Source organism: Streptococcus mitis (assembly GCF_047459985.1).
Lineage (GTDB): Bacteria > Bacillota > Bacilli > Lactobacillales > Streptococcaceae > Streptococcus > Streptococcus mitis_DZ.
Genome location: NZ_JASHHD010000004.1, coordinates 57,672 through 106,950 on the forward strand (window position 1 = coordinate 57,672; position 49,279 = coordinate 106,950).

The 49,279-nt window shown below is 40.7% G+C and carries 62 protein-coding genes and 1 pseudogene; 51 read left to right on the forward strand and 12 right to left on the reverse strand.

Features of this window, described 5'->3' with window-relative positions; translation table 11 throughout:
- Nucleotides 1-6: 6 nt before the first annotated feature.
- Complete coding sequence (locus tag QM959_RS04005) at nucleotides 7-567, forward strand: DNA-3-methyladenine glycosylase I (protein ID WP_247913164.1); 561 nt, start codon at nucleotides 7-9, stop codon at nucleotides 565-567.
- A gap of 1 nt (nucleotide 568) precedes the next feature.
- Nucleotides 569-1,252, forward strand: a complete 684-nt coding sequence (locus tag QM959_RS04010) for a CPBP family intramembrane glutamic endopeptidase (protein WP_373075526.1) — start codon at nucleotides 569-571, stop codon at nucleotides 1,250-1,252.
- A 50-nt stretch (nucleotides 1,253-1,302) separates the two neighbouring features.
- On the opposite strand, the gene QM959_RS04015 is transcribed toward QM959_RS04010, so the two are convergent.
- The 4 genes from QM959_RS04015 to QM959_RS04030 all read right to left on the reverse strand — a co-directional run bounded on the left by QM959_RS04015 (nucleotide 1,303) and on the right by QM959_RS04030 (nucleotide 4,577).
- On the reverse strand, nucleotides 1,303-2,334 hold the full coding sequence (locus tag QM959_RS04015) for a S66 family peptidase (protein ID WP_414371597.1): 1,032 nt from the start codon (nucleotides 2,332-2,334) through the stop codon (nucleotides 1,303-1,305).
- 150 nt (nucleotides 2,335-2,484) lie between these two features.
- The gene (locus QM959_RS04020; protein ID WP_000166358.1) at nucleotides 2,485-2,748 is read right to left on the reverse strand and encodes a SemiSWEET family transporter; all 264 of its coding nucleotides are present in this window, start codon (nucleotides 2,746-2,748) and stop codon (nucleotides 2,485-2,487) included.
- 197 nt (nucleotides 2,749-2,945) lie between these two features.
- Nucleotides 2,946-3,620: a DUF1129 domain-containing protein gene (locus QM959_RS04025; RefSeq protein WP_414371600.1), complete on the reverse strand. Its 675-nt coding sequence runs from the start codon at nucleotides 3,618-3,620 to the stop codon at nucleotides 2,946-2,948.
- A 12-nt stretch (nucleotides 3,621-3,632) separates the two neighbouring features.
- Nucleotides 3,633-4,577 (reverse strand): magnesium transporter CorA family protein, encoded by a 945-nt coding sequence (locus QM959_RS04030; RefSeq protein ID WP_414371602.1) that lies wholly within the window; start codon nucleotides 4,575-4,577, stop codon nucleotides 3,633-3,635.
- 131 nt (nucleotides 4,578-4,708) lie between these two features.
- On the opposite strand from QM959_RS04030, the gene uvrA reads away from it, so the two are divergent.
- The 48 genes and pseudogenes from uvrA (at nucleotide 4,709) to QM959_RS04270 (ending at nucleotide 38,560) form a co-directional block, all read left to right on the forward strand.
- Entirely contained in the window at nucleotides 4,709-7,540 is a 2,832-nt protein-coding gene (gene uvrA / locus QM959_RS04035; RefSeq protein ID WP_414371604.1) for an excinuclease ABC subunit UvrA, read from the forward strand.
- Entirely contained in the window at nucleotides 7,533-8,594 is a 1,062-nt protein-coding gene (locus QM959_RS04040; protein WP_414371606.1) for a M24 family metallopeptidase, read from the forward strand. The genes uvrA and QM959_RS04040 overlap by 8 nt, the downstream gene beginning before the upstream one ends.
- Nucleotides 8,595-8,725: 131 nt before the next feature.
- A complete protein-coding gene (gene spx, locus QM959_RS04045) occupies nucleotides 8,726-9,124 on the forward strand; it encodes a transcriptional regulator Spx (RefSeq protein ID WP_000591165.1) in 399 nt (132 codons plus the stop codon).
- A gap of 66 nt (nucleotides 9,125-9,190) precedes the next feature.
- Nucleotides 9,191-9,760, forward strand: a complete 570-nt coding sequence (locus QM959_RS04050) for an SP0191 family lipoprotein (RefSeq protein ID WP_414371608.1) — start codon at nucleotides 9,191-9,193, stop codon at nucleotides 9,758-9,760.
- An 86-nt stretch (nucleotides 9,761-9,846) separates the two neighbouring features.
- Nucleotides 9,847-10,113 (forward strand): IreB family regulatory phosphoprotein, encoded by a 267-nt coding sequence (locus tag QM959_RS04055; RefSeq protein ID WP_000507059.1) that lies wholly within the window; start codon nucleotides 9,847-9,849, stop codon nucleotides 10,111-10,113.
- A 3-nt stretch (nucleotides 10,114-10,116) separates the two neighbouring features.
- A complete protein-coding gene (ruvX, locus tag QM959_RS04060) occupies nucleotides 10,117-10,536 on the forward strand; it encodes a Holliday junction resolvase RuvX (protein ID WP_004239076.1) in 420 nt (139 codons plus the stop codon).
- A gap of 15 nt (nucleotides 10,537-10,551) precedes the next feature.
- On the forward strand, nucleotides 10,552-10,857 hold the full coding sequence (locus QM959_RS04065) for a DUF1292 domain-containing protein (RefSeq protein WP_000017620.1): 306 nt from the start codon (nucleotides 10,552-10,554) through the stop codon (nucleotides 10,855-10,857).
- A 405-nt stretch (nucleotides 10,858-11,262) separates the two neighbouring features.
- Entirely contained in the window at nucleotides 11,263-12,513 is a 1,251-nt protein-coding gene (locus QM959_RS04070; RefSeq protein WP_261022533.1) for a bifunctional folylpolyglutamate synthase/dihydrofolate synthase, read from the forward strand.
- An 86-nt stretch (nucleotides 12,514-12,599) separates the two neighbouring features.
- Complete coding sequence (locus QM959_RS04075; protein ID WP_414371609.1) at nucleotides 12,600-13,064, forward strand: SP_0198 family lipoprotein; 465 nt, start codon at nucleotides 12,600-12,602, stop codon at nucleotides 13,062-13,064.
- A gap of 254 nt (nucleotides 13,065-13,318) precedes the next feature.
- A complete protein-coding gene (cls, locus tag QM959_RS04080; RefSeq protein WP_227325500.1) occupies nucleotides 13,319-14,851 on the forward strand; it encodes a cardiolipin synthase in 1,533 nt (510 codons plus the stop codon).
- 255 nt (nucleotides 14,852-15,106) lie between these two features.
- On the forward strand, nucleotides 15,107-16,660 hold the full coding sequence (locus QM959_RS04085; RefSeq protein WP_049510973.1) for a hypothetical protein: 1,554 nt from the start codon (nucleotides 15,107-15,109) through the stop codon (nucleotides 16,658-16,660).
- A gap of 119 nt (nucleotides 16,661-16,779) precedes the next feature.
- Nucleotides 16,780-18,987 (forward strand): anaerobic ribonucleoside-triphosphate reductase, encoded by a 2,208-nt coding sequence (gene nrdD / locus QM959_RS04090; protein ID WP_261015114.1) that lies wholly within the window; start codon nucleotides 16,780-16,782, stop codon nucleotides 18,985-18,987.
- Between the two features lie 11 nt (nucleotides 18,988-18,998).
- Nucleotides 18,999-19,139: a hypothetical protein gene (locus QM959_RS04095; RefSeq protein ID WP_000521621.1), complete on the forward strand. Its 141-nt coding sequence runs from the start codon at nucleotides 18,999-19,001 to the stop codon at nucleotides 19,137-19,139.
- Between the two features lie 43 nt (nucleotides 19,140-19,182).
- Nucleotides 19,183-19,689, forward strand: a complete 507-nt coding sequence (locus QM959_RS04100; protein ID WP_261053002.1) for a GNAT family N-acetyltransferase — start codon at nucleotides 19,183-19,185, stop codon at nucleotides 19,687-19,689.
- Nucleotides 19,682-20,278, forward strand: coding sequence for an anaerobic ribonucleoside-triphosphate reductase activating protein (gene nrdG, locus QM959_RS04105; RefSeq protein WP_414371611.1), 597 nt, complete (start codon nucleotides 19,682-19,684; stop codon nucleotides 20,276-20,278). Before QM959_RS04100 ends, nrdG begins: the two co-directional genes overlap by 8 nt.
- Nucleotides 20,271-20,869 (forward strand): annotated as a pseudogene (locus tag QM959_RS04110) (uridine kinase family protein). Before nrdG ends, QM959_RS04110 begins: the two are co-directional and overlap by 8 nt.
- A 277-nt stretch (nucleotides 20,870-21,146) precedes the next feature.
- Nucleotides 21,147-21,455: a 30S ribosomal protein S10 gene (gene rpsJ / locus QM959_RS04115; RefSeq protein WP_001284513.1), complete on the forward strand. Its 309-nt coding sequence runs from the start codon at nucleotides 21,147-21,149 to the stop codon at nucleotides 21,453-21,455.
- 216 nt (nucleotides 21,456-21,671) lie between these two features.
- Nucleotides 21,672-22,298, forward strand: coding sequence for a 50S ribosomal protein L3 (gene rplC / locus QM959_RS04120; protein WP_000160197.1), 627 nt, complete (start codon nucleotides 21,672-21,674; stop codon nucleotides 22,296-22,298).
- A gap of 24 nt (nucleotides 22,299-22,322) precedes the next feature.
- Nucleotides 22,323-22,946, forward strand: coding sequence for a 50S ribosomal protein L4 (rplD, locus tag QM959_RS04125; protein ID WP_000024549.1), 624 nt, complete (start codon nucleotides 22,323-22,325; stop codon nucleotides 22,944-22,946).
- The gene (locus tag QM959_RS04130; protein WP_001055347.1) at nucleotides 22,946-23,242 is read left to right on the forward strand and encodes a 50S ribosomal protein L23; all 297 of its coding nucleotides are present in this window, start codon (nucleotides 22,946-22,948) and stop codon (nucleotides 23,240-23,242) included. Before rplD ends, QM959_RS04130 begins: the two co-directional genes overlap by 1 nt.
- A 17-nt stretch (nucleotides 23,243-23,259) precedes the next feature.
- Complete coding sequence (gene rplB, locus QM959_RS04135; RefSeq protein ID WP_006144707.1) at nucleotides 23,260-24,093, forward strand: 50S ribosomal protein L2; 834 nt, start codon at nucleotides 23,260-23,262, stop codon at nucleotides 24,091-24,093.
- Between the two features lie 102 nt (nucleotides 24,094-24,195).
- Nucleotides 24,196-24,477, forward strand: coding sequence for a 30S ribosomal protein S19 (rpsS, locus tag QM959_RS04140; protein WP_000533766.1), 282 nt, complete (start codon nucleotides 24,196-24,198; stop codon nucleotides 24,475-24,477).
- 11 nt (nucleotides 24,478-24,488) lie between these two features.
- Nucleotides 24,489-24,833: a 50S ribosomal protein L22 gene (rplV, locus tag QM959_RS04145; RefSeq protein ID WP_000818137.1), complete on the forward strand. Its 345-nt coding sequence runs from the start codon at nucleotides 24,489-24,491 to the stop codon at nucleotides 24,831-24,833.
- Nucleotides 24,834-24,845: 12 nt separating this feature from the next.
- On the forward strand, nucleotides 24,846-25,499 hold the full coding sequence (gene rpsC / locus QM959_RS04150) for a 30S ribosomal protein S3 (protein WP_000529936.1): 654 nt from the start codon (nucleotides 24,846-24,848) through the stop codon (nucleotides 25,497-25,499).
- 3 nt (nucleotides 25,500-25,502) lie between these two features.
- Complete coding sequence (gene rplP, locus QM959_RS04155) at nucleotides 25,503-25,916, forward strand: 50S ribosomal protein L16 (protein WP_000960946.1); 414 nt, start codon at nucleotides 25,503-25,505, stop codon at nucleotides 25,914-25,916.
- A gap of 9 nt (nucleotides 25,917-25,925) precedes the next feature.
- On the forward strand, nucleotides 25,926-26,132 hold the full coding sequence (rpmC, locus tag QM959_RS04160) for a 50S ribosomal protein L29 (protein ID WP_000772918.1): 207 nt from the start codon (nucleotides 25,926-25,928) through the stop codon (nucleotides 26,130-26,132).
- 24 nt (nucleotides 26,133-26,156) lie between these two features.
- The gene (gene rpsQ / locus QM959_RS04165) at nucleotides 26,157-26,417 is read left to right on the forward strand and encodes a 30S ribosomal protein S17 (RefSeq protein ID WP_000440801.1); all 261 of its coding nucleotides are present in this window, start codon (nucleotides 26,157-26,159) and stop codon (nucleotides 26,415-26,417) included.
- Between the two features lie 25 nt (nucleotides 26,418-26,442).
- Nucleotides 26,443-26,811, forward strand: a complete 369-nt coding sequence (gene rplN / locus QM959_RS04170; RefSeq protein ID WP_000616545.1) for a 50S ribosomal protein L14 — start codon at nucleotides 26,443-26,445, stop codon at nucleotides 26,809-26,811.
- Between the two features lie 77 nt (nucleotides 26,812-26,888).
- Nucleotides 26,889-27,194, forward strand: coding sequence for a 50S ribosomal protein L24 (gene rplX, locus QM959_RS04175; protein ID WP_000497691.1), 306 nt, complete (start codon nucleotides 26,889-26,891; stop codon nucleotides 27,192-27,194).
- Nucleotides 27,195-27,217: 23 nt separating this feature from the next.
- A complete protein-coding gene (gene rplE, locus QM959_RS04180; protein WP_000013542.1) occupies nucleotides 27,218-27,760 on the forward strand; it encodes a 50S ribosomal protein L5 in 543 nt (180 codons plus the stop codon).
- A gap of 17 nt (nucleotides 27,761-27,777) precedes the next feature.
- Complete coding sequence (locus QM959_RS04185; RefSeq protein ID WP_001085697.1) at nucleotides 27,778-27,963, forward strand: type Z 30S ribosomal protein S14; 186 nt, start codon at nucleotides 27,778-27,780, stop codon at nucleotides 27,961-27,963.
- A gap of 180 nt (nucleotides 27,964-28,143) precedes the next feature.
- On the forward strand, nucleotides 28,144-28,542 hold the full coding sequence (gene rpsH, locus QM959_RS04190; RefSeq protein ID WP_000245504.1) for a 30S ribosomal protein S8: 399 nt from the start codon (nucleotides 28,144-28,146) through the stop codon (nucleotides 28,540-28,542).
- A gap of 187 nt (nucleotides 28,543-28,729) precedes the next feature.
- On the forward strand, nucleotides 28,730-29,266 hold the full coding sequence (gene rplF / locus QM959_RS04195) for a 50S ribosomal protein L6 (protein WP_075565061.1): 537 nt from the start codon (nucleotides 28,730-28,732) through the stop codon (nucleotides 29,264-29,266).
- Nucleotides 29,267-29,349: 83 nt separating this feature from the next.
- Nucleotides 29,350-29,706, forward strand: coding sequence for a 50S ribosomal protein L18 (rplR, locus tag QM959_RS04200; RefSeq protein ID WP_000624044.1), 357 nt, complete (start codon nucleotides 29,350-29,352; stop codon nucleotides 29,704-29,706).
- A 17-nt stretch (nucleotides 29,707-29,723) separates the two neighbouring features.
- Nucleotides 29,724-30,218: a 30S ribosomal protein S5 gene (rpsE, locus tag QM959_RS04205; protein WP_000874202.1), complete on the forward strand. Its 495-nt coding sequence runs from the start codon at nucleotides 29,724-29,726 to the stop codon at nucleotides 30,216-30,218.
- Nucleotides 30,219-30,231: 13 nt separating this feature from the next.
- Nucleotides 30,232-30,414 (forward strand): 50S ribosomal protein L30, encoded by a 183-nt coding sequence (gene rpmD / locus QM959_RS04210; protein ID WP_000057241.1) that lies wholly within the window; start codon nucleotides 30,232-30,234, stop codon nucleotides 30,412-30,414.
- Nucleotides 30,415-30,558: 144 nt separating this feature from the next.
- Nucleotides 30,559-30,999, forward strand: coding sequence for a 50S ribosomal protein L15 (gene rplO, locus QM959_RS04215; protein WP_000766089.1), 441 nt, complete (start codon nucleotides 30,559-30,561; stop codon nucleotides 30,997-30,999).
- Nucleotides 31,000-31,011: 12 nt separating this feature from the next.
- Nucleotides 31,012-32,322: a preprotein translocase subunit SecY gene (gene secY, locus QM959_RS04220; RefSeq protein WP_000465402.1), complete on the forward strand. Its 1,311-nt coding sequence runs from the start codon at nucleotides 31,012-31,014 to the stop codon at nucleotides 32,320-32,322.
- A gap of 150 nt (nucleotides 32,323-32,472) precedes the next feature.
- On the forward strand, nucleotides 32,473-33,111 hold the full coding sequence (locus tag QM959_RS04225) for an adenylate kinase (RefSeq protein ID WP_414371613.1): 639 nt from the start codon (nucleotides 32,473-32,475) through the stop codon (nucleotides 33,109-33,111).
- A 116-nt stretch (nucleotides 33,112-33,227) separates the two neighbouring features.
- Nucleotides 33,228-33,446 (forward strand): translation initiation factor IF-1, encoded by a 219-nt coding sequence (infA, locus tag QM959_RS04230; RefSeq protein WP_001029883.1) that lies wholly within the window; start codon nucleotides 33,228-33,230, stop codon nucleotides 33,444-33,446.
- A 24-nt stretch (nucleotides 33,447-33,470) separates the two neighbouring features.
- Nucleotides 33,471-33,587, forward strand: coding sequence for a 50S ribosomal protein L36 (rpmJ, locus tag QM959_RS04235; RefSeq protein WP_001808836.1), 117 nt, complete (start codon nucleotides 33,471-33,473; stop codon nucleotides 33,585-33,587).
- 17 nt (nucleotides 33,588-33,604) lie between these two features.
- A complete protein-coding gene (gene rpsM, locus QM959_RS04240; protein WP_000090781.1) occupies nucleotides 33,605-33,970 on the forward strand; it encodes a 30S ribosomal protein S13 in 366 nt (121 codons plus the stop codon).
- Nucleotides 33,971-33,987: 17 nt separating this feature from the next.
- A complete protein-coding gene (gene rpsK, locus QM959_RS04245) occupies nucleotides 33,988-34,371 on the forward strand; it encodes a 30S ribosomal protein S11 (protein WP_001118385.1) in 384 nt (127 codons plus the stop codon).
- Between the two features lie 42 nt (nucleotides 34,372-34,413).
- The gene (locus QM959_RS04250; protein WP_070458878.1) at nucleotides 34,414-35,349 is read left to right on the forward strand and encodes a DNA-directed RNA polymerase subunit alpha; all 936 of its coding nucleotides are present in this window, start codon (nucleotides 34,414-34,416) and stop codon (nucleotides 35,347-35,349) included.
- A gap of 11 nt (nucleotides 35,350-35,360) precedes the next feature.
- Nucleotides 35,361-35,747 carry a 50S ribosomal protein L17 gene (gene rplQ / locus QM959_RS04255; protein WP_000331493.1) on the forward strand — a complete coding sequence of 129 codons (387 nt, stop codon included), beginning with the start codon at nucleotides 35,361-35,363 and terminating at the stop codon, nucleotides 35,745-35,747.
- 263 nt (nucleotides 35,748-36,010) lie between these two features.
- On the forward strand, nucleotides 36,011-36,277 hold the full coding sequence (locus tag QM959_RS04260) for an ACT domain-containing protein (RefSeq protein WP_000644124.1): 267 nt from the start codon (nucleotides 36,011-36,013) through the stop codon (nucleotides 36,275-36,277).
- Nucleotides 36,278-36,286: 9 nt separating this feature from the next.
- Nucleotides 36,287-37,624 carry a PFL family protein gene (locus QM959_RS04265; protein ID WP_414371615.1) on the forward strand — a complete coding sequence of 446 codons (1,338 nt, stop codon included), beginning with the start codon at nucleotides 36,287-36,289 and terminating at the stop codon, nucleotides 37,622-37,624.
- Nucleotides 37,625-37,867: 243 nt separating this feature from the next.
- Nucleotides 37,868-38,560 (forward strand): histidine phosphatase family protein, encoded by a 693-nt coding sequence (locus tag QM959_RS04270; RefSeq protein WP_414371616.1) that lies wholly within the window; start codon nucleotides 37,868-37,870, stop codon nucleotides 38,558-38,560.
- Nucleotides 38,561-38,592: 32 nt separating this feature from the next.
- Here the strand turns inward: QM959_RS04270 and QM959_RS04275 are convergent, their stop codons facing one another.
- The 7 genes from QM959_RS04275 to QM959_RS04305 form a co-directional block, all read right to left on the reverse strand.
- Nucleotides 38,593-38,718, reverse strand: coding sequence for a hypothetical protein (locus tag QM959_RS04275; protein WP_049497424.1), 126 nt, complete (start codon nucleotides 38,716-38,718; stop codon nucleotides 38,593-38,595).
- Between the two features lie 97 nt (nucleotides 38,719-38,815).
- Nucleotides 38,816-40,474 carry an ABC transporter permease gene (locus tag QM959_RS04280; RefSeq protein WP_414371618.1) on the reverse strand — a complete coding sequence of 553 codons (1,659 nt, stop codon included), beginning with the start codon at nucleotides 40,472-40,474 and terminating at the stop codon, nucleotides 38,816-38,818.
- Nucleotides 40,464-41,555 (reverse strand): ABC transporter ATP-binding protein, encoded by a 1,092-nt coding sequence (locus QM959_RS04285; RefSeq protein ID WP_414371621.1) that lies wholly within the window; start codon nucleotides 41,553-41,555, stop codon nucleotides 40,464-40,466. The genes QM959_RS04280 and QM959_RS04285 overlap by 11 nt, the downstream gene beginning before the upstream one ends.
- 12 nt (nucleotides 41,556-41,567) lie before the next feature.
- A complete protein-coding gene (locus QM959_RS04290) occupies nucleotides 41,568-42,614 on the reverse strand; it encodes an ABC transporter substrate-binding protein (protein ID WP_049531814.1) in 1,047 nt (348 codons plus the stop codon).
- Between the two features lie 162 nt (nucleotides 42,615-42,776).
- The gene (locus QM959_RS04295) at nucleotides 42,777-43,817 is read right to left on the reverse strand and encodes an extracellular solute-binding protein (RefSeq protein ID WP_414371623.1); all 1,041 of its coding nucleotides are present in this window, start codon (nucleotides 43,815-43,817) and stop codon (nucleotides 42,777-42,779) included.
- 215 nt (nucleotides 43,818-44,032) lie between these two features.
- Complete coding sequence (locus QM959_RS04300) at nucleotides 44,033-44,803, reverse strand: response regulator transcription factor (protein WP_414371625.1); 771 nt, start codon at nucleotides 44,801-44,803, stop codon at nucleotides 44,033-44,035.
- Complete coding sequence (locus QM959_RS04305) at nucleotides 44,796-46,445, reverse strand: sensor histidine kinase (RefSeq protein ID WP_414371627.1); 1,650 nt, start codon at nucleotides 46,443-46,445, stop codon at nucleotides 44,796-44,798. The genes QM959_RS04300 and QM959_RS04305 overlap by 8 nt, the downstream gene beginning before the upstream one ends.
- A gap of 147 nt (nucleotides 46,446-46,592) precedes the next feature.
- On the opposite strand from QM959_RS04305, the gene leuS reads away from it, so the two are divergent.
- Nucleotides 46,593-49,094 carry a leucine--tRNA ligase gene (leuS, locus tag QM959_RS04310; RefSeq protein WP_414371629.1) on the forward strand — a complete coding sequence of 834 codons (2,502 nt, stop codon included), beginning with the start codon at nucleotides 46,593-46,595 and terminating at the stop codon, nucleotides 49,092-49,094.
- Nucleotides 49,095-49,130: 36 nt separating this feature from the next.
- Here leuS and QM959_RS04315 read toward each other — a convergent pair.
- Nucleotides 49,131-49,279 (reverse strand): transposase (locus tag QM959_RS04315; RefSeq protein ID WP_414371631.1); only part of this gene is annotated, 149 nt, incomplete at its 5' end.

The following is a 49,279-nucleotide window of genomic DNA, read 5'->3' on the forward strand; positions in this document are numbered from 1 at the left end:
AAGTCTATGCCAAAACGCTGTGGCTGGGTTAAAATGAACAACCCTCTGTATGTAGCCTACCATGATGAAGAGTGGGGCCAACCCCTACATGATGATCAAGCATTGTTTGAGTTGTTGTGTATGGAGACCTATCAGGCAGGCCTGTCTTGGGAAACGGTGCTCAATAAACGCCAAGCCTTCCGTCAAGCTTTTCATGGTTACCAAATTCAAGCTGTTGCAGACATGACGGATGAAGAGCTGGAATCTTTGTTAGACAATCCAGCTATCATTCGTCATCGCGCCAAGATATTTGCGACGCGAGCTAATGCCCAGGCCTTTCTACAAGTTCAGAAAGAGTATGGCTCTTTTGATGCTTATCTCTGGTCTTTTGTAGATGGAAAAACCATCGTTAATGATATCCCGGACTACAGTCAAGCACCAGCCAAAACGCCTTTGTCTGAAAAAATATCCAAGGATCTCAAAAAATGTGGTTTTAAGTTCACTGGACCAGTCGCTGTCTTGTCCTATCTGCAGGCTGCAGGTCTGGTTGACGACCACGAGAATGATTGTGAATGGAAGGGAAAGTGAAATGAAGTCTAACAAAAATAAGGGAATTCTGATTTTTGCGATTCTTTATACAGTTCTCTTTGTGTTTGGTGGTGTGAAATTGCTGGCTGCTTTGATGCCATCTGCCATTGCGAATTATCTACATTATCTACTCTATGTAGTATTAGCTCTATATGGCTCTTTCTTGTGCAAGGATAGATTGATTCAACAATGGAATGAGATCAGAAAGACTAAAAGAAAATTCTTCTTTGGCGTTTTAAAAGGCTGCCTCTTTCTTATTCTGATGACTGTTGTCTTTGGCTCTATATCAGAAATGTTGAGGCAGTTTTTGGGACTGGACGGACAAAGTCTAAATCAGTCGAATCTTCAAAGCATCTTTCAAGAACAACCACTACTGATAGCGGTTTTTGCCTGCATCATTGGACCTTTGATGGAAGAACTCTTATTCCGTCAAATTCTATTGAGATATTTGAGAAGAAGTCTGCCAACTTGGCTGAGTATCTTTATAGTCGCACTTGCCTTTGCTTTAATCCATATGCACAGTTTGTCTTTGTCAGAGTGGATTGGTGCAGTCGGATACCTAGGTGGTGGCTTTGCCTTTTCTATCATTTATGTGAAAGAAAAGGAGAATGTCTACTATCCCTTACTGGTTCATATGTTAGGCAACAGCCTCGCCTTGATCATTGTAGCTATCAGTAGTATGTGATGAAAATGCTAGTAACGATACTGAAAAAAGCTGAGAAATTCTTCCCAGCTTTATTTGTTATAGTCAAAGCGAATGACTTGCTCCTGTGCATCCACATAAGCGTGAACGCCAAAGGGCACAATGGCTCTTGGTGTCGCATGGCCGACATTCAGATTATAGACAATCGGGATATTACTGTCAATGATGTCCAGTAGTGCTTCCTTATAGTCGTCATAAAAGGTTTCATCCATTGGCTTTCCGACCAAGAGTCCGCTGATGACCTCGAATATCCCAGTTTCCTTTAAAGTCTGCAACATCTTTTTGAAATATTCTGGCTCAGGCTTTTCTTCGCTTGTCTCTATCAAGAGGATCTTTCCTTCCCAGTCTGACAAGTCAGGGAAAAGTTTGTATTTTTGGCAGAGCTCCGTGCTGTCTGCGTATCGAGAGTTGTCAAAGATATCGTAGAGAGATTCGAGGCAACCACCGAGGATTTCTCCCTCGAACTGGGCATTTCCTTGTAACAAGTCAAAACCAGTATTTGTATGATTGATACGAGGTGTTCCTAGAGCTTTGGGACTGAAGTCAGTTCGTTCCTCATACCAAACGTCACTAGGGCGGATTTCTGAGATTCTTCCCGTCTCAATCAATTCTTTAAAGTAGTGAAGGCTATAGGCTAACATTTCTTTGTCTAATTCACAAATGTCTGCTAAAAAGGATTGACCATAAAAAGTTTTAACACCTAGTTTATGCAACATGAGATGGTTCATGGTTGTATCTGAGAAACCAAGAAAAATCTTTTGTTTGATAACTTTTTCTAGTTGCTCATTTTCAAAAAGGTAGGGCAACAAACGATAGGTATCATCTCCACCGATGGCGCATAGGATCATGTCGATACTATCATCAGAAAAGGCTTGCATCAAATCCTCCGCACGTGCTTCAGGATGGTCCTTGATAAAGTCTAAGCCTTTTAACGAATGGGGCAAAAAGATAGGATTGAGTCCTAGATCCTTGAGACGTTGAATACCCAAGTCCACTTCGTGTTTGACAAAGTCTTCTCCGATAATGCCACTAGACAAACTAACAATACCAATAGTAGAAACCATATCTCATCCTCCTAGAAATAAATTGATGCTATTGTATCACAAAAGATGAGGAGAAACAACAAGAATTAGAATCAGAAAATGGCTTTTAGATCACGAAAGTAGTAAAAAAGCAACCGTTCGATGTGGTTGCTTTTTATAGTAGTTGCATTCTTATAGAGCAGTAAGGAAGGTCAGTCCGCCAAGGACAACCCCGGCCGAGTTTGGAATGATTAGAATCCAATCTTTCTTAGGCTCTTTTGTCCATCCATAAATGACCCAGATTAAGCAAGAGATTGCGGCAGATAAAGGTTGGAATGGTTGAGCTTTGTTTCCTTGTAAATTGGCAAAAATTTGAGGGATGTAGGCTATAAATACAATAATTCCGATAAAGGCACCAATTGAACCAACAATTTGATTAATTCTCTGTTTAGTCATATATATTTCTCCTTATTATTTTATTAGTATAACAGAAAAACAACTTGGATTCAAGGAAAAACCTCGGGATTCTAAGGAAAGACTTTATATTAGAATGTTATTAGAAAATGTGTCTACTTCTTTTGAGAATCGAAAAATGATTTGGAGACAGAATAAAAGTAGTGTGTCTACAAAACACACTACTTTTTTTGTTTATCTTAATATCTAGCAGGTCCTGCACTTGCGCTCTTAATGTTGAGACGTTTTTTGAGGTAGAAACGTAGGGCAAGGAGAGCTCCTCCAATGACCAACAAAACAAGAGGTGGTAAGCTAATGTTGATGGCTTGTGGAAGGAAGTTACTCAAGAAGAGGATGAAGACCCAAGCAAACATAGTCGCTAACATAACCAAAAGTGATTTCCAGAATGGAGGACGTTGGCTACGGTCAGTATCTGGTCCGTAGTAGCGGTAGATGAAGTGATAGAGAAGGTAGAAGGCAACTCCACCAAAGGCCCCTACACTGAGGAGTGTTACCAATCCGTAAGCTACGGGTTGGTTTGAGAAGAAGCTCATCAAGGCACTAACTACTGCAAACAGTCCTGTAATGAAAAGGGCTGAATCCAACATCATCAATTTTGGATCGTCGTTTTCCTTTGGATGTTCTTTCTCGTATTGCTCTTTTTCGCTAAAGCTGTGAGCCCAGTGAGTTGGTGCTCCGTAGATAGAGCGAGCGGTCACACCTTTTGGTTGTTCTTCTAGGATATGAGGAATGGCCTCTTCAAGGATGGCCTTGATTTCAGCGTCGGTTTTTCCATCTTTAAGAAACTGCTGGGTTGCAATGTGGATAAATTCTTGGTTTTTCTTGGTTAATTCTTTTAAATCAATCTGTGACATAATAACTCCTGTTTAGAACCATTTTTTATGGATGAGGTAAAGAGTGAGAGAAACACTCATAGCAAAGGCGATAAAGACGATGAGCCAGAAAGCATGCGGTTCTCCGTTTAAAGGAATTTCATTATCCTTAAAGTTCATTCCGTAGGCTGAGAAAATCATGGTCGGGATGGACATAACGATGGTCACAAGTGCCAAGGTTTTCATGATATTGTTCTGGTTGTTTGAAATGATAGAAGCGAAGGTCTCTGTCATAGAGTGAAGGACGTTTCCATAGATGTCCGCCATCTCGATGGCCTGTTGCGTTTCAATCAAGGTATCTTCCAGTAAGTCCTCGTCTTCGAGATATTTCTTGATATTGCTAGTTGCGCTGGTCAATTTCTTAATCACGCGCTCATTTGTCTTAAGAGAGGCCTTGAAGTAGACGATGGTCTTTTCCAACTCCATGAGTTCAATCAATTCTTCGTTTCGAGTAGATTTGTGAAGTTGGCTTTCAATCTGCTCACTCTTACGTTCGATTGAACGGAGGGCGGTTAGGTAAATCTCCGCGTTGCGGTAGAGAATCTGGAAGATGAAGCGTGAACGCATGAAGGTATAGAAATTCCGAAGTCTACGATTGATAAAGACATCAAGAAGTGGGAGAGGCTCCAAGCAGGTGGTGATGATCGCCTCTTCTGTGATGATAATCCCCAAGGGAATAGTCACATAGTAGGTTTGATTATTTCTTTCTTCTGTGATTGGGACGTCCACGATAATCAAGGTGTACTCATCTTCGATAGTAATACGAGACATCTCTTCCGCATCGAGCGGTGCTCGAAGGTCGGCAATATCAATATCGAAGGCGTTAGCAATTTCGAGTGATTCATTTTGAGTTGGATTAACGAGATTGATCCAAGTACCCGGTTCAAGCGTATCGATCTCTTTAAATTCAGTTGTTGTAGAGAGAAAAACTTGTTTCATATCCCTTATCCTTTCTCATTTTTCAGATTTTTTCATACCGTACTATTATACTACAAAATCGGCCTTTTGGGTAATAGAATCTCACTTTTTTTGGTATAATGGTAAGCAATAATGGACTAGAAAGAACAAAGATGCAAGATAAAATTGTCATTCATGGGGCTCGTGCCCATAATTTAAAAAATATTGATGTGGAGATTCCACGAGACAAGTTGGTTGTTGTGACTGGTTTGTCAGGTTCTGGGAAATCTAGCCTGGCCTTTGACACCCTCTATGCTGAGGGACAACGTCGCTATGTAGAGAGTTTGTCAGCCTACGCTCGGCAATTCTTGGGAAATATGGAGAAGCCTGATGTAGATGCTATTGATGGTCTCAGCCCAGCTATTTCCATTGACCAAAAAACGACCAGCAAAAACCCTCGTTCGACAGTGGGAACCACGACTGAAATCAATGACTATCTGCGTCTCCTCTACGCACGTGTGGGGACGCCTTACTGTATAAACGGGCATGGGGCTATCAAGGCCTCTTCTGTGGAGCAAATTGTGGATAAGGTTTTGGAGTTACCTGAACGCCAGCGCCTGCAAATTTTAGCTCCAGTCATCCGCAAGAAAAAAGGCCAACATAAGAGTGTCATTGAGAAGGTTCAGAAAGACGGTTATGTTCGTGTCCGTGTGGATGGGGAAGTCTATGATGTGACCGAAGTGCCAGAGTTGTCCAAGAGCAAGCAACACAATATTGATGTCGTAGTTGACCGTATCGTCATCAAGGAGGGCATTCGTAGTCGTCTCTTTGATTCCATTGAGGCAGCCCTTCGTATTGCAGAAGGCTATGTCATTATCGATACTATGGACGACTCTGAGTTACTCTTCTCTGAGCATTATGCTTGTCCAGTTTGTGGTTTTACTGTCCCAGAGTTAGAGCCTCGTCTCTTTTCTTTCAATGCTCCTTTTGGTTCTTGTAGTGAGTGTGACGGCTTGGGCATCAAACTGGAGGTTGATACGGATTTAGTCGTACCAGATGCTAGCAAGACCCTTCGTGAGGGGGCATTAGCACCTTGGAATCCTATCTCTTCTAACTATTATCCAAATATGTTGGAACAAGCCATGACAGCCTTTGGAGTGGACATGGATACTCCTTTTGAGGCCTTGTCTGAGGAGGACAAGCATCTCATCTTCTATGGTTCAGATGGTAAAGAATTCCATTTCCACTATGAAAATGAATTTGGTGGAGTTCGCGACATTGACATTCCTTTTGAAGGTGTTATAGGGAATATTAAGCGACGTTACCATGAAACCAATAGTGATTACACTCGCACTCAGATGCGTCTTTATATGAATGAGTTAACTTGTGGCACTTGTCACGGTTATCGCCTCAATGATCAGGCTTTATCTGTTCGAGTAGGAGGAGAAAAGGGGCTCCATATCGGAGAAATCTCAGATCTGTCTATTGCAGACCACTTGGACTTGGTGAGTCAGTTGACCCTATCTAAAAATGAAGCCATCATTGCTAGGCCTATTCTCAAGGAAATTAATGACCGTTTGACTTTCCTTAACAACGTGGGTCTAAACTATCTGACTCTGTCTCGTTCGGCAGGAACCCTATCGGGTGGAGAAAGCCAACGTATTCGCTTGGCAACTCAGATTGGTTCCAATCTCTCAGGTGTCCTCTATATCCTAGACGAGCCATCTATCGGACTCCACCAAAGGGACAATGACCGTCTGATTGCCAGTCTGAAAAAGATGCGTGATTTGGGCAATACTCTTATCGTGGTGGAACACGACGAAGATACCATGCGCGAGGCGGATTATCTGATTGACGTTGGTCCTGGTGCCGGTGTTTTTGGTGGGGAGATTGTTGCCGCAGGTACGCCTAAGCAAGTGGCTCGTAACAGTAAGTCTATCACAGGCCAGTACTTGTCAGGTAAACGTGCTATTCCAGTGCCAGAAGAGCGCCGTGTCGGAAATGGTCGCTTTATCGAAGTAACAGGTGCGCGTGAGAACAACCTGCAAAATGTCACTGCTCGTTTCCCACTAGGAAAATTTATCGCGGTGACGGGTGTGTCAGGTTCTGGGAAATCTACCTTGATTAACAGCATCCTCAAAAAAGCCATTGCTCAAAAACTCAATCGAAATTCAGACAAGCCTGGAAAGTTTAAGACTATCTCAGGGATTGAGCATATCGATCGTCTGATTGATATTGACCAGAGTCCTATTGGAAGAACACCAAGGTCCAATCCTGCAACCTATACAGGTGTCTTTGATGACATTCGAGATCTCTTTGCTCAGACAAATGAAGCCAAGATTCGAGGTTACAAGAAGGGGCGTTTCAGTTTCAATGTTAAGGGAGGTCGTTGTGAGGCCTGCTCTGGTGACGGGATTATCAAGATTGAAATGCACTTCTTGCCGGATGTTTACGTGGCTTGTGAAGTCTGTCATGGAACCCGCTACAACAGTGAAACGCTGGAAGTTCATTATAAGGAAAAGAACATCGCGCAAGTCTTGGATATGACCGTTAATGACGCAGTCGAATTTTTCCAGCATATTCCAAAAATCCAACGCAAACTTCAGACCATCAAGGATGTAGGGCTAGGCTATGTGACCTTAGGACAGCCAGCTACTACCCTTTCAGGGGGAGAAGCTCAGCGTATGAAGCTGGCTAGTGAACTCCACAAACGCTCGACAGGAAAATCTTTCTACATTCTGGATGAGCCGACGACAGGTCTTCATACCGAGGATATCGCTCGCTTGCTCAAGGTTTTGGCTCGTTTTGTTGACGATGGCAATACAGTCCTTGTTATTGAGCACAATCTGGATGTTATTAAGACGGCAGACCATATCATTGACTTGGGACCTGAGGGCGGTGTCGGTGGTGGAACCATCATCGCAACAGGAACTCCAGAAGAAGTAGCGGCCAACGAAGCTAGCTACACAGGACATTATTTGAAAGGAAAGTTACATCATGAATAAACGTGTACAAGCATTTCTAGCTAAAATGCAAGAAAAAGAACTAGATGGCATTATCATCAACAACCTTAAAAACGTCTATTATTTGACTGGTTTTTGGGGTTCAAATGGGACAGTCTTCATCAGCCGTGATCGTCAGGTCTTGGTGACGGATTCTCGCTATATTATCGCAGCTAAGCAAGAAACCAGTGGTTTTGAGATTGTGGCTGACCGTGATGAATTGGCTGTCCTTGCAGGCATTGTCAAGGATATGGGCTTGTCTCGTATTGGTTTTGAAGATGAGATTTCAGTTTCTTATTATCATCGTATGCAGACGGCCTTTGAAGGTTTAGAACTAGTTCCACAGACACAGTTTGTTGAAGCCCTTCGAATGATTAAAGATGAGGCGGAGATTGCAGCGATTCGCAAGGCATGTTCTATTTCAGACCAAGCTTTCCGCGATGCGCTTGACTTTATCAAACCAGGTAAGACAGAAATTGAAATTGCCAACTTCCTCGACTTCCGCATGCGTGAATTAGGCGCTGCAGGATTGTCTTTCGATACAATCTTAGCGAGTGGAATCAATTCTTCTAAACCTCATGCTCACCCAATGCACAAGCCAGTAGAACTAGGCGAGGCTATTACCATGGACTTTGGTTGCCTATATAATCACTATGTAAGTGATATGACACGTACCATCTACCTAGGCCATGTCAGTGATGAACAAGCAGAAATTTACAATACAGTTCTCAAAGCTAACCAAGCTCTAATCGACCAGGCTAAGGCTGGCTTAGGATTCCGCGATTTTGACAAGATTCCTCGTGACATTATCGTGGAAGCAGGCTATGGAGAATACTTTACTCATGGTATCGGCCATGGTATCGGCCTTGATATCCACGAAGAACCTTACTTTAGCCAAACATCGAAAGAAACTATTAAAGCAGGTATGGCCTTGACCGATGAACCAGGTATCTATATCGAAGGCAAATACGGAGTTCGTATCGAAGATGATATTCTCATTACAGATACAGGTTGTGAATTATTGACCCTAGCTCCAAAAGAGTTGATAGTCATTTAGTTATTTGTCAAGAAAAAAGTGCGAAAATGACGAAAAAAATCAAAAAAATTTAAAAATAGGTCGCAAGTCGGATGTTTTTTATGGTATAATAGACTAAACTGATAGTAACATGTAGCGAAAGGGGTAGGTACATGATTAAAATTTATACAGTCTCAAGTTGTACTAGCTGTAAAAAAGCAAAAACCTGGCTCAATGCCCACCAGTTAAGTTATAAAGAACAAAATCTTGGTAAAGAAGGAATTACGAGAGAAGAATTACTGGATATTCTAACTAAAACAGATAACGGAATAGCCAGCATCGTTTCATCTAAAAATCGCTATGCTAAAGCCCTTGGAGTGGATATTGAAGATTTGAGCGTCAATGAAGTCCTCAATCTGATTATGGAAACACCGAGAATTTTAAAGAGCCCAATCCTTGTAGATGAAAAACGCCTGCAAGTTGGCTATAAGGAAGATGATATTCGTGCCTTCCTACCACGCTCTGTCCGTAATGTAGAAAATGCAGAAGCACGTTTGCGTGCAGCTCTATAAACATCAAGGCTGGGAGCACTTCCCAGTCTTATTCTATGCTTAATTTCAAGAAGAAAGAAGAAAGAAATGAAAAAAATTGTTCTTGTTAGTCTAGCTTTCCTTTTTGTCCTGGTTGGTTGTGGACAAAAAAAAGAAACTGGAACAGCTACAAAAACAGAAAAGGATACGCTTCAGTCAGCATTACCAGTTATTGAAAATGCCGAGAAGAATACAGTTGTAACCAAGACTTTGATCTTGCCAAAGTCAGACGATGGTAGCCAGCAAACCCAAACCATTACATACAAGGATAAGACTTTTTTGAGTTTAACGATTCAACAAAAGCGTCCAGTATCTGATGAATTGAAGACCTATATTGACCAACATGGAGTGGAAGAAACTCAAAAAGCTCTTCTCGAGGCGGAGGAGAAGGATGAGCTCATCATAGAAGCTCGTAAATTAGCAGGATTTAAGCTTGAAACCAAACTATTGAGTGCAACAGAACTTCAAACAACGACTAGTTATGATTTTCAAGTTTTGGATGTCAAGAAGGCTTCTCAGACGGAATATCTGAAGAATATTGGCTTAGAAAATCTTTTGAAGATTGAACCAAGCAAATATATCTCAGACAGATTGGCAAATGGTGCGACAGAACAGTAGAAAATCCAAATAAACAGACTGCTTGATTTGTAGAACGTAAGGAATTATGCTATAATAGTACTATTCTAAGGAAAGAGGGTGTTAGAATGGGATTTACTGAAGAAACAGTACGTTTTAAATTGGACGATTCCAATAAAAAAGAAATTAGCGAAACTCTGACTGATGTTTATGCTTCGTTGAACGATAAGGGCTACAACCCGATTAACCAAATCGTAGGTTACGTATTGAGTGGAGACCCTGCCTACGTTCCTCGTTATAATAATGCACGAAATCAAATCCGTAAGTATGAGCGCGATGAAATCGTTGAAGAATTGGTCCGCTACTACCTTAAAGGACAAGGAGTCGATTTATAACCTATGAGAATTATGGGATTGGACGTCGGTTCAAAAACGGTAGGGGTGGCTATTAGCGATCCGCTTGGTTTTACAGCTCAAGGACTTGAAATCATCCAAATCAACGAGGAGCAAGGCCAATTTGGTTTTGACCGCGTTAAGGAGTTGGTTGATACTTACAAGGTGGAACGATTTGTAGTGGGCTTGCCTAAAAACATGAACAATACAAGCGGACCGCGCGTGGAAGCTAGTCAAGCCTACGGAGCAAAGCTGGAAGAGCTTTTTGGTTTACCAGTAGACTATCAAGATGAACGCTTGACAACAGTTGCCGCAGAGCGTATGTTGATTGAACAAGCAGATATTAGCCGTAACAAGCGCAAGAAAGTCATTGATAAATTAGCAGCTCAGCTGATTTTACAAAATTATTTAGATAGAAAATTTTAATACAAAGGAGAGGCTATGTCACACGATCATAACCACGACCACGAAGAACGTGAATTAATTACACTAGTAGATGAGCAAGGAAATGAAACCTTGTTTGAAATCCTTTTGACGATTGACGGAAAAGAAGAATTTGGGAAAAACTATGTTCTTCTAGTACCAGTTAACGCAGAAGAAGACGAAGACGGACAAGTTGAAATTCAAGCTTACTCATTCATCGAAAACGAAGATGGAACAGAAGGTGAATTGCAGCCAATTCCAGAAGACTCAGAAGACGAATGGAACATGATTGAAGAAGTCTTCAACAGCTTTATGGAGGAGTAAAAATGTTCAGTGAACATTTTTACCCCAACTCCTAGAAATTAGAAGAGTTGGAACGTCCGGGGGACGTTTTTAGCCTGACGCTAAAAATAAAAACCGTCAGTAAGTCTGGGAGACTGTATCAGCCCAACTCCCAGAAATTGGGAAGAGTTGGAACGTCCAGTGGATGTTTTTAGCCCAGCTCTTTGTAATAAGAGAGAGCTGGTAAGTCCAGTGGACGTGTTTAGCCCTGCGCTAGAAATTAGAAACGCAGGCACATTCAGTGGATGTTTTACCCCACGTTAACTTCATAGTAGCTAGTTATTAGCTAACCAGGTGAGAGGTCGGGACGAAAATCCTGGCCTCGTTTTTGTTAGTTATGAGACTTTATTGAGGCAGTTGATTGAACCTGTAATTAAGGAGATGTATATGTTTGAAGTAGAAGAATGGCTCCATAGTCGGATTGGTTTGAATTTTCGCTCAGGTTTGGGCCGAATGCAACAAGCGGTGGATTTGTCGGGGAATCCCGAGAAGTCTTATCCTATTATCCATGTAACAGGGACTAATGGGAAAGGTTCTACCATTGCTTTCATGAGGGAGTTATTTATGGGGCATGGCAAAAAAGTTGCGACCTTTACCTCCCCTCATATCATCTCCATCAATGACCGAATCTGCATTAATGGACAATCTATAGCAGACGCTGATTTTATCCGTTTAGCTGAGCAGATCAAGGAGATGGAAAAAACACTTCTGCAAACCCATGATCAGTTGTCCTTTTTTGAATTGCTGACCTTGATTGCTTTTCTTTATTTTAGAGAGCAAGAGGTGGATTTGGTTTTATTAGAAGTGGGAATTGGCGGCTTACTTGACACGACCAATGTGGTAACTGGAGAGCTTGCTGTCATCACCTCCATCGGACTTGATCATCAGGAGACTCTGGGTGACAGTGTAGCAGCAATTGCAGAGCAGAAAGCTGGTATTTTCAAGGCTGGTAAAAAGGCAGTGATTGCTAAGTTGCCTTCAGAAGCTAGGCTTGTTTGTCAGAAAAAAGCAGACTCTTTAGCTGTTGACCTTTATCAGGCAGGTCAGGATTTTTCAATGCTGAATGGTGATTTTTCAAGTTCTTTACTAAATATTTCACAGCTGAAAATAGGCTTGGAAGGAGCCTATCAGCAGGATAATGCGGCTTTGGCGTTGCAAACTTTTCTTCTCTTTATGAGAGAAGGAAAGGAATCTATTGATGAGCAGGCTGTAAGACAGGCTTTGGAGAAGACCCATTGGGCTGGTCGTTTGGAGCGTATTCGTTCTCAGATTTACTTGGACGGTGCTCATAACCTCCCTGCCTTGACTCGCTTGGTTGAATTTATTAAAGAAAAAGAGCAGGAAGGATATCGTCCTCAAATCCTATTTGGAGCCTTGAAACGGAAGGATTATCAAGGGATGTTGGCTTATCTGACTGAAAAATTGCCTCAGGTGGAACTCAAGGTGACCGGCTTTGACTATCAAGGTTCTTTGGATGAAACAGATGTAACAGGTTACGATATAGTTCCTTCTTACCGAGAATTTATTAGCAATTTTGAAGCAAGAGCAGGTGCCCAGGATTTGTTGTTCGTTACAGGGTCTCTCTATTTTATCTCAGAAGTACGGGGCTACTTGCTGGCCCATGAGCAGATGAATTGACCTCCTTTTTTGAACTTGTTATACTAGGGAAACTACTAGTTAGAAGGAAAAAATTCTGTAAATTGGTAGCAGAAAGGAAATTCGTCATGAAATTAAAAACATTCACACTTTCTCTTGCTTCTCTAGCAAGTCTTAGTCTTTTAGTAGCTTGTTCACAAAGAGCTCAACAGGTTCAACAACCAGCAACTCAATCGCAAACACAACAAACTCAGCAATCACAACCTGCTGCTTCATCTTCTACAGAAAATAGCAACCAGGCAGCAACAAGTTCTTCACAAAATGCGCCTGAGGCTCAACCAACCAATATTGATGGAACTTATACTGGTCAGGACGAAGGAGACCGTATCACTTTAGTGGTAACTGGAACAACTGGTACATGGACACAGGTGGAAACTGATGGGGAACAAGAAATCAAGCAGGTTAGCTTTGATGCCGCTAATCAACGTATGATTATTGGGGATGATGTCAAGATTTATGCAATCAATGGAAATCAGATGATTATCGACGATATGGATAGAGAAGCGTCTGATCGCATTGTTTTATCAAAATAGACTAGAAGGATACTGGTTTTGTCAGTCTCTTTTGCTTTTACTCAGAAAAATGATTATAAATACTTGCCTTCTACCGAATACCTGCGTTATACTAGTATTAATTACCTGTTTTTAGCATTCATACTCTTCGAAAATCTCTTCAAACAACGTCAGCTTCCATCTGCAACCTCAAAACAGTGTTTTGAGTAACCTGCGACTAGCTTCCTAGTTTGCTCTTTGCTTTTCATTGAGTATCAAAATATCAAGGAGGGGATATGAAATATAGAAAATTTCAATTATTGATGTCCAAGTATGGTTTTAGTCTTTCGATTATGCTACTTGAACTTTGTCTTGTTTTTGGTCTCTTTCTTTATTTAGGGCGCATGGCCCCTATTCTATGGGTAATTGTCTTAATTTTTATGAGTATGGCGACTATTGTCGCAATTGTCAATCGCTCAATGGCGCCTGAAAGTAAAGTAATGTGGTTAGTGGTAACTTTTGTTCCTGTCATCGGCCCCTTGCTCTATCTGATGTTTGGTGAAAGACGATTATCCAAAAAAGAAATCAAGCAGTTGGACAAACTTGGTTCTATGCATTTTCGGGAGGATAACAGTAAAGCTCTCCGCCAGAAATTGAAGGAAGAGGATAAGGCTGCTTACGGAGTTATCAAATCTTTGTTAAGTATGGATAGTAACGCCGATGTCTATAATCGAACAGACTCACAATTCTTTTCTTCGGGTGAAAGCATGTGGCAACATATGTTGGAAGACCTCAAGAAAGCTGAGAAATTTATCTTTCTAGAGTACTATATTGTCGAAGAAGGTCTGATGTGGAATAGCATACTAGATATACTAGAGCAAAAGGCAGCTCAGGGTGTAGAGATCAAGATGCTCTATGATGATATCGGCTGTATGGCGACTTTGCCTGGAGATTATACTATTCAGCTTCGTAGTCGAGGAATTGAAGCCCATAAATTTAACAAGGTGATTCCTCGCTTGACGGTGGCTTACAACAATCGGGACCATCGGAAAATCCTTGTCATAGATGGTCAGGTAGCTTATACAGGAGGCATTAACTTAGCCGATGAGTACATCAATCATGTAGAACGCTTTGGCTACTGGAAGGACAGTGGGATTCGCATAGATGGCCCTGGTGTCAAGGCTCTAACCCGTCTCTTTTTGATGACTTGGTACATCAATCGTGGGGAAATCAGCGATTTTGACCAGTATCACCTGGAAAATCAACCTCGTTCTGGCCAAGGGATCTGCATTCCTTACGGTAGTGGACCCAAGCCCATATTCCGTACCCAGGTAGGGAAAAAAGTCTATCAAAGTTTGATTAATCAGGCTACTGATTCAGTCTATATCACAACGCCCTATTTGATTATTGACTATGATTTAACTGAGAGTATTAAAAACGCGGCCATGAGGGGTGTTGATGTCCGCATCGTGACTCCTTTCATTCCGGATAAAAAATTGATCCAACTCATCACAAGAGGGGCCTATCCGGATCTTTTGTCAGCAGGAGTCAGGATTTTTGAGTATAGTCCAGGCTTTATCCATAGTAAACAAATTTTAGTGGATAAGGATTTTGCTGCAGTTGGAACCATTAACTTAGATTATAGAAGTTTGCTTCACCACTATGAAAATGCAGTCTTGCTATATAAAACAGAATCAATTGCTGAGATTCAAAAAGATTTTCGGGAGATTTTTTCATCATCGCAAGAAATTTTCCCTCATACGATAAAAAATAGCTGGTATCAAAAATTGATTAAGGAAATTGCCCAGTTATTCGCCCCTATCTTATAAGAAATCTAGGACTGAGGACACAAACCAGTCCTCTTTTTCTTGCTTTTTACGAATAGAAAGATATAGGGAGGGACGATGCTGACTCAGAAAGAATTGGATTATATCATGTCATTTAAACAGACGCATTTACACCGATTTCGGGAAATTGAAACCTTTGTGAAACTATGCAAAAAATCGCTCAAACAGCCATCGCAAGCTGACAATTTTAGGTCTTTTTGATATACTAAGACAGATAAATTGAATAGGAGAAACGACATGGCTGTATATGGCAGAATAGAAGAAGTATCCAAAACGATACAGAGTAATGAGATTGAAAATAGATTGGATAGGAACCTTGAATCTCATGTAGAAAAAGAAGAACAGGTAGCTTTTCCGTTTTTCAGACTCATCATTGGAAGTACGATTGCAACGGTTTTTTCTGTGGTGCTACCTTTACTTTTAGATATGGTAAGTCCCTCTCAGGCGCAGGATTTGTATATAGGGTGGGCTTTACATCAGGGAGGACAGCTTTACAGTAGCTATTATGCAAGTCACGGTCTTATTTATTACTTGCTACTTTACATCACCCAAGGAGGCATCCTTTTTGCCTTGGTAGAATGGCTAGCCCTCTTAGGAGGAGGTTACTTCCTCTTTTCTTCAACTGACTATCTGACGGGACAAAGGGAACAAGCCAAGCAACTCCTAACCATATTTTATATTTTGGTATCCGGTCTCGGTTTTGGCGGAGGATATGCTACGATTTTAGCTTTGCCATTTCTGTTTGCAGGATTTTCGTTCATAGCAGCTTATCTATCAACTCCTAACCATGACAAGGGATTTCTACGTCTGGGGATTTTCTTGGCCCTATCATTTTTCATAGAGCCTCTTACAAGTCTTCTCTTTATTGCAGTAGTAACAATTGGTTTGTTTGTCTTTAATGTTGGGCATGGTCGCCTTGCTCATGGAGTTTATCAGTTTTTTGCAGCAGCACTTGGCTTTTCTCTCATTTTTTACCCAGTAGGATATTATGTTCTTGCTTCAGGTGGCTTTGGAGAAGCTCTAGGAAGTCTTTTATATCCGATTGATTCCCTTCAGGTCTTTATCAATCCCCAACTAATGGATAATGTTCTATTCTATGGTTTGTTGACCTTTGGTTTAGGAGCTCTCTTCCTTGTTTTTCTAGGTTTGTTCCAATCAAAGGCATCAAGATTATATGTTATTTCAGTACCAGCTAGTTTTGCTTTCATATTTGTATTAGCCTTGTTGCTTTTTTCTCAAGAACCTCTTCACGGTTCGTGTTTGATTCTAATCCTTCCATTTTTACTCCTTCTTTTGATGACCAGTATTCGTGGGAAACATTCAGCTAGAGGAGATCGTCGTCGGAGAAGAGAAGAAGCTCCTACTTTATGGAAAAAATTTATGAAGGGGAATCTCTACTTACCTATCCTAGTGGTGGTTTATCTGATTGCAATTCCTTTTGTGGCTCGTTTTGTTTTGCATCCAGCTTCTTATAGAGAACAACATCAAGTAGTAGACAGAGTCAAACAAGAGACGAGTGATGGTGACCAAATCTATATTTGGGATTCTCATGTTCAAATGTATAAAGAAAGTCAGCGTTTGGCTGGATCCATGTTCCCATCACCTCTTCTTTATACGAATACAGAAGAAAATAAAACTACCTTGATTCATGACTTGAAAGAAAACCAACCTAAGGTGATTGTGGTAAACGACAAGGTGGCTCTCTGGTCTGAGGCGGAGACACTCTTAAAAGAAAATTATCAACAAGTAAAGACTGATTATTCAGAGTTTAAAGTCTATAAAATCAAATAGCCAAATCAATATCTTGTGTATTTTTAAAAATTTTAGGATTTTTAACACAAGATATTGATTTTTATTTTTAGAGTGGTATAATACTTTTTAGAAAGAACATTTTAGAAACGAGCATGTATATGATTGCACTAGAAGAAAAAATTACAACTTTAGCAACCCTCTTCGTTGAAAAACGAGATGGGAGACGTGTTGCATTTGATGTGGACAAGATTGACAAGGCTATCCACAAGGCGGCAGACAAGGTTATGGATGTGACACCCTTGGTCGAAAAACGCCTAAATGCTTTGACCGAGCGAATTGTCACAGAAATTCATAGTCGCTTTCCACAGGGGGTTAAGATTTACGAAATTCAAAATATCGTAGAACATGAACTCCTTGAAGCCAAAGAATATGCGCTAGCTGAGGAGTATATCACTTATCGGACACAGAGGGATTTTGAGCGCTCAAAAGCGACAGATATTAACTTTAGTATCCATAAGCTTCTCAATAAAGATCAGGCAGTTGTCAATGAAAATGCTAATAAGGACAGTGATGTCTTTAATACCCAGCGTGATTTGACAGCAGGGATTGTTGGGAAATCAATCGGACTGCAAATGCTTCCTAAGCACGTAGCCAATGCCCACCAAAAGGGGGATATCCACTATCACGATTTGGACTACAGTCCTTATACCCCTATGACCAACTGCTGTTTGATTGATTTTAAAGGTATGTTGGAAAATGGTTTTAAGATTGGAAATGCAGAGGTAGAAAGTCCCAAGTCTATCCAGACTGCGACAGCTCAGATTTCCCAAATCATCGCCAACGTTGCTTCTAGCCAGTACGGTGGCTGTTCAGCTGACCGTATCGATGAAGTCTTGGCTCCTTACGCAGAGAAGAATTACCAAAAACACCTCAAAGATGCAGAAGAATGGGTCTTGCCTGAAAAACGGGAAGATTACGCTTGGAAGAAAACGCAAAAAGACATCTATGATGCCATGCAATCTCTTGAGTATGAAATCAATACTCTCTTCACTTCAAATGGGCAAACACCTTTTACTTCGCTCGGTTTTGGTCTGGGAACCAATCGTTTTGAGCGTGAAATTCAAAAAGCTATCTTGAACATCCGAATCAAGGGCCTTGGTTCAGAACATCGAACAGCTATCTTCCCTAAACTTATCTTCACGCTTAAAAGAGGACTCAACTTAGAGGAAGGGACACCCAACTACGACATCAAGCAGTTGGCTCTAGAGTGCGCAACCAAGCGGATGTATCCAGACGTCTTGTCTTATGATAAGATTGTTGACTTGACAGGTTCTTTCAAAGTTCCTATGGGTTGTCGTTCTTTCCTTCAAGGATGGAAAGACGAGAATGGCGTAGAAGTCAATTCAGGTCGGATGAATCTAGGCGTTGTGACGGTCAATCTTCCTCGCATCGCCCTCGAGTCTGATGGTGACATGAATAAGTTCTGGGAAATCTTCAACGAGCGTATGAATATCGCTGAAGATGCTCTTGTTTACCGTGTCGAACGCACTAAAGAGGCGACACCAGCCAATGCTCCTATCCTTTATCAGTACGGTGCTTTTGGCCATCGTCTAGGTAAAGAAGAAAGTGTTGACCAGCTCTTTAAGAATCGTCGGGCAACAGTTTCGCTGGGCTATATCGGTTTGTATGAAGTAGCGACTGTTTTCTTTGGTAACAGCTGGGAAAGCAATCCAGATGCTAAGGAATTCACGCTAGACATCATTCGCGATATGAAACGCCGTGTAGAAGAGTGGTCTGACCAATATGGCTATCATTTCTCTATCTACTCAACACCATCTGAAAGTTTGACAGATCGTTTCTGCCGACTAGATACAGACAAGTTTGGCTCTATTCCTGATATTACAGACAAGGAATACTACACCAATTCTTTCCACTACGATGTTCGTAAAAATCCAACACCGTTTGAAAAATTGGACTTTGAGAAAGTCTATCCAGAAGCAGGTGCGTCAGGTGGTTTCATTCATTACTGTGAGTATCCAGTCCTTCAGCAAAATCCAAAGGCCTTGGAAGCTGTCTGGGACTATGCCTATGACCGTGTCGGCTATCTAGGGACCAATACACCAATTGACCGTTGCTACAAGTGTGACTTTGAAGGGGATTTTGAACCAACTGAGAGAGGATTTGCTTGTCCAAACTGTGGCAATAGCGACCCTAAAACAGTAGATGTGGTCAAACGAACTTGTGGCTACCTAGGTAATCCTCAAGCGCGTCCGATGGTTAATGGACGTCACAAGGAAATCGCTGCGCGTGTCAAACATATGAATGGTTCAACGATTAAAATAGCTGGCCATCAAGTAACAAATTAGAAAGAACTGAAATGGGAAAATATCAATTAGATGATAAGGGACGTGCACAAGTGACCCGTTATCACGAGAAACACTCTAAAGGTGGAGCTGGTAAGAAAGAACGTTTGCTTAGCCTCAGAGAACAATTTTTAAACAAGAATAAGAAGAAATAAAAGTGAGAGTCAGCTCTCGCTTTTCTCTTAGTGGGAGGTAAGGATGGAACTACGAAGACCAAGATTAGCAGATAAAGAAACAGTTTTAGAGATGATGGCAGAGTTTGAAAAATATCAGTCGCCTCACGACGGTGGTTTCTGGGATACAGAGAACTTTGTGTATGAAGAATGGTTGGAAACAAATATGCAAAAAGAGATGGGAATAAACTTGCCTGAAAATCGTGTTCCTTCTATTCAATTTGTATCATTTGATGATGTAGGCCGTGCTCTAGGATTTTTGAATCTGCGATTGAGACTGAATGAGGGTTTATTGAATTATGCTGGTCACATTGGCTACTCCATTCGTCCATCAGAAAGAGTCAAGGGTTATGCTAAGGAAACTCTCCGTCAGGGCTTGCAAGTTGCTAAGGAAAAGAACATCAAGAGAACGCTTGTGACCTGTAGCGTGAATAATCCTGCTAGCAGAGCAGTCATTTTAGCAAATGGTGGGCTCCTTGAGGATGTTCGTAATGGAGTCGAGCGTTATTGGATAGAGGTAGCGAATGAATAATCCAAAACCACAAGAATGGAAAAGCGAAGAACTCAGTCAAGGGCGGATTATTGATTACAAGGCCTTCAACTTTGTAGATGGAGAGGGTGTGCGTAACTCCCTCTATGTATCAGGTTGCATGTTTCACTGCGAGGGATGTTATAATGTTGCGACTTGGTCTTTTAATGCTGGCATTCCTTATACAGCAGAATTAGAAGAACAGATCATGGAAGATCTCGCTCAACCTTATGTTCAAGGCTTGACTTTATTAGGAGGAGAACCCTTCCTTAATACAGGAATCCTTTTGCCACTCGTGAAACGTATCCGGAAGGAATTGCCAGACAAAGACATCTGGTCCTGGACGGGCTATACATGGGAAGAAATGTTGTTGGAAACTCCAGATAAACTGGAACTCTTATCATTGATTGACATTCTTGTCGATGGACGATACGATCGAACTAAGAGAAATCTCATGCTCCAATTTCGAGGTTCGTCCAATCAACGCATTATCGATGTGCAAAAATCCCTCCAAAGTGGTCAAGTGGTTATTTGGGATAAACTCAATGATGGAAAAGAAAGCTACGAGCAGGTGAAAAGAGAAAATGAATAAAAGAGAGTTCATAAACAGTCTGGTTTTAGAGATAGAATCGGGGAAAATCAAGACACTGGGCATTTACGGGCACGGGGCATCAGGTAAATCAACCTTTGCCCAAGACTTGTACCAAGCCCTAGATTCTGCAAAAGTAAACTTATTAGAAACCGATCCTTACATTACTTCAAACCGTCATTTAGTGGTACCAAAGGAGACTCCCAACCAAAAAGTGACTGCTTGTTTACCTGTGGCTCATGAACTGGTAAGTTTAGAAAGAGACATTCTCGCTTTAAAGGCTGGTATGGATATCTTAACGATTGATGAGCCTTGGAAACCCAGTGAAGTCTTGCCGGGTTCAAAACCAATTCTGATTGTCGAAGGTATGTCTGTGGGTTTTCTTCCCAAAGAACTATTTGACAGAACAATTTGCTTCTATACTGATGATGAAACGGAATTAGAGATACGACTGTGAGAAATCATGATGCATCCTTTATATTAGCTAGTCAGCAGATGAGACGGGAACAGTATCTACAATACTATAAAGAAACTGAGTCTAGAGCGGACATCTTGGTAGATCAATCAGGAAATCAATTTATTATCAAATATTGACACTTTAAATAGAAGAAAAACTGTAAATTCACTTCCAAGCAGAGGGGGAATTTCGCCATTCATAAAAAGAAAACAGTTTCATCTAAAAAATTTTAAAAAACCTATCAAATCCCTTGCAATCGCAGGGGCTTTGTGTTATTCTATTATGGTGCTGTAAATTACAGCTTTAGCTTTGATGCAAGAGGTTGCGACACGCTCGGTTGCATTGCCACGCAACGCGCGTCGGTTTTCTTGTGGAGCTAGCCTATTATCTTAAATAGACGAAAAGGAGAAAAAGATGGCAAACAAAAAAATCCGTATCCGTTTGAAAGCTTACGAACACCGTACGCTTGACACAGCGGCTGCAAAAATCGTAGAATCAGCTACTCGTACAGGTGCACAAGTTGCGGGTCCAATCCCACTTCCAACTGAGCGTAGCCTCTACACAATCATTCGTGCGACTCACAAATACAAAGACTCTCGCGAACAATTTGAAATGCGTACACACAAACGTTTGATCGATATCGTTAACCCAACTCAAAAAACAGTTGACGCTTTGATGAAATTGGATCTTCCAAGTGGTGTAAACGTAGAAATCAAACTTTAATCTAAAATATAAAAGAGCAAAAGCTGGTGTTTCAATTGAATTGAACACGGGCTAAACTCGGTGTGAAAAAGATAAACTTCCTAGTGTCTGCAAGACACTGCGTCAGTTTCCTATTTTCACTTAGAGTTTGACGCCCTTTGTATCTTAGACTTGAGCATAAAAAACGCTCGTTAAAAACTTTTTGAATAAAAAATATAGAAAAGGAACTATTTTCTCATGACAAAAGGAATCTTAGGGAAAAAAGTGGGAATGACTCAAATCTTCACTGAAGCTGGCGAATTGATCCCTGTAACAGTTATTGAAGCAACTCCAAACGTTGTTCTTCAAGTTAAAACTGTTGAAACAGACGGATACAACGCTATCCAAGTTGGTTTCGATGACAAACGCGAAGTATTGAGCAACAAACCTGCTAAAGGACATGTAGCGAAAGCTAACACGGCTCCTAAGCGCTTCATTCGTGAATTCAAAAACGTTGAAGGCTTGGAAGTTGGTGCTGAAATCACAGTTGAAACTTTCGCAGCTGGAGATGTTGTTGACGTAACTGGTACTTCTAAAGGTAAAGGTTTCCAAGGTGTTATCAAACGCCACGGACAATCACGTGGACCTATGGCTCACGGTTCTCGTTACCACCGTCGTCCAGGTTCTATGGGACCTGTTGCACCTAACCGCGTATTCAAAGGTAAAAACCTTGCAGGACGTATGGGTGGCGACCGTGTAACAATTCAAAACCTTGAAGTTGTACAAGTTGTTCCAGAAAAGAACGTTATCCTTATCAAAGGTAACGTACCAGGTGCTAAGAAATCTCTTATCACTATCAAATCAGCAGTTAAAGCTGGTAAATAATAAGGAAAGGGGAATACAGTCAAAATGGCAAATGTAACATTATTCGACCAAACTGGTAAACAAGCGGGCGAAGTTGTTCTTAACGATGCAATCTTTGGTATCGAACCAAACCAATCTGTTGTGTTTGATGTCATCATCAGCCAACGTGCTAGCCTTCGTCAAGGAACTCACGCTGTTAAAAACCGTTCAGCCGTTTCAGGTGGCGGACGCAAACCATGGCGTCAAAAAGGAACTGGACGTGCTCGTCAAGGTTCTATTCGCTCTCCACAATGGCGTGGTGGTGGAATCGTCTTCGGACCAACTCCACGTAGCTATGCGTACAAACTTCCTCAAAAAGTTCGTCGCCTTGCACTAAAATCTGTTTACTCAGAAAAAGTTGCTGAAAACAAATTTGTAGCCGTTGATTCTCTTGAATTTACAGCTCCAAAAACTGCTGAATTTGCAAAAGTTCTTGCAGCTTTGAGCATCGATTCTAAAGTCCTTGTTATTCTTGAAGAAGGAAACGAATTCGCAGCTCTTTCAGCTCGTAACCTTCCAAACGTGAAAGTTGCGACTGCTACAACTGCAAGTGTTCTTGACATCGCAAATAGTGACAAACTTCTTGTTACTCAAGCAGCTATCTCTAAAATCGAGGAGGTTCTTGCATAATGAATTTGTATGATGTTATCAAAAAACCTGTTATCACTGAAAGCTCAATGGCTCAACTTGAAGCAGGCAAATATGTATTTGAAGTTGACACTCGTGCGCACAAACTTTTGATCAAGCAAGCTGTTGAAGCTGCTTTCGAAGGTGTTAAAGTTGCAAATGTTAACACAATCAACGTAAAACCTAAAGCTAAACGTGTTGGACGTTACACTGGTTTTACTAACAAAACTAAAAAAGCTATCATTACACTTACAGCTGATTCAAAAGCAATCGAGTTGTTTGCTGCTGAAGCTGAATAATCTAAGGAGGAAATATCGTGGGAATTCGTGTTTATAAACCAACAACAAACGGTCGCCGTAATATGACTTCTTTGGATTTCGCTGAAATCACAACAAGCACACCTGAAAAAACTTTGCTTGTTGCTTTGAAGAACAAGGCTGGCCGTAACAACAACGGTCGTATCACAGTTCGTCACCAAGGTGGTGGACACAAACGTTTCTACCGTTTGGTTGACTTCAAACGTAACAAAGATAACGTTGAAGCAGTTGTTAAAACTATCGAGTACGATCCAAACCGTTCTGCAAACATCGCTCTTGTACACTACACTGACGGTGTGAAAGCATACATCATCGCTCCAAAAGGTCTTGAAGTAGGTCAACGTATCGTTTCAGGTCCAGAAGCAGATATCAAAGTCGGAAACGCTCTTCCACTTGCTAACATCCCAGTTGGTACTTTGATCCACAACATCGAATTGAAACCAGGTCGTGGTGGAGAATTGGTACGTGCTGCTGGAGCTTCTGCTCAAGTATTGGGTCAAGAAGGTAAATACGTACTTGTTCGTCTTCAATCAGGTGAAGTTCGTATGATTCTTGGAACTTGTCGTGCTACAGTTGGTGTTGTCGGAAACGAACAACATGGACTTGTAAACCTTGGTAAAGCAGGACGTAGCCGTTGGAAAGGTATCCGCCCAACAGTTCGTGGTTCTGTAATGAACCCTAACGATCACCCACACGGTGGTGGTGAAGGTAAAGCACCAGTTGGTCGTAAAGCACCATCAACTCCATGGGGCAAACCTGCTCTTGGTCTTAAAACTCGTAACAAGAAAGCGAAATCTGACAAACTTATCGTTCGTCGTCGCAACGAGAAATAATTTTAAACTAGTCGCTTAAGTGCTAGATAATCCGCCAGCTCGGTAGCGCTCCTCGTGAGCGCAAGCCGCTGTGGTACTATATTTAAAGGAGAAAATATAAAAATGGGACGCAGTCTTAAAAAAGGACCTTTCGTCGATGAGCATTTGATGAAAAAAGTTGAAGCTCAAGCTAACGACGAAAAGAAAAAAGTTATCAAAACTTGGTCACGTCGTTCAACGATCTTCCCAAGTTTCATTGGTTACACTATCGCAGTTTATGATGGACGTAAACACGTACCTGTTTACATCCAAGAAGACATGGTAGGTCACAAGCTTGGTGAATTTGCACCAACTCGTACTTACAAAGGTCACGCCGCAGACGACAAGAAGACACGTAGAAAATAAGGAGAACATAAATGGCAGAAATTACTTCAGCTAAAGCAATGGCTCGCACAGTACGTGTTTCACCTCGTAAATCACGTCTTGTTCTTGATAACATTCGTGGGAAAAGCGTAGCCGATGCAATCGCAATTTTGACATTCACTCCAAACAAAGCTGCTGAAATCATCTTGAAAGTTTTGAACTCAGCTGTAGCTAACGCTGAAAACAACTTTGGTTTGGATAAAGCTAACTTGGTAGTATCTGAAGCATTCGCAAACGAAGGACCAACTATGAAACGTTTCCGTCCACGTGCGAAAGGTTCAGCTTCACCAATCAACAAACGTACAGCTCACATCACTGTAGCTGTTGCAGAAAAATAAGGAGGTAAAATCGTGGGTCAAAAAGTACATCCAATTGGTATGCGTGTCGGCATCATCCGTGATTGGGATGCCAAATGGTATGCTGAAAAAGAATACGCGGATTACCTTCATGAAGATCTTGCAATCCGTAAATTCGTTCAAAAAGAACTTGCTGACGCAGCAGTTTCAACTATTGAAATCGAACGCGCAGTAAACAAAGTTAACGTTTCACTTCACACTGCTAAACCAGGTATGGTTATCGGTAAAGGTGGTGCTAACGTTGATGCACTCCGTGCAAAACTTAACAAATTGACTGGAAAACAAGTACACATCAACATCATCGAAATCAAACAACCTGATTTGGATGCTCACCTTGTTGGTGAAGGAATTGCTCGTCAATTGGAGCAACGTGTTGCTTTCCGTCGTGCACAAAAACAAGCAATCCAACGTGCTATGCGTGCTGGAGCTAAAGGAATTAAAACTCAAGTATCAGGTCGTTTGAACGGTGCAGATATCGCTCGTGCAGAAGGATACTCTGAAGGTACAGTTCCACTTCACACACTTCGCGCAGATATCGATTACGCTTGGGAAGAAGCAGATACTACATACGGTAAACTTGGTGTTAAAGTATGGATCTACCGTGGTGAAGTTCTTCCAGCTCGTAAAAACACTAAAGGAGGTAAATAACCAATGTTAGTACCTAAACGTGTTAAACACCGTCGTGAATTCCGTGGTAAAATGCGCGGTGAAGCTAAAGGTGGAAAAGAAGTAGCATTCGGTGAATACGGTCTTCAAGCTACAACTAGCCACTGGATCACTAACCGCCAAATCGAAGCTGCTCGTATCGCCATGACTCGTTACATGAAACGTGGTGGTAAAGTTTGGATTAAAATCTTCCCACACAAATCATACACTGCTAAAGCTATCGGTGTGCGTATGGGATCTGGTAAAGGGGCACCTGAAGGTTGGGTAGCACCAGTTAAACGTGGTAAAGTGATGTTCGAAATCGCTGGTGTATCTGAAGAGATCGCTCGCGAAGCGCTTCGTCTTGCTAGCCACAAATTGCCAGTTAAATGTAAATTCGTAAAACGTGAAGCAGAATAAGGAGAAGGCATGAAACTTAATGAAGTAAAAGAATTTGTTAAAGAACTTCGTGGTCTTTCTCAAGAAGAACTCGCGAAGCGCGAAAACGAATTGAAAAAAGAATTGTTTGAACTTCGTTTCCAAGCTGCTACTGGTCAATTGGAACAAACAGCTCGCTTGAAAGAAGTTAAAAAACAAATCGCTCGTATCAAAACAGTTCAATCTGAAGCGAAATAATAGACTAGGGAAGGAGAAATTTCAATGGAACGCAATAATCGTAAAGTTCTTGTTGGACGTGTTGTATCTGACAAAATGGACAAGACAATCACAGTTGTAGTTGAAACAAAACGTAACCACCCAGTCTATGGTAAACGTATTAACTACTCTAAAAAATACAAAGCTCATGATGAAAACAATGTTGCCAAAGAAGGCGATATCGTTCGTATCATGGAAACTCGCCCGCTTTCAGCTACAAAACGTTTCCGTCTTGTAGAAGTTGTTGAAGAAGCGGTCATCATCTAATCAAACCTGAAAGGAGAAAACTGAAATGATTCAAACAGAAACTCGTTTGAAAGTCGCAGACAACAGCGGTGCTCGCGAAATCTTGACTATCAAAGTTCTTGGTGGTTCAGGACGTAAATTTGCAAACATCGGTGATGTTATCGTGGCATCTGTAAAACAAGCTACTCCTGGTGGTGCGGTTAAAAAAGGTGACGTTGTTAAAGCAGTTATCGTTCGTACTAAATCAGGTGCTCGTCGTGCTGATGGTTCATACATCAAATTTGACGAAAACGCAGCAGTTATCATCCGTGAAGACAAAACTCCTCGCGGAACACGTATCTTTGGCCCAGTTGCACGTGAATTGCGTGAAGGTGGCTTCATGAAGATCGTGTCACTTGCTCCAGAAGTACTTTAATTTTTAGAAACAAACTAGTCCCCTAGCTTCAAGCTAGGGTGCCCTTATGGGCGTAAGAAAAATCAAGGAGAAACCTAATGTTTGTAAAAAAAGGCGACAAAGTTCGCGTAATCGCTGGTAAAGATAAGGGAACAGAAGCTGTTGTCCTTACTGCCCTTCCAAAAGTAAACAAAGTTATCGTTGAAGGTGTTAACATCGTTAAGAAACACCAACGTCCAACTAACGAGCTTCCTCAAGGTGGTATCATCGAGAAAGAAGCAGCTATCCACGTATCAAACGTTCAAGTTTTGGACAAAAATGGTGTAGCTGGTCGTGTTGGTTACAAATTTGTAGACGGTAAAAAAGTTCGCTACAACAAAAAATCAGGCGAAGTGCTTGATTAATCACGAAGGAAAGGAGAAGTATAATGGCAAATCGTTTAAAAGAAAAATATCTTAATGAAGTAGTTCCTGCTTTGACAGAACAATTCAACTACTCATCAGTGATGGCTGTGCCTAAAGTAGATAAGATCGTTTTGAACATGGGTGTTGGTGAAGCTGTATCAAACGCTAAAAGCCTTGAAAAAGCTGCTGAAGAATTGGCACTTATCTCAGGTCAAAAACCACTTATCACTAAAGCTAAAAAATCAATCGCCGGCTTCCGTCTTCGTGAAGGTGTTGCGATCGGTGCAAAAGTTACCCTTCGTGGTGAACGTATGTACGAATTCTTGGATAAATTGGTTTCAGTTTCACTTCCACGTGTACGTGACTTCCACGGTGTTCCAACAAAATCATTTGACGGACGCGGAAACTACACACTTGGTGTGAAAGAACAATTGATCTTCCCAGAAATCAACTTCGATGACGTTGACAAAACTCGTGGTCTTGACATCGTTATCGTAACAACTGCTAACACTGACGAAGAGTCACGTGCATTGCTTACAGGCCTTGGAATGCCTTTTGCAAAATAATATAGGAGGTAAATCTAATGGCTAAAAAATCAATGATTGCTAAGAACAAACGTCCAGCGAAGTTCTCTACTCAAGCTTATACTCGTTGTGAAAAATGTGGTCGTCCACATTCAGTTTACCGCAAATTTAAACTTTGCCGTGTTTGCTTCCGTGAATTAGCTTACAAAGGACAAATCCCTGGTGTAACAAAAGCATCTTGGTAATTCTAGCTTTCAATCCCGTCGTGATTCGTCGTTATTTGCTTTTGCCTAACTCAAGTTATGCCTGCAAGCAGATGCCTAGACTCACTTAGGAATTGAAACCTAGAAACATATTCTGAGCCCAGCTCAATCATTAACTAGCAAGTGCAACTTGCAAACTACTAGTAAGAGGAGAAAAACAAAATGGTTATGACTGACCCAATCGCAGACTTCCTAACTCGTATTCGTAATGCTAACCAAGCTAAACACGAAGTACTTGAAGTACCTGCATCAAACATCAAAAAAGGGATTGCTGAAATCCTTAAACGCGAAGGTTTTGTAAAAAACGTTGAAATAATCGAAGATGACAAACAAGGCATCATCCGTGTATTCCTTAAATACGGACCAAATGGTGAAAAAGTTATCACTAACTTGAAACGTGTTTCTAAACCAGGACTTCGTGTCTACAAAAAACGTGAAGACCTTCCAAAAGTTCTTAACGGACTTGGAATTGCTATCCTTTCAACTTCTGAAGGTTTGCTTACTGATAAAGAAGCACGCCAAAAGAATGTTGGTGGTGAGGTTATCGCTTACGTTTGGTAATATTTAGCTCCCAATTTCTTTGTGAGTCTTCGTTATCGTCTCTTGCCTAACCCAAAGTTATGCCTGCGAGACGATGCCTAGATTCACTTTGAAATTGAAACCTAAATGTTCCTTTAAATCGAGAAATCGATTTAACCCCGTGAAAACTGGCCGTCATGGCCTGACAATTTAACAGGAGAATAAAAACATGTCACGTATTGGTAATAAAGTTATCGTGTTGCCTGCTGGTGTTGAACTCACTAACAATGACAACGTTGTAACTGTAAAAGGACCTAAAGGAGAACTTACTCGTGAGTTCTCAAAAGATATTGAAATCCGTGTGGAAGGTACTGAAGTAACTCTTCACCGTCCAAACGATTCAAAAGAAATGAAAACTATCCACGGAACTACTCGTGCACTTTTGAACAACATGGTTATTGGTGTTTCAGAAGGCTTCAAGAAAGAACTTGAAATGCGTGGGGTTGGTTACCGTGCACAACTTCAAGGAAACAAACTTGTTTTGGCTGTTGGTAAATCACATCCAGATGAAGTTGAAGCTCCAGCAGGAATTACTTTTGAACTTCCAAACCCAACGACTATCGTTATCAGCGGAATTTCAAAAGAAGTAGTTGGTCAAACAGCTGCTTACGTACGTAGCCTTCGTTCACCAGAACCATACAAAGGTAAAGGTATCCGTTACGTTGGCGAATATGTTCGTCTTAAAGAAGGTAAAACTGGTAAATAATGTTGAGTGGTTGATTTTCAACCACCAACCTCATTACCAACTTTGTGCATAGCACACGATTTAAAACTAAAGAGGTGAAAACTGTGATTTCAAAACCAGATAAAAACAAACTCCGCCAAAAACGCCACCGTCGCGTTCGCGGAAAACTCTCTGGAACTGCTGATCGCCCACGTTTGAACGTATTCCGTTCTAATACAGGCATCTACGCTCAAGTGATTGATGACGTAGCGGGTGTAACGCTCGCAAGTGCTTCAACTCTTGACAAAGAAGTTTCAAAAGGAACTAAAACTGAACAAGCCGTTGCTGTCGGTAAACTCGTTGCAGAACGTGCAAACGCTAAAGGTATTTCAGAAGTGGTGTTCGACCGCGGTGGATATCTATATCACGGACGTGTGAAAGCTTTGGCTGATGCAGCTCGTGAAAACGGATTGAAATTCTAATAGGAGGACACTAGAAAATGGCATTTAAAGACAATGCAGTTGAATTAGAAGAACGCGTAGTTGCTGTCAACCGTGTTACAAAAGTTGTTAAAGGTGGACGTCGTCTTCGTTTCGCAGCTCTTGTTGTTGTTGGTGACCACAACGGTCGCGTAGGATTTGGTACTGGTAAAGCTCAAGAAGTTCCAGAAGCAATCCGTAAAGCAGTAGATGATGCTAAGAAAAACTTGATCGAAGTTCCTATGGTTGGAACAACAATCCCACACGAAGTTCTTTCAGAATTCGGTGGAGCTAAAGTATTGTTGAAACCTGCTGTAGAAGGTTCTGGAGTTGCCGCTGGTGGTGCAGTTCGTGCCGTTGTGGAATTGGCAGGTGTGGCAGATATTACATCTAAATCACTTGGTTCTAACACTCCAATCAACATTGTTCGTGCAACTGTTGAAGGTTTGAAACAATTGAAACGCGCTGAAGAAGTTGCTGCCCTTCGTGGTATTTCAGTTTCTGATTTGGCATAAGAAAGGGGATAAAATGGCTCAAATTAAAATTACTTTGACTAAGTCTCCAATCGGACGCATTCCATCACAACGTAAAACTGTTGTAGCACTTGGACTTGGCAAATTGAACAGCTCTGTTATTAAAGAAGATAACGCTGCTATCCGTGGTATGATCACAGCAGTATCTCACTTAGTAACAGTTGAAGAAGTAAACTAATGAATTTTTAGGGGATGTGCACTATACCATCCCCTAAAACTAGATATAGTCATCTATGATGACGTCGTATAGGCGAGTTGATGGGGGAGACAACCTTTTCTCCCTTATCGGCGCTAGCATTTTACAAAAGAGGAGAAAATAAAAATGAAACTTCATGAATTGAAACCTGCAGAAGGTTCTCGTAAAGTACGTAATCGCGTTGGTCGTGGTACTTCATCAGGTAACGGTAAAACATCTGGTCGTGGTCAAAAAGGTCAAAAAGCTCGTAGCGGTGGCGGAGTTCGCCTTGGTTTTGAAGGTGGACAAACTCCATTGTTCCGTCGTCTTCCAAAACGTGGATTCACTAACATCAACGCTAAAGAATACGCAATTGTGAACCTTGACCAATTGAACGTCTTTGAAGATGGTGCTGAAGTTACTCCAGTTGTTCTTATCGAAGCAGGAATTGTTAAAGCTGAAAAATCAGGTGTTAAAATTCTTGGTAACGGTGAGTTGACTAAGAAATTGACTGTGAAAGCAGCTAAATTCTCTAAATCAGCTGAAGAAGCTATCACTGCTAAAGGTGGTTCAGTAGAAGTCATCTAAGAGAGGTGACCTATGTTTTTTAAATTATTAAGAGAAGCTCTTAAAGTCAAGCAGGTTCGATCAAAAATTTTATTCACAATTTTTATCGTTTTGGTTTTTCGTATCGGAACTAGCATTACAGTTCCTGGTGTGAATGCCAATAGCTTGAACGCTTTAAGTGGATTATCCTTCTTAAACATGTTGAGTTTGGTGTCAGGGAATGCCATGAAAAACTTCTCAGTTTTTGCTCTTGGTGTTAGCCCCTACATTACGGCCTCTATCGTTGTCCAACTCTTACAAATGGATATTTTACCCAAATTTGTAGAGTGGGGTAAACAAGGGGAAGTAGGTCGAAGAAAATTAAATCAAGCTACTCGTTATATTGCTCTTGTTTTAGCCTTTGTGCAATCTATCGGAATTACAGCTGGTTTTAATACTTTGGCTGGAGCTCAATTGTTGAAAACAGCTCTTACTCCACAAGTCTTTATCATGATTGGTATCATTTTAACAGCTGGTAGCATGATTGTTACTTGGTTGGGAGAGCAAATTACAGATAAGGGATACGGAAATGGTGTTTCTATGATCATCTTTGCCGGGATTGTTGCTTCAATTCCAGAGATGATTCAGGGCATCTATGTGGACTACTTTGTGAACGTTCCAAGTGACCGTATCAACTCATCTATCATTTTCGTAATCATTTTGATTATTACTGTATTGTTGATCATTTACTTTACAACCTATGTTCAACAAGCAGAATACAAAATTCCAATCCAATATACTAAGGTTGCACAAGGTGCTCCATCTAGCTCTTACCTTCCTTTGAAGGTAAACCCTGCTGGAGTTATCCCTGTTATCTTCGCTAGTTCGATTACTGCAGCGCCAGCAGCTATTCTTCAGTTTTTGAGCGCTACAGGTCATGATTGGGCTTGGGTAAGAACAGCACAAGAGATGCTGGCAACAACTTCACCAACTGGTATTGCCATGTATGCTTTGCTGATTATTCTCTTTACATTCTTCTATACGTTTGTACAGATTAATCCTGAAAAAGCGGCAGAGAACCTACAAAAGAGCGGTGCCTATATCCACGGAGTTCGTCCTGGTAAAGGTACAGAAGAATATATGTCTAAACTTCTTCGTCGTCTTGCAACTGTTGGTTCCCTTTTCCTTGGTGTGATTTCTATTTTACCGATTGTAGCAAAAGATGTTTTCGGACTTTCAGAAGCAGTTGCTTTTGGAGGAACCAGTCTTTTGATCATTATCTCTACAGGTATTGAAGGAATCAAACAATTGGAAGGTTACCTATTGAAACGTAAGTATGTTGGTTTCATGGACAGAACAGAATAAAAGTATTTACTGAATTAGTAAATACTGAGGGAGTGGAGGTTTAAACTCTGACATTTGTGAGAGTTTGGTCTCCCCTCTTCTATTTTGTTTTTAAATAGGGGTGAAAAGACTTTTTACTTCTATTTAAAAATAAAATAAGGAGATCAGATCATGAATCTTTTGATTATGGGCTTACCGGGTGCAGGTAAGGGAACTCAAGCAGCAAAAATCGTAGAACAATTCCATGTTGCACATATCTCAACAGGTGATATGTTCCGCGCTGCAATGGCAAATCAAACTGAAATGGGTGTTCTTGCTAAGTCATACATTGACAAGGGTGAATTGGTTCCTGACGAAGTTACAAATGGAATCGTAAAAGAACGTCTTTCACAAGATGATATTAAAGAAACAGGATTCTTGTTGGATGGTTACCCACGTACAATCGAACAAGCTCATGCCTTGGACAGAACATTGGTTGAACTTGGCATTGAACTAGAAGGTGTCATCAACATTGAAGTGAATCCAGATAGCCTCTTGGAACGTTTGAGTGGCCGTATCATTCACCGCGTAACTGGAGAAACTTTCCACAAGGTCTTTAACCCACCAGTTGACTATAAAGAAGAAGATTACTACCAACGTGAAGATGATAAGCCTGAGACAGTAAAACGTCGTTTGGATGTTAATATTGCTCAAGGGGAACCAATCATTGCTCACTACCGTGCCAAAGGTTTGGTTCATGACATCGAAGGTAATCAAGATATCAATGATGTCTTCTCAGATATCGAAAAAGTATTGACAAATTTGAAATAAAGCGTTTTTCACACTTGCAAAAATCCGCTACAAATGTTATACTGAGATAGTCTGACTTATAATTGTTGTCTCTGTGTCTAGAGGCATCGAATCGAAATTTATGGAGGTGCTTTTGCGTGGCAAAAGACGATGTGATTGAAGTTGAAGGCAAAGTAGTTGATACAATGCCGAATGCAATGTTTACGGTTGAACTTGAAAATGGACATCAGATTTTAGCAACAGTTTCTGGTAAAATTCGTAAAAACTATATTCGTATTTTAGCGGGAGATCGTGTTACTGTCGAAATGAGTCCATATGACTTGACACGTGGACGTATCACTTACCGCTTTAAATAATCGAAAAACTTGGAGGGATAAGAAATGAAAGTAAGACCATCGGTCAAACCAATTTGCGAATACTGTAAAGTTATTCGTCGTAATGGTCGTGTTATGGTAATTTGCCCAGCAAATCCAAAACACAAACAACGTCAAGGATAAGATAGAAAGGAGAAAACATGGCTCGTATTGCTGGAGTTGACATTCCAAATGACAAACGCGTAGTAATCTCATTGACTTATGTTTATGGTATCGGACTTGCAACATCTAAGAAAATTTTGGCTGCTGCTGGAATCTCAGAAGATGTTCGTGTACGTGATCTTACATCAGATCAAGAAGATGCTATCCGTCGTGAAGTGGATGCAATCAAAGTTGAAGGTGACCTTCGTCGTGAAGTAAACTTGAACATCAAACGTTTGATGGAAATCGGTTCATACCGTGGTATCCGTCACCGTCGTGGACTTCCTGTCCGTGGACAAAACACTAAAAACAACGCTCGCACTCGTAAAGGTAAAGCTGTTGCGATTGCTGGTAAGAAAAAATAATATAGGAGGTAAAAGTCTTGGCTAAACCAACACGTAAACGTCGTGTGAAAAAGAATATCGAATCTGGTATTGCTCATATTCACGCTACATTTAATAACACTATTGTTATGATTACTGATGTGCATGGTAATGCAATTGCTTGGTCATCAGCTGGTGCTCTTGGTTTCAAAGGTTCTCGTAAATCTACACCATTTGCTGCTCAAATGGCTTCTGAAGCTGCTGCTAAATCTGCACAAGAACACGGTCTTAAGTCAGTTGAAGTTACTGTTAAAGGTCCAGGTTCTGGTCGTGAGTCAGCTATTCGTGCTCTTGCTGCCGCTGGTCTTGAAGTAACAGCAATTCGTGATGTGACTCCAGTGCCACACAATGGTGCTCGTCCTCCAAAACGTCGCCGTGTATAATCATAACCTTACACTGCTTTTCGTTTAAGAGGGAGTAACTAAATGATCGAGTTTGAAAAACCAAATATAACAAAAATTGATGAAAATAAAGATTATGGCAAGTTTGTAATCGAACCGCTTGAACGTGGTTACGGTACAACACTTGGTAACTCTCTTCGTCGTGTACTTCTAGCTTCTCTTCCGGGGGCGGCTGTAACATCTATCAATATCGAAGGTGTATTGCATGAATTTGATACAGTTCCGGGTGTTCGCGAAGACGTGATGCAAATCATTCTGAACATCAAAGGTATTGCAGTAAAATCTTATGTTAAAGACGAAAAGATCATTGAACTAGATGTGCAAGGTCCTGCTGAAATTACAGCTGGAGATATCTTGACAGATAGCGACATTGAAATTGTAAATCCAGATCATTATCTCTTTACAATCGGTGAAGGTTCTTCTCTAAGAGCGACAATGACTGTTAACAGTGGTCGTGGATATGTACCTGCTGATGAAAATAAAAAAGATAATGCACCAGTTGGAACACTTGCTGTAGATTCTATTTATACACCAGTTACAAAAGTCAACTATCAAGTTGAACCTGCTCGTGTAGGTAGCAATGATGGTTTCGACAAATTAACCCTTGAAATCTTGACTAATGGAACAATTATTCCAGAAGATGCTTTAGGGCTTTCAGCACGTATCTTGACCGAGCACCTTGATTTGTTTACAAATCTTACAGAGATTGCTAAGTCAGCAGAAGTGATGAAAGAAGCTGATACTGAATCGGACGACCGTATCTTGGAACGTACGATTGAGGAACTTGACTTGTCTGTGCGTTCATATAACTGTTTGAAACGTGCCGGTATCAACACTGTGCATGATTTGACAGAAAAATCTGAAGCAGAGATGATGAAAGTAAGAAATCTTGGACGCAAGAGTTTGGAAGAAGTGAAAGTCAAACTCATTGATTTGGGTCTTGGATTAAAAGATAAATAAAGGAGGAATAAATGGCTTACCGTAAACTAGGACGCACTAGCTCACAACGTAAAGCAATGCTTCGCGATTTGACAACTGACCTTTTGATTAACGAATCAATCGTGACAACTGAAGCTCGTGCTAAAGAAATCCGTAAAACTGTTGAAAAAATGATTACTCTAGGTAAACGTGGTGATTTGCATGCACGTCGTCAAGCAGCTGCTTTCGTACGTAATGAAATCGCATCTGAAAACTATGATGAAGCAACTGATAAGTACACTTCTACTACAGCACTTCAAAAATTGTTCTCAGAAATCGCACCTCGTTATGCTGAGCGTAACGGTGGATACACTCGTATCCTTAAAACTGAACCACGTCGTGGTGATGCAGCGCCAATGGCGATCATCGAATTAGTATAAAATCATCAATTTTGTTGAGTGTTATGATGATGGAGTCTTGTGCTCTTAGTCTAGCTCTGGTCTACCGCTAGGACTTATGTCCTAGCGGGAACACTCATCATAAGATGATAAGGTAGACGCTTGTTTACGAAATTGTTTTTTTCTTAAGAACAATTTCGTAAGCAGGCGTTTTTGAGTATTTTATTAAGAAATATGCTATACTATTGAAAAAGAAAATCAAAAACGTTCAGGTTTCCTATTTTAAGAAGAATTGGAGTTTGCTTATGAAAGCGATTATAACTGTTGTTGGTAAAGATAAATCTGGAATTGTTGCAGGTGTTTCTGGTAAAATTGCAGAATTGGGTTTGAACATTGATGATATTTCTCAAACTGTCTTGGATGAATATTTCACGATGATGGCTGTCGTCTCTAGTGATGAAAAGCAAGATTTTACTTATCTTCGTAATGAATTTGAAGCTTTTGGGCAAACTTTGAATGTGAAAATCAATATTCAGAGTGCAGCGATTTTCGAAGCTATGTATAATATCTAGGAGGTGCACATGGATATTAGACAAGTTACTGAAACCATCGCCATGATTGAGGAGCAAAACTTCGATATCAGAACCATTACCATGGGAATTTCTCTTTTGGACTGTATCGATCCAGATATCAATCGTGCTGCGGAGAAAATTTATCAAAAGATTACGACCAAGGCAGCTAATTTAGTAGCAGTTGGGGATGAAATTGCAGCGGAGTTGGGAATTCCAATTGTTAATAAGCGTGTATCGGTGACTCCTATTTCTCTGATTGGGGCGGCGACAGATGCAACAGACTACGTGGTTCTTGCAAAATCGCTTGATAAGGCTGCGAAAGAGATTGGTGTGGATTTTATCGGTGGTTTTTCTGCCTTGGTACAAAAGGGTTATCAAAAGGGAGATGAGATTCTCATCCATTCTATTCCTCGCGCTTTGGCTGAAACGGATAAGGTCTGCTCGTCAGTTAATATCGGTTCAACCAAGTCTGGTATTAATATGACGGCTGTGGCAGATATGGGACGTATTATCAAGGATACGGCAACTCTATCCGATATGGGCGCAGCCAAGTTGGTTGTATTTGCTAATGCCGTTGAGGACAATCCGTTTATGGCAGGTGCCTTCCACGGTGTTGGGGAAGCAGATGTTATCATCAATGTCGGGGTTTCTGGTCCTGGTGTAGTGAAGCGTGCCTTGGAAAAAGTTCGTGGAGAGAGCTTTGATGTAGTAGCCGAAACAGTTAAGAAAACTGCCTTTAAAATCACTCGTATCGGTCAATTGGTTGGTCAAATGGCCAGTGAGAGACTGGGTGTGGAGTTTGGTATTGTGGACTTGAGTTTGGCGCCAACTCCTGCGGTTGGAGACTCTGTGGCACGTGTCCTTGAGGAAATGGGACTAGAGACAGTTGGTACGCATGGAACGACGGCTGCCTTGGCTCTCTTGAATGACCAAGTTAAGAAGGGGGGAGTGATGGCCTGCAACCAAGTCGGTGGTTTGTCTGGTGCCTTTATCCCTGTTTCTGAGGATGAAGGGATGATTGCTGCAGTGCAAAATGGCTCTCTTAATCTGGAAAAACTAGAAGCTATGACGGCTATCTGTTCCGTTGGCTTGGATATGATTGCCATTCCGGAGGATACACCTGCTGAAACCATTGCGGCTATGATTGCAGATGAAGCTGCAATTGGTGTCATTAACATGAAAACAACAGCTGTTCGTATCATTCCAAAAGGAAAAGAAGGCGATATGATTGAGTTTGGTGGCCTATTAGGAACTGCGCCTGTTATGAAAGTCAATGGGGCTTCGTCTGTTGATTTCATCTCTCGTGGAGGACAAATCCCAGCACCAATCCATAGTTTTAAAAATTAAGAAAATAAAAGAAATTTTAAGTTCTATTTAAGGTTAGGTGTGTATACTATAATCATTAAATAAAGACCTCCTAATATTATTTGAAATAGATAACTCGGATTTAGTTTGAATTTGATTTTCATCTAATATCTTTATTTAATGAACTCCTAAACTTTTTCATAATAATCTCCTGCAAAAGTCGCCTATATGGGTGGCTTTTGTTTTATCATCCATGATATAATAGAAGCAAATGGAGGACGGAAAATGGTAAAAGTACGATTGTATTTGGTACGTCATGGCAAGACCATGTTTAACACGATTGGTCGCGCGCAAGGTTGGAGTGATACTCCCTTAACAGCTGAAGGTGAGCGAGGAATTCAAGAATTAGGAATCGGTTTGCGAGAATCTGGTCTGCAGTTTGCTCGCGCTTATTCGAGTGATTCTGGGCGCACCATTCAGACCATGGGAATCATTCTTGATGAACTTGGCTTGCAGGGGAAAATCCCTTATCGCATGGACAAGCGTATCAGAGAGTGGTGTTTTGGTAGCTTTGATGGAGCCTACGATGGCGATCTTTTCATGGGCATTATTCCTCGTATCTTTAATGTGGACCATGTTCACCAATTGTCTTATGCTGAACTGGCTGAGGGCTTGGTAGAGGTTGATACAGCTGGTTGGGCTGAAGGCTGGGAAAAACTCAGTGGCCGAATCAAAGAAGGTTTTGAAACGATTGCCACAGAAATGGAAGAACAAGGTGGAGGCAACGCCCTTGTTGTCAGCCACGGAATGACCATTGGAACCATTGTTTATCTGATTAATGGTATGCATCCGCATGGTCTAGATAATGGTAGCGTGACGATTCTTGAATATGAGGACGGTCAGTTTAGCGTAGAAGTTGTCGGCGACCGTAGTTACCGAGAAATAGGACGTGAGAAGATGGAAGAGGCCTCTATTTAATCAGTCCAGACTTATACTCTTCGAAAATCTCTTCAAACCACGTCAGCTTCGCCTTGCCGTAGATATATGTAACTGACTTCGTCAGTCTTATCTACAACCTCAAAGCAGTGCTTTGAGCAACCTGCGGCTAGTTTCCTAGTTTGCTTTTTGATTTTCATTGAGTATTACTTTCTATGAACTAGGGATTTGATAAGAATATCAAGATAAGAAAAAACAGCCGAGGGTAATCCTTTCGGCTGTTTTTGATGGGGGAAACTAAAGTGTAATGCTATTGCTCTTAGAAATCTTCATGAATAAGAGTAATGAACTCACTGTTAGAATAGTCAAGATAGTTGACAAGGCTGCGGCTACACCGTAATTCCCTCTGAGAACTTCTGTATAAATAGCTACAGTCATTGTTCTTGTTTTGACATTGTAGAGGAGGATAGAAGTAGAGAGTTCTGAAATCATTGTGACCCAAGATAGGATAGCTCCAGAAATAATACCAGATAGCATCATTGGAGTTGTAATCTTGGCAAAGGTATTGAGACGACTACTTCCTAAGCTCTCAGCGGCTTCTTCAATACTTGGTGCTATTTGTTGCAAGCTAGCAACAGATGAGCGAATAGTATAAGGTAATCTTCTGACAGATAGGGACATAATTAAGATGAAAGCAGTCCCTGTAATCATAAGAAATCCACTTCCAAATAGACCAGTATTGAAGGAAGAAATGAAGGCAATCCCTAGAACGGTTCCTGGTACAATATAGGGAACCATACTGAGGCTGTCAATTAAGTTTGTAAACAAATTCCGTTTTCTAACGGCTAGGTAGGAGATAAATGTTGCGAATAGGACAACTAGAACTAAGGCAATCAAAGGGATACGAATGGTATTGAAAATAGCAGATCCCATACGATTGAAAGCTACCTTGTAACTGTTTAGAGAATAGCCTTTGACAAATACCATACCTGATGTTTTTAGGAAAGAAGTATAAATCAAGTAGACTTGAGGTAGAACAGAGAACAAGATAATTCCGTAGACTGTTGCATAAATAGCAGCCATTTTTCCTTTTGTAGTTTTTTTAGGTTCAATTGGATGGAGCGAATTCATGCTGAAACTGTAGCGATTTGAAATGTATTTTTGTATAAGGAAAATTGCCAAGGCAATGATAATCGCCATAATTGCTAAAGCAGATGCAAAAGCAGAATTTCCTCCAACCTCGCTAATAAATTGGGTATAAATCAGGACAGGGAAAGTCCGATATCCTTCACCAATCAACATAGGCGTTCCAAAGTCTGAGAATGCTCTCATAAATACAAGCAAGGCAGCAGCTAGTAAGGTTGGAACTAGGAGAGGTAAAACAACCGTTACGATACGTTTAAATCCGAAGGACCCCATGCTTTCAGCGGCTTCAAGTAGAGAATTGTCAATACTTTTCATTGTTCCAGCAACGTATAGAAATACGAGTGGGAATAGCTGCAGTGTGAAGACAAGTACAATTCCTTTGAATCCATAGATATCTATAGCTGGAAGATGAAGGGAATTTGTCAAAAATTTAGTGATGACCCCATTTCGTCCCAGCAAGAGAATCCAGGAATAGGCTCCCACGAATGGAGCTGACATGGAAGCAATGATAATTAATATTTGTAGAAATTTCTTCCCCTTGAAGTCATACATAGAGAAGAGATAAGCTAATAAGGTTCCTACGACTAAGGAAGTGACAGTAGCGGTAATGGAAACCTTGAAACTGTTGACAAGTGTCTCAGAGTAGTAGGCTTTACTAAAGAAAGTGACAAAATTAGCTAGTGAGAATTGTCCTTCATGTATGAGTGCTTGCTTGAGCACGGTAACGATAGGATAAACGAGAAAGACAAGATAAGTAAGAAAGATGAAGAAAGAGGAGGCTGTCCAAATATTTAGTTTTTTACGTTCCATGGTTGACTCCTTTTATCAGGTTTTGCGAACCATCTGCAGAAAAGACGTTTAATTTTTGAGTATTGATTCGTAGACGAATACGATCGCCTTTTTGTAGATCTTCTTCAAAAGTTGATTCTTCGCTAACTTGAATTTTTGAGGCAAATCCTGTCTCGATGAAATACTCAGTATTTAGTCCAAGATAGACGCTATCGCTAATAGTTCCTTCAATATCTCCAGATTCATCTTTGATGAATTCTTCAGGACGAATGCTTACATGAATAGCTTGCTCCTCAGCCTGATCAAGAGCTGGCATTCGAAGGGCATAACCATCTGAAAAGACGATATAAGTGCCGTCACTCCGTTTTTCAAGATTAGCAGGGATAATATTTGTGCGTCCGATAAAGGTAGCCACAAACTCATTAGCTGGTTTATGATAAAGTTCTTTTGGTCGGCCGATTTGTTGGATAACCCCATCTTTCATAACAGCAATTTGATCTGAAATAGCCATAGCTTCTTCTTGGTCGTGGGTCACATAAACAGTTGTAATTCCCACTTCGTGTTGGATTTCTCGAATGGCTTGACGCATATCCAAGCGAAGTTTGGCATCCAGGTTACTAAGGGGCTCGTCCATGAGGAGAACACTTGGATTAACCGCTAAGGCACGTGCCAAGGCGACACGTTGTTGTTGTCCACCACTGAGTTTATCTGGCTTTCGATCCGCATATTGAGCAATTTGCATGAGTTCAAGATACTTGTTGGTCTGTTGAATCAATTCTTCTTTTGGAACCTTCTTTTGCTTAAGACCAAAAGCAACATTGTCTCGTACAGTCAAATGTGGGAAAATAGCGTAGTTTTGGAAAACCATCCCGATATTGCGTTTGCTGGGTTCCATATTATTGATTTTTGTATCATCGAAGTAAAATTCTCCACCTTCGATACTGTTGAAACCTGCAATCATGCGAAGAAGAGTCGTTTTTCCACATCCTGAAGGCCCAAGAAGGGTAAAGAGACTTCCTTTTGGAATCGTAATGTTCAAATTCTCAATAACAGGGACATCGTGGTAGATTTTTTTGGCGTTAATAATTTTGATCTCACTCATAGTGAACCTCTTTTACTGTTTAGATTGGATATCTGTAAAGACTTCGTTGTATTTCTTAACGATATCTGATTTATTCTTGATGACATAATCATAATCTTCAGTGAGTGTTTTGATTTTGTCAATTGGTTTCATATTTTCGCTAGTTTTAGCATTTTTACGAACAGGACGGTTAGTAGTGGTTGTACCAAGTGTATCTTGTACTTCTTGAGAGATGATGAAATCGATAAATTTCTTGGCATTTTCCATGTTTTTAGCTTTTTTAACGATAGCGGCACTAGCAGGTAGGAAGACTGTTCCTTCTTTTGGATAGACTACCTTGATGTTAGCTCCGTCATTTAAGAGTTTAACCGCTGGATCTTCATAAGAGAGACCAACAGCCATTTCTCCGTCAGCGACTGCTTTATAGACGCCAGATGAACTTGAACCGATTTTACCATCAATAAGTGTGAAGAGATCTTTTACATAAGACCAAGCCTTATCATCTTTGTAGCCACCTTGAGCTTGTAGCATGTTTGTTAATTGGGCAAAGGCACTAGAAGAGTTTGCTGGGTCAGCAGTTGCGATTTTTCCTTTTAGTTCAGGTTTGAGAAGGTCGCTATATCCTTCGATGTTCATGCCTTTAGTTAAATCAGGATTGACGATTAAAACACTACCATCTAATGTATAAGGAGTAGAGTAGCCAGTTGTATTTTGATATTCTTTGATAACATTATCATTTTCTTTTGAAGTATAGTTTTCAAAGAGTTCACCGTGGGTAGCATATTGTGTATAAGAACCACCAAAGATGACATCGGCTACAGGAGCTTCTTTTTCAGACTCTAGTTTTTTGAAAAGTTCTCCAGTACCAGCTTGAATCAGTTCTACTTTGATACCATATTTTTCTTCAAAGGCAGGAATGGTTGCTCCAATTAAGCCCTCTGAGTTTGGTGAATAAACGACTAGCGAACCGCCATCCCCTTTATCAGATGAACTGTCATCGGCAGATTCATTAGAAGAACAAGCAGCAAGACCAAAAAGAGCTAGTCCGCAAGCAGCATAATACATCCATTTCTTTTTCATGATGGATACCTCCGTTATGTTATTTAAGTTTATTTTAAAATAATGTAAGCGTTTTTAAAACCAATAATTCTATTCTATTAGAGTAAAATTCTCTACAAAAACGGAAGTAATCTTTTTGATTTTATAGTAGGGTTCGACAGTTAATAATTGAAAAGTCAAATTTTATTTTTTAGATTGGATATCTGTAAAAATATCATTGTACTTTTTAAGAATAGTGGATTTGTTCTTGATGACATAATCTGAATCTTCAGTAGCAACATTGATTTCTGTCATAGCCTTCATATTTTTATTGGTTTTAGCATTTTTACGAATAGGTCTGATTGTAGTTTCAGTTCCTAGTTTATCCTGGATTTCTTGAGAAAGGAGGAAATCGATAAATTTTTTAGCATTGTCCATGTGTTTGGCATTTTTGACGATAGCCGCGTTACCAGGTAAAAAGACGGTACCTTCTTTTGGATAAATAACTTTTACATCAACTCCGTCGTTTAAGAGTTTTAAGGCAGGATCTTCATAGGTGAGTCCTACAGCCATTTCTCCATCGGCGACGGCTTTATAAACATTCGAAGAGCTAGATGCAATTTTTCCATCTACTAGGGTAAATAGATTTTTCACATAGGTCCAAGCTTGTTCATTTTCGTATCCACCTTGATCCACAAGCATATTTGTTAATTGAGCAAAGGCACTTGAAGCGTTACTTGGATCAGCAGTAGCGATTTTTCCTTTTAATTTGGGATTGAGTAGATCATTGTAGCCTTCAATTTTAATATCTTTTGTAAGAGCTGAATTGGCAATGATAACACTGACATCCAGTGTATAAGGTGTGTAGAATCCTGTTTTATTTTGATATTCAGGGATTATCTGGTCGTTTTCTTGGGAAATATAAGGTTCAAAAAGTTTTTCGTTAGAAGAGAAGAGGGCATAGGAGCCTCCGAAAATGACATCGGCTACTGGGGATTCTTTTTCGGCCTCAGCTTTTTTGAACAATTCACCAGTGCTGGCTTGTACTAAATCAACCTTAATACCATATTTTTCTTCGAAGGCTGGGATTGTTTCTTCGATAAGATCTTCAGGGTTAGGTGAATAGATAACCAAAGTGTTATTCGAATCTGTTTCAGTGCTAGTTTCCGCTCCTATAGCTGAAGAACATCCTGATAAAGTAAGCAATATCCAACCACAAGAGAGAAAGAATAGTAGTTTTTTCATAAGAGACTCCTTTTTTACGAACGTTTTCACTCTACATTTTTATAACGTTTATAATTTGTAGAGTCCTATAGAATATAATAAAAACCTTAAAGAAATCTAAAATAGAAAATAGGAATTAAGCTCCTAGAGTAAGGATGCGTGAACAGTGGATAGGATTTCGATGGTAAGTATAAAATAAAAAGATTGCTACAATAGAGTTGAGCAATCCTTTTACATCAATGATTTTTATTCATAAGTTTTAATTCTTTTGGAGATATATGAAGATATTTTTTAAACACTTTGGCAAAATATTTATAGTCTGAAAATCCAACTTGCTCAGAGATGTCGCTTAGGGGGGAGTTGGGAGATTCGGCCATTTTATCTATAGCTTGTTTGAGGCGATAGCGTAAGATATATTCATTTAGCGTCATGGGGAAGTCTTCTTTGATAACCTTATATAGATAACTTTCGCTATACCCCAGCGATTCTGCTAGTTTAGTAATAGTAAAATGTTCTGCATAGTGCGTGTGGACAAAGGAGATAATTTGCTGAATGATTTGGTTCTGTGTATCAACTTGTTGGATAGAGGTGAGTAAAGTTTGATATTCTTCTAAAAAAGGAGTTTCTTGATAGGTGCTAACTTGTAATCGCAAAACAATGTTTTGAAGACATTCTGTTAATTCCTTGGTATCAATTGGTTTAGATAGGAAATCAATCGCGCCATATTGCATGGCTTTTTTGGCATTTTGAAAATCGTTATAACCTGATAAAATAACTTTTTCATAAGAAAGGGTACGAGTGGCTTCGAACATCATAAAAGCATCCATAATTGGCATTGTGATGTCTGTTAAGACAATATGAGGCTCTTTTTCTTGGATGAGTTTCATTCCCTCTTGACCGTGACTGGCAGTTCCTACAACTTGGATGCTTAAGGCAGAGTAGTCTACAGCAATCTCTAGCCATTTTCGAATGAGGTGTTCATCTTCTACGATAATGAGCTTAAACATGAGTTAGTCCTTTCGTTACAAATTTGACCCAAGTTTCTCCTTGGCGATTGACTCCTAGATCTAGCTGAACATCAGGAAAGAAATTGCTCAACCGTTTGTAGCTGTTAACAATGCCATGCTGGGTATGAGGGCTATCTAAAGAGTCTAAAATAGCGAGTCGCTCTTGTTTTGTGAGTCCTCCGGCATTATCCTTGACCCAAAAAGTCAGAGAATTTGCTTCCAAGGTAATTTGGATATCAATATGAAGATCAATACGGTATTGCATCCCATATTTTATAGCATTTTCTACCAGAGGAAGCAAGAAAAGTTTAGGAATAGGTTGATTATCGACACTTTCTGGACAGACAATATCATAGGAAAAGTGCTCGAAACGAATCTTGTGAATAATAAGGTAATCCTCTATAATCTTTAAATCTTGACAAATGGTTGTTTCTTTTTCTAAATCAGTGATACTGTAGCGAAGAATGCGCGTGAGATTTTGAATCAGGTCTTGTGTGAGGCTTGCATCCATTAAAGAAGTGATTTTAATCGTTTCAAGTGTATTGTAGAGAAAATGAGGATTGAACTGAGCTTCCAGCATTTTTCTTTCAAAAATCCACTTTTCTTTTTCGATGGTCAACATTTTCTGATGAAGTTGATCTAATTCATACAACATATTATTAATTTTTTCGGCCATAAATTCAAACTCATCACCTGTTTGTAGATAAAGCCTTTTTTCTGCTTGTTTGGGAATTTCTTGAAGTTGGTAAACTAAACTTTCAATAGGAACAGCGTTGTGTGTAGCAATCTTATGAGCAATTCGTCTTGCTTGCCAGAAGTAGAGGAAGAATATACATAAGGTGAGAATGGAGGCTAGGCCGAGTAAGCTAGGAATAGGAAAGAAGGATTGAAAAGTATAGATTGAAAAAATAGCACCGACTTTTTCTTTTTGAACAATAAGCGGTTCATTCGCATACCAGTGGGTGCGAGAGTGTAGGAGCTTTTCATCAAATTTTTCAAGAGTGGAACGAGTAAATTGATTTGTATTGTTGGAAAACATATTTCCAAAGCTATCGGTAATGATGTATTTAGAATTGATCATTGGGAAACTTGAGATGAAATCATTCTCATTTACGAAAGCAATAGTATAGGCTTTAACTCGTTGGTTTTGAAGTAGTGGTTTGATAAAGAGTGTGTAGTGTTGCTTGTCTGAAGAGAGTGCAATTTTTTCTGTAACTTTATCTTGAGAAGGATTTTGAATGAGCAGTTTTAGATAGTAGGGTGCTAAAATACTTTCTTGATGATTTCGATTGGTACTAAATAGTAATTCACCTGTATCACTTAGGATAATGAGATCAGAACTAAGTTTTAATTTAGCTTTTGTCTCGTAAAATAAGCTAAAGACTTCTCGCTCTGTGTGTTTGCCGTCCAAAAATCCAGGAATCATTTTATAGTTCATAGTGGTCAGGAGCTCATTATTTGCTTCTTTCATCTCTTGAACTTGTTTGACAATCTGTCTCGTGTCTTTGGAGAGTTGTTGCTTTTGTAAAAAATAGGAAAAACCAAACAGTAAAATGAGCAGTAAAAGAGAGGTCACAAATGCTGCGATAGAGCTTCTATGGAGAATTTCTTTTTGGAGAGATTTTTTAAAGGAATGAGACATCTGCTACCTCCTTGGAAGGATTTTCTGTTATAAGTATAGCAGTTTAAAAATTCTAGAGCAAGGTAAAATAGAAAAGTATAGAATAGAACGAGACCAAATTCCCTCAAAAATGGTATAATAGTAACATCACAAAATTGGAGAGAAACCATGAGTTTTTACAATCATAAAGAAATCGAGCCTAAGTGGCAAAAATACTGGGCTGACCATCACACTTTTAAGACGGGAACAGATGCCTCAAAACCTAAGTTTTATGCGCTTGACATGTTTCCTTACCCATCTGGAGCGGGTCTGCACGTAGGACACCCAGAAGGCTATACTGCAACCGATATCCTCAGTCGTTACAAACGTGCGCAAGGCTACAACGTCCTTCACCCAATGGGTTGGGATGCCTTTGGTTTGCCTGCAGAGCAATACGCTATGGATACAGGGAATGACCCAGCAGAATTTACGGCGGAAAATATTGCCAACTTCAAACGTCAAATCAATGCGCTTGGATTTTCTTATGACTGGGACCGTGAAGTCAACACAACAGATCCAAACTACTATAAGTGGACGCAGTGGATTTTCACCAAGCTTTACGAAAAAGGTTTGGCCTATGAAGCAGAAGTACCAGTAAACTGGGTTGAGGAACTAGGAACAGCTATCGCTAACGAAGAAGTTCTTCCTGACGGAACTTCTGAGCGTGGTGGCTATCCAGTTGTCCGCAAACCAATGCGCCAATGGATGCTCAAAATCACGGCCTATGCAGAGCGCTTGCTCAATGACTTGGATGAGTTGGATTGGCCAGAGTCTATCAAGGACATGCAACGCAACTGGATTGGTAAATCAACTGGTGCCAATGTAACTTTTAAAGTTAAGGGAATAGACAAGGAATTCACAGTCTTTACTACTCGTCCGGACACCCTCTTCGGTGCGACTTTCACTGTCTTGGCTCCTGAGCATGATTTGGTTGACGCTATCACAAGTCCAGAGCAAGCAGAGGCTGTAGCAGACTACAAAAACCAAGCTAGCCTCAAATCTGACTTGGCTCGTACAGATCTTGCCAAGGAAAAAACAGGGGTTTGGACTGGTGCGTATGCCATCAACCCTGTCAATGGCAAGGAAATCCCAATCTGGATTGCGGACTATGTTCTTGCTAGTTACGGAACAGGTGCCGTTATGGCTGTACCAGCCCATGACCAACGTGACTGGGAATTTGCCAAACAATTTGACCTTCCAATCGTCGAAGTACTTGAAGGTGGAAACGTTGAAGAAGCTGCCTACACAGAGGATGGACTTCATGTCAATTCAGACTTCCTAGATGGATTGAACAAAGAAGACGCTATTGCCAAGATCGTGGCTTGGTTAGAAGAAAAAGGCTGTGGTCAAGAGAAGGTGACATACCGTCTCCGCGATTGGCTCTTTAGCCGTCAACGTTACTGGGGTGAGCCAATTCCTATCATTCATTGGGAAGATGGGACTTCAACAGCTGTCCCTGAAAATGAATTGCCACTTGTCTTGCCTGTGACCAAGGACATTCGCCCTTCTGGTACAGGTGAAAGTCCACTAGCTAACTTGACAGACTGGCTTGAAGTGACTCGCGAAGATGGTGTCAAAGGTCGCCGTGAAACCAACACCATGCCACAATGGGCAGGTTCAAGCTGGTATTACCTCCGCTATATTGACCCTCACAATACTGAAAAATTGGCCGATGAGGACCTTCTCAAACAATGGTTGCCAGTGGATATTTACGTAGGTGGAGCAGAACACGCCGTTCTTCACTTGCTTTATGCTCGTTTCTGGCACAAATTCCTCTATGACTTAGGTGTCGTTCCAACTAAGGAACCATTCCAAAAACTCTTTAACCAAGGAATGATCTTGGGAACAAGCTACCGTGACCACCGTGGGGCTCTTGTGGCAACTGACAAGGTTGAGAAACGTGACGGTTCCTTCTTCCATGTGGAAACAGGAGAAGAGTTGGAGCAAGCACCAGCTAAGATGTCTAAGTCTCTCAAGAACGTGGTTAACCCAGATGACGTGGTGGAACAATACGGTGCTGACACCCTTCGTGTCTATGAAATGTTCATGGGACCACTTGATGCTTCGATTGCTTGGTCAGAAGAAGGTCTGGAAGGAAGCCGTAAGTTCCTTGACCGTGTTTACCGTTTGATTACAAGCAAGGAAATTGTTGCAGAAAACAATGGTACTCTTGACAAGGTTTACAACGAAACCGTTAAGGCTGTCACAGAGCAAATCGAGTCGATGAAATTCAACACAGCCATTGCCCAACTCATGGTCTTTGTCAATGCCGCTAACAAGGAAGACAAGCTTTATGTGGACTATGCCAAAGGATTTATCCAATTGATCGCGCCATTTGCACCTCACTTGGCAGAAGAACTCTGGCAAACTCTTGCAGCAACAGGTGAGTCAATCTCTTATGTAGCTTGGCCTACTTGGGACGAAAGCAAATTGGTTGAAGACGAAATCGAAATCGTCGTCCAAATCAAAGGAAAAGTCCGTGCCAAAATCATGGTCGCTAAAGACCTATCACGCGAAGAATTGCAAGAAATAGCACTCGCTGATGAAAAAGTCAAAGCTGAAATTGACGGTAAGGAAATCGTGAAAGTGATTAGTGTACCTAATAAGCTTGTGAATATTGTGGTGAAATAAGAGGCTCTTTGTTAACTGTAGTGGGTTGAAGAAAAGCTAAGATCTAGAAAGGACGAAATTCGTCCTTTCTTTTTTGATGTTCAGAGCGATAAAAATCCGTTTTTTGAAGTTTTCAAAGTTCCGAAAACCAAAGGCATTACGCTTGATAAGCTTGATGAGATTATTGGTCGCTTCTAATTTTGCGT

Coding starts and splice junctions, on each gene's coding strand:
- QM959_RS04005 (WP_247913164.1), top strand. CDS start 7: ATGCCAAAACGCTGTGGCTGGGTTAAAATGAACAACCCTCTGTATGTA.
- QM959_RS04010 (WP_373075526.1), top strand. CDS start 569: ATGAAGTCTAACAAAAATAAGGGAATTCTGATTTTTGCGATTCTTTAT.
- QM959_RS04015 (WP_414371597.1), bottom strand. CDS start 2,334: ATGGTTTCTACTATTGGTATTGTTAGTTTGTCTAGTGGCATTATCGGA.
- QM959_RS04020 (WP_000166358.1), bottom strand. CDS start 2,748: ATGACTAAACAGAGAATTAATCAAATTGTTGGTTCAATTGGTGCCTTT.
- QM959_RS04025 (WP_414371600.1), bottom strand. CDS start 3,620: ATGTCACAGATTGATTTAAAAGAATTAACCAAGAAAAACCAAGAATTT.
- QM959_RS04030 (WP_414371602.1), bottom strand. CDS start 4,577: ATGAAACAAGTTTTTCTCTCTACAACAACTGAATTTAAAGAGATCGAT.
- uvrA (WP_414371604.1), top strand. CDS start 4,709: ATGCAAGATAAAATTGTCATTCATGGGGCTCGTGCCCATAATTTAAAA.
- QM959_RS04040 (WP_414371606.1), top strand. CDS start 7,533: ATGAATAAACGTGTACAAGCATTTCTAGCTAAAATGCAAGAAAAAGAA.
- spx (WP_000591165.1), top strand. CDS start 8,726: ATGATTAAAATTTATACAGTCTCAAGTTGTACTAGCTGTAAAAAAGCA.
- QM959_RS04050 (WP_414371608.1), top strand. CDS start 9,191: ATGAAAAAAATTGTTCTTGTTAGTCTAGCTTTCCTTTTTGTCCTGGTT.
- QM959_RS04055 (WP_000507059.1), top strand. CDS start 9,847: ATGGGATTTACTGAAGAAACAGTACGTTTTAAATTGGACGATTCCAAT.
- ruvX (WP_004239076.1), top strand. CDS start 10,117: ATGAGAATTATGGGATTGGACGTCGGTTCAAAAACGGTAGGGGTGGCT.
- QM959_RS04065 (WP_000017620.1), top strand. CDS start 10,552: ATGTCACACGATCATAACCACGACCACGAAGAACGTGAATTAATTACA.
- QM959_RS04070 (WP_261022533.1), top strand. CDS start 11,263: ATGTTTGAAGTAGAAGAATGGCTCCATAGTCGGATTGGTTTGAATTTT.
- QM959_RS04075 (WP_414371609.1), top strand. CDS start 12,600: ATGAAATTAAAAACATTCACACTTTCTCTTGCTTCTCTAGCAAGTCTT.
- cls (WP_227325500.1), top strand. CDS start 13,319: ATGAAATATAGAAAATTTCAATTATTGATGTCCAAGTATGGTTTTAGT.
- QM959_RS04085 (WP_049510973.1), top strand. CDS start 15,107: ATGGCTGTATATGGCAGAATAGAAGAAGTATCCAAAACGATACAGAGT.
- nrdD (WP_261015114.1), top strand. CDS start 16,780: ATGATTGCACTAGAAGAAAAAATTACAACTTTAGCAACCCTCTTCGTT.
- QM959_RS04095 (WP_000521621.1), top strand. CDS start 18,999: ATGGGAAAATATCAATTAGATGATAAGGGACGTGCACAAGTGACCCGT.
- QM959_RS04100 (WP_261053002.1), top strand. CDS start 19,183: ATGGAACTACGAAGACCAAGATTAGCAGATAAAGAAACAGTTTTAGAG.
- nrdG (WP_414371611.1), top strand. CDS start 19,682: ATGAATAATCCAAAACCACAAGAATGGAAAAGCGAAGAACTCAGTCAA.
- rpsJ (WP_001284513.1), top strand. CDS start 21,147: ATGGCAAACAAAAAAATCCGTATCCGTTTGAAAGCTTACGAACACCGT.
- rplC (WP_000160197.1), top strand. CDS start 21,672: ATGACAAAAGGAATCTTAGGGAAAAAAGTGGGAATGACTCAAATCTTC.
- rplD (WP_000024549.1), top strand. CDS start 22,323: ATGGCAAATGTAACATTATTCGACCAAACTGGTAAACAAGCGGGCGAA.
- QM959_RS04130 (WP_001055347.1), top strand. CDS start 22,946: ATGAATTTGTATGATGTTATCAAAAAACCTGTTATCACTGAAAGCTCA.
- rpsS (WP_000533766.1), top strand. CDS start 24,196: ATGGGACGCAGTCTTAAAAAAGGACCTTTCGTCGATGAGCATTTGATG.
- rplV (WP_000818137.1), top strand. CDS start 24,489: ATGGCAGAAATTACTTCAGCTAAAGCAATGGCTCGCACAGTACGTGTT.
- rplP (WP_000960946.1), top strand. CDS start 25,503: ATGTTAGTACCTAAACGTGTTAAACACCGTCGTGAATTCCGTGGTAAA.
- rpmC (WP_000772918.1), top strand. CDS start 25,926: ATGAAACTTAATGAAGTAAAAGAATTTGTTAAAGAACTTCGTGGTCTT.
- rpsQ (WP_000440801.1), top strand. CDS start 26,157: ATGGAACGCAATAATCGTAAAGTTCTTGTTGGACGTGTTGTATCTGAC.
- rplN (WP_000616545.1), top strand. CDS start 26,443: ATGATTCAAACAGAAACTCGTTTGAAAGTCGCAGACAACAGCGGTGCT.
- rplX (WP_000497691.1), top strand. CDS start 26,889: ATGTTTGTAAAAAAAGGCGACAAAGTTCGCGTAATCGCTGGTAAAGAT.
- rplE (WP_000013542.1), top strand. CDS start 27,218: ATGGCAAATCGTTTAAAAGAAAAATATCTTAATGAAGTAGTTCCTGCT.
- QM959_RS04185 (WP_001085697.1), top strand. CDS start 27,778: ATGGCTAAAAAATCAATGATTGCTAAGAACAAACGTCCAGCGAAGTTC.
- rpsH (WP_000245504.1), top strand. CDS start 28,144: ATGGTTATGACTGACCCAATCGCAGACTTCCTAACTCGTATTCGTAAT.
- rplF (WP_075565061.1), top strand. CDS start 28,730: ATGTCACGTATTGGTAATAAAGTTATCGTGTTGCCTGCTGGTGTTGAA.
- rpsE (WP_000874202.1), top strand. CDS start 29,724: ATGGCATTTAAAGACAATGCAGTTGAATTAGAAGAACGCGTAGTTGCT.
- rpmD (WP_000057241.1), top strand. CDS start 30,232: ATGGCTCAAATTAAAATTACTTTGACTAAGTCTCCAATCGGACGCATT.
- rplO (WP_000766089.1), top strand. CDS start 30,559: ATGAAACTTCATGAATTGAAACCTGCAGAAGGTTCTCGTAAAGTACGT.
- secY (WP_000465402.1), top strand. CDS start 31,012: ATGTTTTTTAAATTATTAAGAGAAGCTCTTAAAGTCAAGCAGGTTCGA.
- QM959_RS04225 (WP_414371613.1), top strand. CDS start 32,473: ATGAATCTTTTGATTATGGGCTTACCGGGTGCAGGTAAGGGAACTCAA.
- rpmJ (WP_001808836.1), top strand. CDS start 33,471: ATGAAAGTAAGACCATCGGTCAAACCAATTTGCGAATACTGTAAAGTT.
- rpsM (WP_000090781.1), top strand. CDS start 33,605: ATGGCTCGTATTGCTGGAGTTGACATTCCAAATGACAAACGCGTAGTA.
- QM959_RS04250 (WP_070458878.1), top strand. CDS start 34,414: ATGATCGAGTTTGAAAAACCAAATATAACAAAAATTGATGAAAATAAA.
- rplQ (WP_000331493.1), top strand. CDS start 35,361: ATGGCTTACCGTAAACTAGGACGCACTAGCTCACAACGTAAAGCAATG.
- QM959_RS04260 (WP_000644124.1), top strand. CDS start 36,011: ATGAAAGCGATTATAACTGTTGTTGGTAAAGATAAATCTGGAATTGTT.
- QM959_RS04265 (WP_414371615.1), top strand. CDS start 36,287: ATGGATATTAGACAAGTTACTGAAACCATCGCCATGATTGAGGAGCAA.
- QM959_RS04270 (WP_414371616.1), top strand. CDS start 37,868: ATGGTAAAAGTACGATTGTATTTGGTACGTCATGGCAAGACCATGTTT.
- QM959_RS04275 (WP_049497424.1), bottom strand. CDS start 38,718: ATGAAAATCAAAAAGCAAACTAGGAAACTAGCCGCAGGTTGCTCAAAG.
- QM959_RS04280 (WP_414371618.1), bottom strand. CDS start 40,474: ATGGAACGTAAAAAACTAAATATTTGGACAGCCTCCTCTTTCTTCATC.
- QM959_RS04285 (WP_414371621.1), bottom strand. CDS start 41,555: ATGAGTGAGATCAAAATTATTAACGCCAAAAAAATCTACCACGATGTC.
- QM959_RS04290 (WP_049531814.1), bottom strand. CDS start 42,614: ATGAAAAAGAAATGGATGTATTATGCTGCTTGCGGACTAGCTCTTTTT.
- QM959_RS04295 (WP_414371623.1), bottom strand. CDS start 43,817: ATGAAAAAACTACTATTCTTTCTCTCTTGTGGTTGGATATTGCTTACT.
- QM959_RS04300 (WP_414371625.1), bottom strand. CDS start 44,803: ATGTTTAAGCTCATTATCGTAGAAGATGAACACCTCATTCGAAAATGG.
- QM959_RS04305 (WP_414371627.1), bottom strand. CDS start 46,445: ATGTCTCATTCCTTTAAAAAATCTCTCCAAAAAGAAATTCTCCATAGA.
- leuS (WP_414371629.1), top strand. CDS start 46,593: ATGAGTTTTTACAATCATAAAGAAATCGAGCCTAAGTGGCAAAAATAC.